At 66.5% G+C, this 55,608-nt stretch carries 58 protein-coding genes and 2 riboswitches (2 of these 60 only partly in view); of the genes, 42 read left to right on the forward strand and 16 right to left on the reverse strand.

All coding sequences use genetic code 11. From position 1 onward, the window contains the following. The 3 genes in view from K7G81_RS00975 to K7G81_RS00985 are tightly spaced (at most 12 nt apart) and all read left to right on the forward strand, a layout consistent with a single transcriptional unit that may run on beyond the window. Positions 1-110, forward strand: partial view of a hypothetical protein gene (locus K7G81_RS00975; RefSeq protein WP_223028874.1) — the final stretch only. The gene continues 436 nt to the left of window position 1, outside the view; only the last 110 of its 546 coding nucleotides appear in the window; its start codon lies off the left edge, out of view; its stop codon occupies positions 108-110. Positions 111-122: 12 nt separating this feature from the next. Next, entirely contained in the window at positions 123-401 is a 279-nt protein-coding gene (locus K7G81_RS00980; protein WP_223028875.1) for a type II toxin-antitoxin system RelE/ParE family toxin, read from the forward strand. Continuing rightward, positions 373-693: a HigA family addiction module antitoxin gene (locus K7G81_RS00985; RefSeq protein ID WP_223028876.1), complete on the forward strand. Its 321-nt coding sequence runs from the start codon at positions 373-375 to the stop codon at positions 691-693. Before K7G81_RS00980 ends, K7G81_RS00985 begins: the two co-directional genes overlap by 29 nt. 7 nt (positions 694-700) lie before the next feature. Here K7G81_RS00985 and K7G81_RS00990 read toward each other — a convergent pair whose 3' ends face one another. Continuing rightward, positions 701-1,075, reverse strand: a complete 375-nt coding sequence (locus K7G81_RS00990) for a PRC-barrel domain-containing protein (RefSeq protein WP_223028877.1) — start codon at positions 1,073-1,075, stop codon at positions 701-703. Between the two features lie 102 nt (positions 1,076-1,177). On the opposite strand from K7G81_RS00990, the gene K7G81_RS00995 reads away from it, so the two are divergent. The 4 genes from K7G81_RS00995 to K7G81_RS01010 all read left to right on the forward strand — a co-directional run bounded on the left by K7G81_RS00995 (position 1,178) and on the right by K7G81_RS01010 (position 2,836). After that, positions 1,178-1,711, forward strand: a complete 534-nt coding sequence (locus K7G81_RS00995; protein ID WP_223028878.1) for a hypothetical protein — start codon at positions 1,178-1,180, stop codon at positions 1,709-1,711. Continuing rightward, positions 1,708-2,265 (forward strand): hypothetical protein, encoded by a 558-nt coding sequence (locus K7G81_RS01000; protein ID WP_223028879.1) that lies wholly within the window; start codon positions 1,708-1,710, stop codon positions 2,263-2,265. Before K7G81_RS00995 ends, K7G81_RS01000 begins: the two co-directional genes overlap by 4 nt. A gap of 42 nt (positions 2,266-2,307) precedes the next feature. Then, positions 2,308-2,454 carry a hypothetical protein gene (locus tag K7G81_RS01005; RefSeq protein ID WP_223028880.1) on the forward strand — a complete coding sequence of 49 codons (147 nt, stop codon included), beginning with the start codon at positions 2,308-2,310 and terminating at the stop codon, positions 2,452-2,454. A gap of 109 nt (positions 2,455-2,563) precedes the next feature. Continuing rightward, positions 2,564-2,836 (forward strand): DUF3175 domain-containing protein, encoded by a 273-nt coding sequence (locus K7G81_RS01010; protein ID WP_223028881.1) that lies wholly within the window; start codon positions 2,564-2,566, stop codon positions 2,834-2,836. A gap of 144 nt (positions 2,837-2,980) precedes the next feature. On the opposite strand, the gene K7G81_RS01015 is transcribed toward K7G81_RS01010, so the two are convergent. Further along, a complete protein-coding gene (locus tag K7G81_RS01015) occupies positions 2,981-5,197 on the reverse strand; it encodes a ribonuclease R family protein (RefSeq protein WP_223029460.1) in 2,217 nt (738 codons plus the stop codon). Positions 5,198-5,642: 445 nt separating this feature from the next. On the opposite strand from K7G81_RS01015, the gene glpD reads away from it, so the two are divergent. Next, positions 5,643-7,091 (forward strand): glycerol-3-phosphate dehydrogenase, encoded by a 1,449-nt coding sequence (gene glpD, locus K7G81_RS01020; protein WP_223028882.1) that lies wholly within the window; start codon positions 5,643-5,645, stop codon positions 7,089-7,091. Positions 7,092-7,094: 3 nt separating this feature from the next. Here the strand turns inward: glpD and K7G81_RS01025 are convergent, their stop codons facing one another. Further along, positions 7,095-7,826, reverse strand: a complete 732-nt coding sequence (locus K7G81_RS01025) for a hemerythrin domain-containing protein (RefSeq protein ID WP_223028883.1) — start codon at positions 7,824-7,826, stop codon at positions 7,095-7,097. An 87-nt stretch (positions 7,827-7,913) separates the two neighbouring features. Here K7G81_RS01025 and K7G81_RS01030 point away from each other — a divergent pair, with 87 nt between their 5' ends. Next, complete coding sequence (locus K7G81_RS01030; RefSeq protein ID WP_223028884.1) at positions 7,914-8,312, forward strand: hypothetical protein; 399 nt, start codon at positions 7,914-7,916, stop codon at positions 8,310-8,312. A 7-nt stretch (positions 8,313-8,319) separates the two neighbouring features. On the opposite strand, the gene proS is transcribed toward K7G81_RS01030, so the two are convergent. Continuing rightward, positions 8,320-9,855 carry a proline--tRNA ligase gene (gene proS, locus K7G81_RS01035; RefSeq protein WP_223028885.1) on the reverse strand — a complete coding sequence of 512 codons (1,536 nt, stop codon included), beginning with the start codon at positions 9,853-9,855 and terminating at the stop codon, positions 8,320-8,322. Between the two features lie 54 nt (positions 9,856-9,909). Here proS and K7G81_RS01040 point away from each other — a divergent pair, with 54 nt between their 5' ends. From K7G81_RS01040 to K7G81_RS01050, 3 genes are all read left to right on the forward strand, one after another. Further along, a complete protein-coding gene (locus tag K7G81_RS01040) occupies positions 9,910-10,824 on the forward strand; it encodes a DMT family transporter (protein ID WP_223028886.1) in 915 nt (304 codons plus the stop codon). 79 nt (positions 10,825-10,903) lie between these two features. Further along, complete coding sequence (locus K7G81_RS01045) at positions 10,904-11,248, forward strand: ArsR/SmtB family transcription factor (RefSeq protein WP_255586464.1); 345 nt, start codon at positions 10,904-10,906, stop codon at positions 11,246-11,248. After that, on the forward strand, positions 11,232-11,735 hold the full coding sequence (locus K7G81_RS01050; protein ID WP_223028888.1) for an SRPBCC family protein: 504 nt from the start codon (positions 11,232-11,234) through the stop codon (positions 11,733-11,735). Before K7G81_RS01045 ends, K7G81_RS01050 begins: the two co-directional genes overlap by 17 nt. 77 nt (positions 11,736-11,812) lie before the next feature. Here the strand turns inward: K7G81_RS01050 and K7G81_RS01055 are convergent, their stop codons facing one another. The 6 genes from K7G81_RS01055 to K7G81_RS01080 form a co-directional block, all read right to left on the reverse strand. Beyond that, positions 11,813-12,328: a CcdC protein domain-containing protein gene (locus tag K7G81_RS01055; protein WP_223028889.1), complete on the reverse strand. Its 516-nt coding sequence runs from the start codon at positions 12,326-12,328 to the stop codon at positions 11,813-11,815. A gap of 65 nt (positions 12,329-12,393) precedes the next feature. Beyond that, positions 12,394-13,962, reverse strand: coding sequence for an aminomethyl-transferring glycine dehydrogenase subunit GcvPB (gene gcvPB / locus K7G81_RS01060; protein WP_223028890.1), 1,569 nt, complete (start codon positions 13,960-13,962; stop codon positions 12,394-12,396). Then, positions 13,959-15,317 (reverse strand): aminomethyl-transferring glycine dehydrogenase subunit GcvPA, encoded by a 1,359-nt coding sequence (gcvPA, locus tag K7G81_RS01065; RefSeq protein ID WP_223028891.1) that lies wholly within the window; start codon positions 15,315-15,317, stop codon positions 13,959-13,961. The genes gcvPB and gcvPA overlap by 4 nt, the downstream gene beginning before the upstream one ends. Positions 15,318-15,364: 47 nt before the next feature. Next, complete coding sequence (gcvH, locus tag K7G81_RS01070) at positions 15,365-15,736, reverse strand: glycine cleavage system protein GcvH (protein WP_223028892.1); 372 nt, start codon at positions 15,734-15,736, stop codon at positions 15,365-15,367. Positions 15,737-15,748: 12 nt separating this feature from the next. Continuing rightward, positions 15,749-16,876: a glycine cleavage system aminomethyltransferase GcvT gene (gcvT, locus tag K7G81_RS01075; RefSeq protein WP_223028893.1), complete on the reverse strand. Its 1,128-nt coding sequence runs from the start codon at positions 16,874-16,876 to the stop codon at positions 15,749-15,751. Positions 16,877-16,929: 53 nt separating this feature from the next. After that, positions 16,930-17,033: riboswitch (glycine riboswitch) on the reverse strand. A 1-nt stretch (position 17,034) separates the two neighbouring features. Further along, positions 17,035-17,127: riboswitch (glycine riboswitch) on the reverse strand. A 75-nt stretch (positions 17,128-17,202) separates the two neighbouring features. Then, entirely contained in the window at positions 17,203-17,838 is a 636-nt protein-coding gene (locus K7G81_RS01080; RefSeq protein WP_223029461.1) for a hypothetical protein, read from the reverse strand. A 119-nt stretch (positions 17,839-17,957) separates the two neighbouring features. On the opposite strand from K7G81_RS01080, the gene ispH reads away from it, so the two are divergent. The 3 genes from ispH to rnhA are packed head-to-tail and all read left to right on the forward strand — an operon-like array spanning position 17,958 to position 20,314. After that, positions 17,958-18,911: a 4-hydroxy-3-methylbut-2-enyl diphosphate reductase gene (gene ispH / locus K7G81_RS01085; RefSeq protein ID WP_223028894.1), complete on the forward strand. Its 954-nt coding sequence runs from the start codon at positions 17,958-17,960 to the stop codon at positions 18,909-18,911. Then, the gene (gene thrB / locus K7G81_RS01090; RefSeq protein ID WP_223028895.1) at positions 18,912-19,865 is read left to right on the forward strand and encodes a homoserine kinase; all 954 of its coding nucleotides are present in this window, start codon (positions 18,912-18,914) and stop codon (positions 19,863-19,865) included. It begins immediately after the preceding gene. Then, the gene (gene rnhA, locus K7G81_RS01095; protein ID WP_223028896.1) at positions 19,862-20,314 is read left to right on the forward strand and encodes a ribonuclease HI; all 453 of its coding nucleotides are present in this window, start codon (positions 19,862-19,864) and stop codon (positions 20,312-20,314) included. Before thrB ends, rnhA begins: the two co-directional genes overlap by 4 nt. Before the next feature lie 104 nt (positions 20,315-20,418). Here the strand turns inward: rnhA and K7G81_RS01100 are convergent, their stop codons facing one another. Genes K7G81_RS01100 through mutY form a run of 4 tightly spaced genes read right to left on the reverse strand, consistent with a single transcriptional unit; the run spans position 20,419 to position 23,882 of the window. After that, entirely contained in the window at positions 20,419-20,595 is a 177-nt protein-coding gene (locus tag K7G81_RS01100) for a YegP family protein (RefSeq protein WP_223028897.1), read from the reverse strand. Positions 20,596-20,647: 52 nt separating this feature from the next. Further along, positions 20,648-21,517 (reverse strand): NAD(+) diphosphatase, encoded by an 870-nt coding sequence (gene nudC / locus K7G81_RS01105; RefSeq protein ID WP_223028898.1) that lies wholly within the window; start codon positions 21,515-21,517, stop codon positions 20,648-20,650. Continuing rightward, positions 21,514-22,857: a serine hydrolase domain-containing protein gene (locus tag K7G81_RS01110; RefSeq protein WP_223028899.1), complete on the reverse strand. Its 1,344-nt coding sequence runs from the start codon at positions 22,855-22,857 to the stop codon at positions 21,514-21,516. The genes nudC and K7G81_RS01110 overlap by 4 nt, the downstream gene beginning before the upstream one ends. Then, on the reverse strand, positions 22,854-23,882 hold the full coding sequence (gene mutY, locus K7G81_RS01115; RefSeq protein WP_223028900.1) for an A/G-specific adenine glycosylase: 1,029 nt from the start codon (positions 23,880-23,882) through the stop codon (positions 22,854-22,856). Before mutY ends, K7G81_RS01110 begins: the two co-directional genes overlap by 4 nt. Before the next feature lie 47 nt (positions 23,883-23,929). On the opposite strand from mutY, the gene K7G81_RS01120 reads away from it, so the two are divergent. From K7G81_RS01120 to K7G81_RS01220, 21 genes are all read left to right on the forward strand, one after another. After that, positions 23,930-24,451 carry a DUF721 domain-containing protein gene (locus tag K7G81_RS01120; protein WP_255586465.1) on the forward strand — a complete coding sequence of 174 codons (522 nt, stop codon included), beginning with the start codon at positions 23,930-23,932 and terminating at the stop codon, positions 24,449-24,451. Next, on the forward strand, positions 24,451-25,137 hold the full coding sequence (locus K7G81_RS01125; RefSeq protein ID WP_223028901.1) for a thioredoxin domain-containing protein: 687 nt from the start codon (positions 24,451-24,453) through the stop codon (positions 25,135-25,137). Before K7G81_RS01120 ends, K7G81_RS01125 begins: the two co-directional genes overlap by 1 nt. A 17-nt stretch (positions 25,138-25,154) precedes the next feature. Beyond that, positions 25,155-25,907: a thioredoxin domain-containing protein gene (locus K7G81_RS01130; RefSeq protein ID WP_223028902.1), complete on the forward strand. Its 753-nt coding sequence runs from the start codon at positions 25,155-25,157 to the stop codon at positions 25,905-25,907. Positions 25,908-25,935: 28 nt separating this feature from the next. Continuing rightward, positions 25,936-26,685, forward strand: coding sequence for a thioredoxin domain-containing protein (locus K7G81_RS01135; RefSeq protein WP_223028903.1), 750 nt, complete (start codon positions 25,936-25,938; stop codon positions 26,683-26,685). A gap of 34 nt (positions 26,686-26,719) precedes the next feature. Beyond that, entirely contained in the window at positions 26,720-30,127 is a 3,408-nt protein-coding gene (locus K7G81_RS01140) for a chromosome segregation SMC family protein (protein WP_223028904.1), read from the forward strand. A 106-nt stretch (positions 30,128-30,233) separates the two neighbouring features. Further along, complete coding sequence (gene creD / locus K7G81_RS01145; RefSeq protein ID WP_223028905.1) at positions 30,234-31,562, forward strand: cell envelope integrity protein CreD; 1,329 nt, start codon at positions 30,234-30,236, stop codon at positions 31,560-31,562. Positions 31,563-31,645: 83 nt separating this feature from the next. Then, positions 31,646-32,431 (forward strand): succinate dehydrogenase iron-sulfur subunit, encoded by a 786-nt coding sequence (locus K7G81_RS01150; RefSeq protein ID WP_223028906.1) that lies wholly within the window; start codon positions 31,646-31,648, stop codon positions 32,429-32,431. A gap of 68 nt (positions 32,432-32,499) precedes the next feature. Beyond that, positions 32,500-32,898, forward strand: a complete 399-nt coding sequence (locus K7G81_RS01155; RefSeq protein WP_223029463.1) for a PaaI family thioesterase — start codon at positions 32,500-32,502, stop codon at positions 32,896-32,898. Next, a complete protein-coding gene (zapE, locus tag K7G81_RS01160; protein WP_223028907.1) occupies positions 32,895-34,004 on the forward strand; it encodes a cell division protein ZapE in 1,110 nt (369 codons plus the stop codon). Before K7G81_RS01155 ends, zapE begins: the two co-directional genes overlap by 4 nt. 60 nt (positions 34,005-34,064) lie before the next feature. Next, complete coding sequence (locus tag K7G81_RS01165) at positions 34,065-35,966, forward strand: glycoside hydrolase family 2 protein (protein WP_255586466.1); 1,902 nt, start codon at positions 34,065-34,067, stop codon at positions 35,964-35,966. Between the two features lie 234 nt (positions 35,967-36,200). Beyond that, the gene (gene mdh, locus K7G81_RS01170; RefSeq protein WP_223028908.1) at positions 36,201-37,163 is read left to right on the forward strand and encodes a malate dehydrogenase; all 963 of its coding nucleotides are present in this window, start codon (positions 36,201-36,203) and stop codon (positions 37,161-37,163) included. A 188-nt stretch (positions 37,164-37,351) separates the two neighbouring features. Then, complete coding sequence (gene sucD, locus K7G81_RS01175; protein WP_223028909.1) at positions 37,352-38,236, forward strand: succinate--CoA ligase subunit alpha; 885 nt, start codon at positions 37,352-37,354, stop codon at positions 38,234-38,236. Positions 38,237-38,279: 43 nt separating this feature from the next. Next, the gene (locus tag K7G81_RS01180) at positions 38,280-41,210 is read left to right on the forward strand and encodes a 2-oxoglutarate dehydrogenase E1 component (RefSeq protein WP_223028910.1); all 2,931 of its coding nucleotides are present in this window, start codon (positions 38,280-38,282) and stop codon (positions 41,208-41,210) included. A gap of 133 nt (positions 41,211-41,343) precedes the next feature. Next, complete coding sequence (gene odhB / locus K7G81_RS01185) at positions 41,344-42,594, forward strand: 2-oxoglutarate dehydrogenase complex dihydrolipoyllysine-residue succinyltransferase (protein WP_223028911.1); 1,251 nt, start codon at positions 41,344-41,346, stop codon at positions 42,592-42,594. Between the two features lie 30 nt (positions 42,595-42,624). Then, positions 42,625-44,025 (forward strand): dihydrolipoyl dehydrogenase, encoded by a 1,401-nt coding sequence (gene lpdA / locus K7G81_RS01190; RefSeq protein ID WP_223028912.1) that lies wholly within the window; start codon positions 42,625-42,627, stop codon positions 44,023-44,025. Positions 44,026-44,067: 42 nt separating this feature from the next. Then, positions 44,068-45,021, forward strand: a complete 954-nt coding sequence (gene dapF, locus K7G81_RS01195; protein WP_223028913.1) for a diaminopimelate epimerase — start codon at positions 44,068-44,070, stop codon at positions 45,019-45,021. Between the two features lie 71 nt (positions 45,022-45,092). Continuing rightward, the gene (locus tag K7G81_RS01200; protein ID WP_223028914.1) at positions 45,093-45,350 is read left to right on the forward strand and encodes a GlsB/YeaQ/YmgE family stress response membrane protein; all 258 of its coding nucleotides are present in this window, start codon (positions 45,093-45,095) and stop codon (positions 45,348-45,350) included. A 409-nt stretch (positions 45,351-45,759) separates the two neighbouring features. Further along, on the forward strand, positions 45,760-46,278 hold the full coding sequence (locus tag K7G81_RS01205; RefSeq protein ID WP_223028915.1) for a hypothetical protein: 519 nt from the start codon (positions 45,760-45,762) through the stop codon (positions 46,276-46,278). Continuing rightward, positions 46,275-47,588 carry a DNA-packaging protein gene (locus K7G81_RS01210; RefSeq protein ID WP_223028916.1) on the forward strand — a complete coding sequence of 438 codons (1,314 nt, stop codon included), beginning with the start codon at positions 46,275-46,277 and terminating at the stop codon, positions 47,586-47,588. The genes K7G81_RS01205 and K7G81_RS01210 overlap by 4 nt, the downstream gene beginning before the upstream one ends. Positions 47,589-47,736: 148 nt before the next feature. Further along, complete coding sequence (locus K7G81_RS01215) at positions 47,737-48,471, forward strand: NRDE family protein (protein ID WP_223028917.1); 735 nt, start codon at positions 47,737-47,739, stop codon at positions 48,469-48,471. Positions 48,472-48,661: 190 nt separating this feature from the next. Continuing rightward, positions 48,662-49,774: a phage portal protein gene (locus tag K7G81_RS01220; RefSeq protein WP_223028918.1), complete on the forward strand. Its 1,113-nt coding sequence runs from the start codon at positions 48,662-48,664 to the stop codon at positions 49,772-49,774. On the opposite strand, the gene K7G81_RS01225 is transcribed toward K7G81_RS01220, so the two are convergent. Next, entirely contained in the window at positions 49,728-49,970 is a 243-nt protein-coding gene (locus K7G81_RS01225; RefSeq protein ID WP_223028919.1) for a hypothetical protein, read from the reverse strand. The two genes, K7G81_RS01220 and K7G81_RS01225, sit on opposite strands and share 47 nt — an antisense overlap. Between K7G81_RS01225 and K7G81_RS01230 the strand changes: the two genes are divergently transcribed. From K7G81_RS01230 to K7G81_RS01255, 6 genes are all read left to right on the forward strand, one after another. Beyond that, positions 49,969-50,274, forward strand: coding sequence for a DUF6127 family protein (locus K7G81_RS01230; RefSeq protein ID WP_223028920.1), 306 nt, complete (start codon positions 49,969-49,971; stop codon positions 50,272-50,274). The two genes, K7G81_RS01225 and K7G81_RS01230, sit on opposite strands and share 2 nt — an antisense overlap. Then, complete coding sequence (locus K7G81_RS01235) at positions 50,271-50,645, forward strand: HK97 family phage prohead protease (RefSeq protein ID WP_223028921.1); 375 nt, start codon at positions 50,271-50,273, stop codon at positions 50,643-50,645. The genes K7G81_RS01230 and K7G81_RS01235 overlap by 4 nt, the downstream gene beginning before the upstream one ends. 98 nt (positions 50,646-50,743) lie before the next feature. Next, a complete protein-coding gene (locus K7G81_RS01240) occupies positions 50,744-52,144 on the forward strand; it encodes a phage major capsid protein (protein ID WP_223028922.1) in 1,401 nt (466 codons plus the stop codon). 123 nt (positions 52,145-52,267) lie between these two features. Continuing rightward, positions 52,268-53,392: an OmpA family protein gene (locus K7G81_RS01245; RefSeq protein WP_223028923.1), complete on the forward strand. Its 1,125-nt coding sequence runs from the start codon at positions 52,268-52,270 to the stop codon at positions 53,390-53,392. A 251-nt stretch (positions 53,393-53,643) separates the two neighbouring features. Continuing rightward, on the forward strand, positions 53,644-54,945 hold the full coding sequence (locus K7G81_RS01250) for a UDP-glucose dehydrogenase family protein (RefSeq protein WP_223028924.1): 1,302 nt from the start codon (positions 53,644-53,646) through the stop codon (positions 54,943-54,945). A 4-nt stretch (positions 54,946-54,949) separates the two neighbouring features. Further along, a complete protein-coding gene (locus K7G81_RS01255) occupies positions 54,950-55,372 on the forward strand; it encodes a VOC family protein (protein ID WP_223028925.1) in 423 nt (140 codons plus the stop codon). On the opposite strand, the gene ygfZ is transcribed toward K7G81_RS01255, so the two are convergent. Continuing rightward, a protein-coding gene (ygfZ, locus tag K7G81_RS01260) for a CAF17-like 4Fe-4S cluster assembly/insertion protein YgfZ (RefSeq protein WP_223028926.1) crosses the window boundary here: on the reverse strand, positions 55,366-55,608 show its 3' end. 486 nt of this gene lie beyond the right edge of the window; the window shows 243 of its 729 coding nt (coding positions 487-729); its start codon lies beyond the right edge, outside the window — the gene reads right to left on this strand; its stop codon occupies positions 55,366-55,368. The two genes, K7G81_RS01255 and ygfZ, sit on opposite strands and share 7 nt — an antisense overlap.

Genomic DNA, 55,608 nt, shown 5'->3' on the forward strand with positions numbered 1-55,608 from the left:
TTAGAGCCGATGTAATTGTCCATATTGGAAATCTTCCTCATGATTTAACCGAGATCGAAGCCCGACGGATAGCGAACGTGATCCTTGCATACGCTATCCCGTCAGACTGACGAGATTGGATAATGATCCGCAGCTTCGCCGACAAGGAAACCGAGCGCGTCTGGAACCGCGCTCGCGCTCGGCATCTCCCGCCTGACATCCAGCAGCGGGCGATGCGGAAGCTGACCTTGCTCGACGCCGCACAGAGCCTCGACCTCGCCAACTTGCCCGGCAACCGGCTGCATGCGCTCAAGGACGACCGCGCGGGGCAGCATTCCATTTCAATTAACATGCAATGGCGTATATGCTTCGTCTGGAAGGACGGAGACGCATATGACGTCGAAATCACCGACTATCACTAACCCGGACTGGCTCGACAACGAGCATGCGGGGCAGTTGCTGGTCAGCGAATTCCTCGAACCCGCCGAGCTCGATATCGAGCAGCTGGCGGATGAGATCGGGGTTGCGCCGGAGCGGATCGCTACGGTGATCGATGGTGCGCGCCCGATCGACGCTGAGCTCGACTTGCGGCTGGCGCGCTATTTCGGCATGTCGGAGGGGTTCTTCCTGCGGTTGCAGGACCGCTATGAGATCGTCGAGGCGAAGCGGGCACTCAACGGTGAGCTCGATCGGATCGTGCCGCGCGCCGCCTGATCCGCGGTCACCCCAAACTCAAATCCTCGCGTTCGACGCCGTAATAGCTCGCCACGCGATCGGCATAGGCCTGGTCGAACACCGGCGCGTTGTTGGCCCAGCTCGGCCCGCCCTCCAGCAGGCGGCGGTCGATCGTCACGCGATAATCGTCGGCGACCGGATCGTAATCGAGCAGCTTGAAGGGCAGGGGATAAAAGGCCTTGCCCATGCCGAGAAAGCCGCCGATCGACAGGATCGCATAAGCCGTGCGGCCGCTTCTCTTGTGCAGCATGTACGAATGGACGTGGCCGATGCGATCGCCGTCGCGGCTCAGCACGCGCATCTGCTCCGCCTTGTTCGATTGGATCAGCATCTGGGTAGGGGCGTCGGTCTTGTCTGCCATGAAGGGTCCTTTTTCGTATCGCTGACGAAACGGCTTGCTGCCGCCCCGGTTCCTCGCGCGAAACGGTTGAGCGATGCGATAGCTTCGCCCATAGACCGGGCAATGCGCAAGATTCTCCTTTCGCCGCTGGCTGCTCTGGCCCTGATCGGATGCGTACCGCGCGTGGCGCCGCCGCCCGCGCCGGCCCCCGCACCCGCTCCTGCGCCCGCGCCGGCTCCGGCGCCTGCCCCGGCCCCCGCGCCGACCGGTGACTGGCGCGATTGGCCGCTGACGCCGGGCGACTGGCACTATCGCCGCACGGTAACCGGCGGCGTTTCGACCTTCGGCGTCGCCGGCACCACCCCCAGCGTGACGCTGACCTGCGATCAGGCATCGCACCGGCTTCGCCTCGTTCGCGCCGGGGTGGCGCCGGGCGCCGGCTCGATGCGGATCGTCACCACCAGCATGACGCGCAGCGTGCCCAGCAGCCCCAACGGCAGCGGCGGCATGGCGGCGACGATCGCCGCGACCGATTCGCTGCTCGACGCAATCGGCTACAGCCGCGGGCGGTTCGTCATCGAACAGGCGGGGCTGCCGACGCTGGTCGTGCCCGCCTGGCCCGAGATCGAGCGGGTGACGGAGGATTGCCGCCAGTGAGGCGGGCGCTGATGTTCGTCGCGCTCGCCGCGCTCGCGGGATGCCATCGCGCGACGCCCGCCGGCAATGAAGCGCAGCCGGCCGCCAATCTGGCCGACACGCGGCGCATTCCCGCGCCGGACACCGGCGTCGGCTCGGCGGCGCTGCCCGCGCCCGAGCTTGAAGGCGTCGCTACCGCAAGCGGGCGTTGGCGCTTCCAGGTTTCCGCGGACGGCGATCAGGCGATCTTCGGAACGCCCGGGCAAGCGGCCGATTTCTCCCTGCGCTGCGATGCCGGCAAGCGGCAGATGATCTTCTCGCGCGCGGCGGCGGGGCAGACGGGCAAGACGCTGCAGATCATCGCTGCCGACGGCGCCGCGACCTTTCCGGCGAAGGCCGATGGCCACGGCCGCATCGTCGCGAGCGATTTCGTCGTCGATACCTTCCTGACGCAGGTGCTCGCCGAGGCCGAGGGGCGGATCGGCGTTCGGATCGGCACCGGCCCGACGCTTGCCATGCCGAGCGACCCGGTAATCGGCCAGACGATCAAGCGCTGCGCCGCGCCGCGCGGATAATCCCGTCGCCTCGTGCGTTGGTGCGGACGAGGAGAGGAGCCGATGATCCGCAAGCTCAAGGCCGGCTGGCGCATCTATTCGCGCAAGAAGGATCCCAAGACCGGCAAGCGCCGCAACCTCGGCACCTTCGATACGAAGGAAGCCGCCCGGAAGCACGAGCGCGAAATCCAGTATTTCAAGCGGCATTGATGTCGAAGAACCGCACCAGCCCGCTCCCCCATCCGGCCACCCAGTAGGATAATCGCATTGCGTGGTCGGGTAGGGGGAGCGGGCTGGCACCGCAACCATCGGAGGAACGATGATGGCAGAGAAATGGTCGCAGGACGTGACCGAACATTCGGATGCGCTCGATCTCGACGATGGCGTGTTCACCTGGAAAGACCCGAAGCGGATCGCGCAGTCGCTCAAGGCCTCGGCGGAGCAGAGCGAGCGGCGCAAGGGATCGCCGCTGCAATCGGCGATGTCGATGCTGACCTTCTACATCAACCGCGCCGGCAAGGATCTCGACGCCGATCAGCGCAAGGTGCTCGAGGATGCCAAGGACGAACTCCGCGCCGCCTTCGGCCGCTAGGGCAGGGGAATCGAGATTCGCCGCATAAGATCGCCGCTAGCGTGACGGAGATAACTATGGAGCGAGCTTCATATTCGCGGGACCATAGTACCGCGTCCGCTTGATTGAGCGCGTTTGCCCCGCGCCGCTGCCGGGGGCCAATTGTCAGCGCTTGCGCGATTGGTGGCGGATGTTCTGCGGCCGGCCGCGCCGCTTGATCGGGCGGCCGGGCTTGCGGGGCCGCGGCGCGTCGTCGCGATCCTCGGGCAACAGCTCGAAACGTAACGCGCCCGATACCGGGTTGGCCTCGGCGAGGCGCAACCGCAGGCGCTGCCCGGACGCGTAAGTCGTGCCGCTCTCCTCGCCGATCAGCTGCTGCGCGGTCTCGTCATAGCGGAAATATTCGCGCCCCAGGTCGCGCGCCGGCATCAGCCCGTCGCCGCCGATCCCTTCGACGGTGGCGAAGAAGCCGAAATTGAGCACGCCGGTAATCCGCGCCTCGACCACCTCGCCGACGCGCTCCGACAGGTAAGCAGCGACATAGCGGTCGACGGTATCGCGCTCGGCCTCCATCGCGCGACGTTCGAGCATCGAGATCTGCTCGCCCAGCCGCTCCATCTCGGCCGCCTCGTCGTCGGTAAGGCCGCCGGGGCCGAGCCCGTAGGCGCTGACCAGCGAGCGATGCACCAGCAGATCGGCATAGCGCCGGATCGGCGAGGTGAAATGCGCGTAGCTGCCGAGCGACAGGCCGAAATGGCCATGATTGGCCGGCGCGTAATAGGCCTGGGTCTGCGTGCGCAGCACCTGCTCCATTACCTGCGGCTTGAAATCCGCCTCGCCGACGCGCGCGAGAACGCGGTTGAAGGTCGCCGGCTTGATGACCTGGCCGAGCGCGAACTCGAGGTCGAAGGTCTTGAGATACTCCTTGAGCGCGACCAGCTTCTCGCGGCTCGGCGGCTCGTGGACACGGTACATCACCGGCGCCTTCTTCGCCTCCAGCGCCTTGGCCGCCGCGACGTTGGCGGCGATCATGTAATCCTCGATCAGCTTGTGCGCGTCGAGCCGTTCGCGCGGGGCGACCGACATGATCCGCCCGGTCTCGTCGAGCACGATGCGCCGCTCGGGCAGGTCGAGGTCGAGCGGCTCGCGCTTCTCCCGCGCCGCATAGAGCGCGCGCCAGCAATCCCACAGGGGCTCCAGTGCGTCGAACCAGTCGCCCTTGCCCGCGTCGATCGTCGCCTGCGCGTCCTCATACGCGATGTTCGCCGCGATCCGCACCGTCGCACGCGTGAACCGCCAGCTCTTGAGCGCGCCCCTGTCGCTGACCTGCAGATGACACACCAGCGCCGCGCGATCGGCGCCTTCCTTCAGCGAACACATGTCCGCTGACAGGCTCTCGGGCAGCATCGGCACGACGCGGTCGGGGAAATAGACGCTGTTGCCGCGCCGCCGCGCTTCGGCATCGAGCGCCGAGCCGGGGCGAACGTAGAAACTGACATCGGCGATCGCGACGATCGCTTTCCAGCCGCCGGCATTCTTGGGATCGTCGTCGGGCGCGGCCCATACCGCGTCGTCATGGTCGCGCGCGTCGGCGGGATCGATCGCGACGATCGGCAGATGGGTGAGGTCTTCGCGCGGCGCGTCGGACAATTTGGTCTTGGTAACCCGTTCCGCCTCCTCCAGCACGCGGTCGGAGAAGGTGTCGGGAATACCCAGCTTTTCGATCGCGATCAGCGAGAAGCTCCGCGGCGCGAACGGATCGCCCAGCACCTCGACCACCTTGGCCGAAACCCGCGGGCCGCGCCCCGTTTTCTCGGCGCGGACCAGATCGCCGGGCTGCGCGTCGCCGGCGTCGGACACCGCGAAATCCCGCCGCTCCTTTTTCTCGACGCCTTGCAGCCACAGCCCCCCGCCTTCCTCGCGCAGCACGCCGAGCATCATTTCCTCGCCGCGCGCGAGCCGCTTCATCGGATGCGCGATCCAGCCCTTGCCGACCTCCTCGGTCCGCCCGAGGAAGCGGTCGCCGACGCCGAGCGCGCCCTTTTTCGATCGTTCGCGCACGCGCACCTTGGGCGGCGGCGTGTCGGCGTGCCAGTTTTCGGGCACCGCCCACAAATTGCCGCCTTCATCGGCATCAACGACGCGCAGCACCGTCACCTTGGGCAGCCCGCCCATCTTGTGAAAAGCGCGGCCGGGGGCCGAATCGATCAGCCCCTCGTCGGCCATGTCTTTTAGCAGCGCCTTCAATGCGATCTTCTCCTGCCCGTGCAGCCCGAAGGCGCGCGCGATCTCGCGCTTGCCGGCGGGGGTGTCGGACGAGGTGATGAAATCGAGGATCTGCTTCTTGGAAGGCAGGCCGGGCTTGGGTTTGGCGCGAGGCATCGCCGCAAGATAGGCGCTTCGCACCGAACCGTCACCCCGCGGGACAGCGCTCTTGCGCAAGCGCCATCGCTGGCGTTGCCGCTCTCTTCCAAAATTGGATTTCGTGTGATTTACCCTGTTCGATGGAACGCGAAAATCCTTGCGATAACCGGCTGAAGAAACCGTCGCCCGGTCGGCGCGCGACTGGCGCGACCGTGGCGCAAAGGAGGGGCGCGGGCGTCGCCAAGCGTTCCGCCGCGGTCGCGTCGGTGGCGCGTAAGCGTCGCGCTCATGGTGCGCCACTGTCGCTTCGCCGTCACTTGGCGTTGCCACAGCGGGGCCTCGCGGGCGCATTCTCCTTGTTTGGTGCGCCAGGGTGTGAACTTTCTCCACTTCGGCCCCGCTCGTTTTCGGCTTCGGGGCGCACGCGGACCGAATCGCCGCGCAGTCGGACATAAGAAGACGCATGGACCATGATCTCCTCATCATCGGCGGCGGCATCAACGGCTGCGCGATCGCGCGCGAGGCGTCATTGCTGGGCCTGCGCGTCATGCTGGTCGACAAGGGCGATCTCGCCGGCGAGACGTCGTCGAAATCGACCAAGCTGATCCACGGCGGCCTGCGCTATCTCGAATATTACGATTTCCGGCTGGTCGCCGAGGCGCTGCACGAACGCGAACGGCTGCTGAAAGCCGCGCCGCACCTGATCCACGGCCTCGAATTCGTCCTGCCGCACGAACATGCGGTGCGGCCATGGTGGATGGTCCGCGCCGGCCTCTATCTCTACGATCTGCTCGGTGGCAAATCGTCCTTGCCGCGCTCGCGCGGCCTGCGTGCGCGCGACACCGCCTTCACCGCTCCGCTCAAGGGCGGCGACAGGGGCTTCGTCTATTGGGATGCCTTCGTCGATGATGCGCGCCTTACGCTCGCCAACGCGCTCGACGCTGCCGCCAATGGTGCTGCGATCGACACCTATTACGCGCTCGACCATGCCGAGCGGATCGACGGCGGCTGGCGCGCTACGCTCGCCGACGGCCGCATCGTCACCGCCCGCGCGCTGGTCAATGCCGCCGGGCCATGGGTGCATCAGATGCTCGGCCGCCTCGGCGTCACCACCAAGAGCAACGTTCGGCTGGTCAAGGGCAGCCATATCGTCGTGCCGCGCCTCTATGACGGTGACCACGCCTATATCCTGCAGCAGCCCGACCGCCGCATTGTCTTCGCGATCCCCTATCAGCACGGCTTCACCGAGATCGGCACCACCGACATTCCCGTCGATCAGCCCGAGGATGCGGTGATCGCCGACGACGAGATCGCCTATCTGTGCGAGGCGGTGAACCGTCACTTCGTCCGCCAGATCGCGCCCGCCGACGTGACCTCGAGCTGGTCCGGCGTCCGCCCGCTCTACGATGACGGCGCCGCCAATGCCGCTTCGGTGACGCGCGACTACGTCCTCGAGCTCGATGCCGATGGCGCGCCGCTGCTGTCGATCTTCGGCGGCAAGATCACCACCGCGCGCCATCTCGCGGAAGATGCGATGGAAAAGCTCTGCCCGGCGATCGGCGTGGCGCCGCACCCGGTCACGCCGGCGCGCGTATTCCCCGGCGGGGCGATCGCCGATTTCGACCAATTCGTCGCCAGCGTCCGCGCGACCTGGCCGTTCCTCGGCGATGCCCGCGCGGCGCGCATGGCGCACGCTTATGGCACCGAACTCGCGGAGATGCTCGATGGCATTGCCGACGAAGCGGCGATGGGGCGCGATTTCGGCGCCGGGCTGAGCGAGATCGAGCTGCGCTGGATGCGCGACCGCGAATGGGCGACCTGCGCCGCCGACGCGCTCGATCGCCGCAGCAAGCTCGGCCTGCGCCTGACCGATGACCAGCGCGCCGCGGTCGAGCGCTGGTTCGCGCGCTGAGGTTCAGCCGCGGGCGAGCGGCGGCGCGGTGAAAATCGCCAGATCGCCGAGGCCAAGCGCCTGTTCGACGCCGGCAACCTTGTCGACCGCCATGTCGAACCCGTCACCGCCGAATTGCTGGCGCTCGATCTCTTCGAATTTCTCGCCGAGCTCGTCATAATGTTGCTGGCCCATCGCCGCCTTGAAAGCGGGAAAGACGATCGTATCCTCACGCGCCGCATGTGCTTCGTACATGCGCGTGAAGCCGAGCATCGCCCTGGCCACTGCCTCGGCCTGGCCGGTGGCGATACGGCCGGCCCTGGTCTGATCGAGGATGAAGTCGGTGATCTCGCGGCCGCGCTTGTGTTGCGCCTTCAGGGTATCGACCAGGTTCGCCGCCGCGCCGCCGGCCTTGGCGACGGCGGGAAAGATGTGCTGCTCCTCCAGCTTTTCCTCGTGATATTGCTCCCCGAAGGTGCGGAACAGATTGGCCGCGGTCGCCAGCGCCGCCGCATCGACCTGCGCGGGATTGGCGGCGATCTTCGGCGCCGCTTCGCGATAGACGATCAGGATGCGGCGCAGCACGCCGTGCTCGCGCATCAGATCCTCGTTCGCGGTGACCGGCTGCTCGTCCCCACCGGCTTGCGCATTCTCGTGCTCGCGCGCATCGCTCGACGCCTTGCACGCGCCGATCAGCAGCGCCGGCAGCAATGCGCCGCCCAGCGCCAGGCTCGTCCTGCGATCGATCTCCGCCATCATCTCTCTCCTTTGCGCTCGGGAAAACGCGTGAGCGCGGCAAATGGACGCGCTGGCGATGCGCGGGTGCTTGCGATAGCGTGACGCATGGCCGCTGACCGCCACCATCCGCGTTTCCAGCCACTGGTCGATTATCTCGTCCGGCTGCCCGCGATCGAAACCGACGCGACGCCGCTCAAGGGGATCGCCTCGGGCACCGACGACGATCTGTGGTGGGTCAAGTTCGGTGTGCTGATCGATCACCCGCTGGCGTGGAGCGTGATCCAGGAACTGGGCCACGTGCTCAATTATCTGTCGCCGAACGAGCGCTTGCCGACCGCGTTCAAGCCGGTCTCGCCGCCGCCCTATCTCAACGGCGGGCCGCGCGCCTATCTCTCCTGGGTGATCGAATGCCCGATCGCCGACATGGACCCCACCACCGTCGCCGAGTGGCTGGACAGCCGATTGCCGCCGGCCGATGATCCGGAAAGCTGGGCAGTCGACTGAGCGGTCCTCAATATGCCCGGCCGATCAGCACGCGCTCCACGGCGCGCTGGCCGGTGAACAGGCAGGGGCCGTCGGCCGGCGCGGCGTCGGTCGGCGCGTTGCGGATGGTGAGCTTCAGCGCCTTGAGCTTCTCGACCACGCCGTCCAGTTCGGCACCCGTCGGGCGCGACCATTGCACTTCCACCCAGCCGGGATATTTGCCGCCCTTGGCGAAGAACGCCTCCAGCCCGGCATAATCGGTCACGTCGCGCGCAATATTGGCGTCGAGCCGCGCCTTGGCCTCGCCATGCAGCGCGCCCTGAATCTCCTCGAGCATCGCCGTCGCGCCATCGATGAACGCGTCCCGGCTGGTCGCCTGGCTGTCGAGCTTGCCGTCCTCGCGATACAGCCGGTCGCGGCGGATCACCGAGACGTTGCCGCCGGCCATGTCGCGGCCGCCGACCTCGATCACGATCGGCGCGCCTTTCTTCACCCAGCCCCAGCGCTTCACCGCGGCCTTGGCGGGCTTGAGGTCGAGCAGCACGCGCACCGGCTCGCCGAGCGCCGTTTGCCGGGCCAGCGCGGCCTGCAATTCATGGCAATAAGCGGTGATCGCCTCATCCTCCGGTGCATCGCGCAGCATTGGCACGATCACGATCTGCCACGGCGCGATCGCCGGTGGAACGCGCAGGCCATCGTCGTCGCCATGAGTCATGATGACCGCGCCGATCAGCCGGGTCGAGACGCCCCAGCTCGTCGTGTTGGCCAGCTCGAACTGGCCTTCCTTGTTCTGGAAACGGATGTTCTGCGCGTGTGCGAAATTGGTGCCCAGGAAGTGCGAGGTGCCGGCCTGCAGCGCCTTGCCATCCTGCATCATCGCCTCGATCGAATAGGTCGCCACCGCGCCGGGGAAGCGCTCGTTCTCGGGCTTCTCGCCAGCAACCACGGGCACCGCGAGGCAATCCTCGGCGAAGCTGCGATAGAGCTCGAGGATCTTCAGCGTCTCGCGCTCCGCCTCATCCGGGGTGGCGTGCGCGGTATGCCCTTCCTGCCACAGGAACTCCGAGGTGCGCAGGAACATCCGCGTGCGCATTTCCCAGCGCACCACATTGGCCCATTGGTTGATCAGCACCGGCAGGTCGCGCCACGACTGGATCCAGCGCGCGAAGGCGGAGCCGATCACCATCTCGCTGGTCGGGCGCACGATCAGCGGCTCTTCCAGCCTGGCTTCGGGATCGGGCATCAGGCCGCCCTTGCCGTCGGGGATCAGGCGGTGATGGGTGACGACCGCCATTTCCTTGGCGAAGCCCTCGACGTGCTCGGCCTCCTTCTCGAAATAGGAAAGCGGGATGAACAGCGGGAAATAGCAATTGTCGTGGCCGGTCGCCTTGATGCGATCGTCGAGCAGGCGCTGGATGCGCTCCCAGATGCCATAGCCCCAGGGCCGGATCACCATGCAGCCGCGCACGCCCGATTCCTCGGCCATGTCTCCCTCGGTAATCACCGATTGATACCATTGCGCGAAATCGTCCTGACGAGTGACGGAGAGGGCGTGCTTGACCATGAAAGTTTCCGTTTGGGGTGAAACGCCCGCTTAGCGTGTTAGGAAGGCGGGTCAATGCCAGCGCACACCCCTTCCGGCGACCGCATCCTGATGGCCGTTACCTTGCGGCTGCTGTCGGCTGCCTGCATGGCGACGATGAACGCGTTCATCAAGCTCGCCGAAGCGGGCGGGGCGCACCTCTCCGAAATCCTGTTCGTCCGCCAGGCGATCGGGATTCCGCTGGTCGGCGCGGTGATCGCGTTCGGGCCCGGCCTTGGCACCATCCGCACCCGGCGGTTCGGTGCCCATGTCGTTCGCGCGATCGTCGGGATGACGAGCATGACCTGCCTGTTCACCGGGGTAATGCTTCTGCCGCTTGCCGAATCGACCACGCTGGCCTTCGCGGTGCCGATCTTCGCGACCATTCTCGGTGCCTTGTTCCTCAAGGAGCCGACCGGCTGGCATCGCTGGGGCGCGGTGATCGCCGGGTTCATCGGCGTGCTGATCGTCGCGCAGCCGGGCAGCGGGCATTTCCCCTTATGGGGTGCCGCCGCCGGGATCGCCGCTGCCTTTCTCACCGCGGTGGTGATGATCCTGCTGCGCCGCATCGGCCGGACCGAGCATCAGTTCACCACGGTGTTCTGGTTCGCCACCCTGTCCACCGTGCCGCTGTCGATCGCGGTGGCGTTCGACCACGGCCATGTCATCGGCTGGACCTGGGCCTGGCTGCTCGGCGTCGGCATCTGCGGCAATTGCGGGCAATTGGCGTTGACCGGATCGTTGCGCCACGGCCCCGTCTCGGTGGTGGTGCCGATCGATTATTCCAGCCTGTTGTGGGCGACGCTCTACGGCTGGCTACTGTTCGCGGTGTTGCCCACGCCCGCCACCTGGATCGGCGCCCCGATCATCATCGCCAGTGGCCTCTATATCATCTGGCGCGAACACCTCCGCCGCCAACGCGAAACTGAGCGCGCGATTACGCGCTTCTAGGCCTGACCCTAGGCGGGGGACAGGAATGCTTGCCCCGCCGGTGAAAGCAGGCTAAACACTGAACCATATGGTTCAGTGTTTGGATCCTCCTCTCGATCTTGCATTCGCGGCGCTGGCTGATGCGACTCGCCGTGGGATCATCGACCGGCTTGGGCGGGGGCATGCCTCGATCACCAGCCTTGCCGACACGTTCCAGATGACGCTCACCGGGATGAAGAAACACATCCAGGTGCTCGAGCGGGCGGGGCTTGTCGTCACGCAGAAGGTCGGCCGGGTGAGAACGTGCGGGCTCGGGAAGCGCGGCCTCGAGGCGGAGGCTGAGTGGATCGAGACGCATCGCAAACTCTTCGAGGCTCGCTTCGAAGCACTGGACGACATCATTAGCGAAATCGAGCAGGAGAGAAGCAATGACTCAGCAAGTTGACAGCGCGGATGGCGCGCGAAACCGCACGTCGGTCGAGCGCAAGGGGGATCGCGAACTCGTCGTCACGCGAACATTCGATGCGCCACCGAGCACGGTGTATAAGGCGTGGAGCCAGCCCGAGTTGTTCAGGCGCTGGTGGATGCCGAAATCGGTTGCCGGCGTCTCGCTGGTGGCTTGCGACATGGATGTGCGGACCGGCGGCAAATACCGGCTGGAATTCAGCGCCGGCGGTTCGGACACCATGGCCTTCTATGGCAAGTATCTCGAAGTGGTGCCCAACGAGCGCATCGTGTGGACCAACGACGAGGGCGAAGAAGGCGCGGTCACGACCGTAACCTTCGAAGAGCGGGGCGGAAGGACATTGCTGACTTTCCACGAAGCCTATCCGTCCAGGGAGGCACTCGAGGAAGCATTGCAAGGCTCGGCGGCCGGCTTGCCCGAGCAACTGGACCAACTCGACGAATTGCTTTCCGGCATGGACGACTAGCGCGCAGGCATCCTCAGGGGGCGGAAGCGGTCGCCGGATGTGCATGGTCCGGCCATTGTCTCCCACCCATGCCTGGGTCAGGCGCTGCCCGCCCGTGCCTCGGCGAGCATGCGCTTGGCGCGCAGGTACATTTCCAGGCGCTGCACGCTGAACATGCCGAGCGCCAGCGCGGCGAGGGTGTCGACGATCATGCCGACGTTCATATGCATCGAGCCGCTAGCGGTCTCCGCGACGAAGCGGCCGAAGACGAGGACGACCAGGAACGCCATGCCGGCGATCGACGCCTGCTGGTTGAGCGCATGGGTTTCGGGATCGACATGGATGCGCATCAGCTTGCCGCGCTGCCAGCCGAGCACGCCGCCGGCGACGAGCGCGATCGCCGCGCTTGCCCAGCCTTGCACGCTCGGCGGGTGCTGGACGAACAGCATCGTCACCACCGCCAGATAAAGCGCCGGCACGATCCACAATTGCTCGATCCTGAGCGGCCGCATCCGGCTCATCCGGCGAATGCGCAGGATCATCACCACCGCGATGATGGCGAACGGAATGGCGTAGCTCAGCCAGCTGTTCGGCGGCCCGTGATGAACCTGCATGCGCGTGCGATCCCCCGTCTGACGTGGATCGACGGTTTATCAGATCGATACGGGGCCGGACAGCCTCATTCAGCCGCTTCGGCCAGCGCCGGCTCCTTCCACACCAGCACCGGCTTCCTCGCCGCCAGCGTCTCGTCGAGGCGGCGGCGCGGGGCGAAATGCGGGGCGGACTTGAGCGCCTGATCGCCGGTCTTGGCGCGCTCGGCGACCGAACGCAGCGCCATCACGAACTGGTCGAGCGCTGCCTTCGATTCGGTCTCGGTCGGCTCGATCAGCATCGCGCCGTGGACGACCAGCGGGAAATACATCGTCATCGGATGATAACCCTCGTCGATCAGCGCCTTGGCGATGTCCAGCGTGGTGAACCCCTCGGCCAGCCCGGCGTCGGAGAACAGCGCCTCGTGCATGCACGGGCCGCTGGGGCCGAACGGGGCGTCGAGCACGTCGTCGAGGCTGCGCAACACGTAATTGGCGTTGAGCACCGCGTCCTCGGCCACCTGCCGAAGCCCGTCGGCGCCGTGGCTGAGGATGTACGACAAGGCTCGCGTAAACATGCCCATCTGGCCGTGGAAGGCGACCATGCGGCCGAACGACTGGCCGTGATGCTCCTCGGCGGTCTCTTCCTCAACCAGCCGGAACGATCCGTCCGCCGCCTTCTCAACGAAGGGCAGGGGAGCGAACGGGGTCAGCGCTTGCGAGAACACCACCGGCCCTGAACCCGGCCCGCCGCCGCCGTGCGGGGTGGAGAAGGTCTTGTGCAGGTTGATGTGCATGGCATCGACGCCGAGGTCGCCGGGGCGCACCCGGCCGACGATCGCGTTGAAGTTGGCGCCGTCGCAATAGACGAACGCGCCCGCGGCGTGGACCGCGTCGGAGATCGCCTTCATGTCGCGTTCGAACAGGCCGCAGGTGTTGGGGTTGGTGATCATCACCGCGGCGACATCGGGGCCGAGACGGGCCTTGAGCGCGGCGAGATCGACGCGGCCGTCCTGGTTCGCCGGGATGTTATCGACCGCATAGCCGGCAAATGCGGCGGTCGCCGGGTTGGTGCCGTGGGCGCTTTCGGGAACGAGGACGACCTTGCGCGTGTCGCCGCGCGCTTCCAGCGCCGCGCGGATCGCCAGGATGCCGCACAGCTCGCCATGCGCGCCGGCCTTGGGGCTCATCGCCACCGAATGCATGCCGGTCAGCGTCACCAGCCAGTGGGCGAGCTGATCGATCAGCTCGAGCGCGCCCTGCACACACTGGATCGGCGCAAGCGGGTGGATGTCGGCGAACCCAGGCAGCCGCGCGACTTTCTCGTTGAGCCGCGGATTGTGCTTCATCGTGCAGCTGCCGAGCGGGAACAGCCCGAGATCGATCGCGTAATTCTGGCGCGACAGGCGGGTGTAATGGCGCACCGTTTCGGGCTCGGAAAGGCCGGGCAGGCCGATCTCCGCCTTGCGCTCCAGCCCGCCGAGCTTGCTCGCGCTCGCCGCCGCGTCGGCAATGTCGACGCCGGTCGTGTGCGTATCGCCGATCTCGAAGATCAGCGCCTCTTCAAGCATCAGCGCCTTGTTGCCGGTGGCGGTAACGGTCGTATCGCGGCGCTCTTCGGCCATTTCGGGGCGCCAGCCGCTCTGGTTGATGCTCATGCCAGCACCTCCTCAAGCGCGGAGGCAAGCGCCTCGACGTCCTCCGCGGTGGTGGTTTCGGTGACGGCGACGATCAGGCCATTGGCCAGCGCGTCCTCACCCGGATAGAGCCGGCCCATCGACACGCCGGCGAGGATGTCGCGCTCGGCGAGCTGCCAGACAACCGGACGGGCTTCCTTCGAGAGTTTCAGCGTGAACTCGTTGAAGAAGCTCCGGTTGACTACCTCGACGCCCGGCACCCGCGCCAGGCGCTCGGCCGCGGCAACGGCCTGCGTGTGGTTGACCATCGCCAGCTTGCGCAAGCCCGCCTCGCCCAGCAGCGTCATGTGGATCGAAAAGGCCAGCGCGCACAGCCCCGAATTGGTGCAGATGTTGCTCGTCGCCTTCTCACGGCGGATATGCTGCTCGCGGGTCGACAGCGTCAGGACGAAGCCGCGCTTGCCCTCGGCATCCACCGTCTCGCCGCAGAAGCGGCCGGGCATCTGGCGAATGTACTTTTCCTTGCAGCCCATCAGGCCGACATACGGCCCGCCGAACTGCAACCCGACACCGAGCGACTGGCCCTCGCCGACGACGATGTCGGCATCCATCTCGCCGGGCGACTTGAGCGCCCCGAGCGCGACCGGCTCGGTCACTACCGCGATCAGCAGCGCCTTGTTCGCGTGGCACGCGGCGGCGAGCTCGGAAAGGTCACCGATGCGCCCGAGGATGTCCGGATACTGGACGACGACGCACGAGGTATCACCGTCGATCTTGTCGATCAGGCTGGCGGTGTCGGGCTCGGCCGTCAGCGTCGGCGCGGCCGTCTCCAGCACGTCGCCGGTGAACTTGGCCATCGTGTTGGCGACCGAGACGTAATGCGGGTGCAGTCCCGACGACAGGATCGCCTTGCCGCGCTTGGTGATGCGCCGCGCCATCGTGATCGCTTCCCAGCAGGCGGTCGAGCCATCGTACATGCTGGCGTTGGCGACGTCGGTGCCGAGCAGGCGGGCAACCTGCGTCTGGAACTCGAACAGCATCTGCAGCGTGCCCTGCGCGATCTCGGGCTGGTAGGGCGTATAGGCGGTCAGGAACTCGCCGCGCTGGATCAGGTGATCGACCGAGGCCGGCACGTGATGGCGATACGCACCGGCGCCGAGGAAGAACGGCACGTCGTCCGCCACCGTGTTCTTGCGCGCGAGTGCCGACAAATGCCGTTCGACGGCGAGTTCGCTGGCATGGTTCGGCAGGCCGTGGATCGGACCATCGAGGCGCGCGGCCTCGGGCACGTCAACGAACAGGTCGTCGATAGACGCGGCGCCGATGCGGGCCAGCATCGCGGTGCGGTCATCGGCAGTCAGGGGCAGGTAACGCATTCAATTTCCTCGCGCGCCATCCCGGCAAAGCGGGCATGACGTGATGTTTAGAGCTTCGCGACGAACGCCTCATAGGCGCTCTCGTCCATCAGGCCGTCGAGCTCACTGGTGTCGCTCAGGGTCAGCTTGAAGAACCAGCCGTCGCCCTCGGCATCGTCGTTGACCAGGTTGGGCGTGTCGCCGAGGTCGCCATTGGCCTCGATCACCGTCCCCGATACCGGCGAATAGACGTCCGACGCCGCCTTGACCGATTCGACCACCGCCGCATCGTCGCCCTTGGTCAGCTCCTTGCCCTCTTCGGGCAGGTCGACGAACACGATGTCGCCCAATTGGCCCTGCGCATAATCGGAAATGCCGACGGTGCCGGTGTCGCCATCGACATCGACCCATTCGTGATCTTCGGTGAAGTAACGGGGCATCTTATTTACTCCTCAACGGGCGTAGCGGTGGGGGACGAAAGGCATCGGCGCGACGGTCGCTTCATGGATCTTGCCGCGCTGGGTGAGCTGGATGCGGGTGCCGGGCTCGGCCATCGCGACAGGCACATAGGCCATCGCGATCGGCTGCCCGAGCGTCGGCGCGAAGCCGCCCGACGTGACCTTGCCGACCTCGGAACCATCGGCATCGAGCACTGCTGCGCCCTCGCGGACCGGTTGGCGACCCTCGACCAGCAGGCCGACGCGCTTCACGACGGCGCCGTTCTCGCGCTCGTAGAGGATGCGCTCGGCGCCGGGAAAATTGGCTTCCTCGCGGCGGCGCTTGCTGGCGACCGCGAAATTGAGCGCGGCCATGATCGGCGTCGTCTCGGGATCGAGATCGTGGCCGTAGAGCGGCAGGTCCGCCTCGAGCCTGAGTGAATCGCGCGCGCCGAGGCCGATCGGCCTGACTTCGGGCTGGGCGGTGAGCGCGTCGGCGAGCGTCTCGGCATGATCGGCGGGCACCGAAATCTCGAACCCGTCCTCGCCGGTATAGCCCGACCGGCTGATCCACAGCGACACGCCGTTCCAGTCGAACCGGCTGCCCTTCATGAAGGTCAGCTCGGCAACGCCCGGCACCAGCCGCGCCAACGCATCGACCGCCCTGGGGCCCTGCAATGCAAGCAGCGCCTGCTCGTCCATGTGATTGAGCGTGATCTCGTCGGGCAGATGGTCGCGCAGATGGGCGATGTCGTCGTACTTCACCGCGCCGTTGACGACCATGTAGATGCTGCCGTCGTCCCAGCGCGTCAGCATCAGATCGTCGAGGATACCGCCATTTTCGGCGAGCAGCAGCGAATATTTCTGGGCGTTGGGCTTCACACCCTTCAAGTCGGCCGGGATCAGCGCCTCCAGCGCGTCGTCCAGGCCGTCGCCGGCTAGATGGAGCTGCCCCATGTGGCTGACGTCGAACAGGCCGGCCGACTCGCGCACCCACAGATGCTCGGCCATGATCCCTTCATACTGGACGGGCATCCAGTAGCCGGCGAATTCGACCATCCGGCCGCCATGCGCGCGGTGCCAAGCGTCGAGGGGCAGCACGGCCGTTTCGATATCGTCGATCGTGTCGTGGTCATCGCTCATCTCAGGGCTTCCCATCACCAAAGGAAACGACGCTTCGGCCGGTTGCCGTTCGCGCCGCCCCCTCTGTCACGGAACCTGAGAGCTTTCCCCCGCTATGCGGGGTTACCCCTTCGGTGGGGCGCGCCATTTACGGCCCGCCCGCTTTCCAGAGTGCCGATCAGCCCCGCGCGGTCTGGGGTGCCTGAGAGATTCCGGGGCGGTTGCTCCTTCGGCGGACCCGGTTGCCCGGATCGCTCTCCCGCGCGAAGCCCATGACGGTTACCCGTCATCGACATTTCCGCCCTTACCGACGCGGCGGAGCGAGTCAATCGTGCCCGCGGGTGAAATCAGCGAGTCACGTTATATTTGAGCTGATCGTCGGTAAGCTGGAAGCCGACCGCCGCCTGGAAGGTGGCGCGCTGCACGGCTTGCTTGATGCTCGGCTTCGACAGCGGATCGACCGCGGCATCTTCCTGGCCGGCCTTGCGCGGCTTGGTCAGCTCGCGGCGAACCTCGTCGGGCAGCGTCGCGGCCGACCGCAACACGTTGGCACTGGCATGGCCGCTGGTCGAGGCGCGCGCCTGGCCTGCGTCGAAATGTACCGATACCTGTCCGGTCCGCTTGGCGACGACCACGCTGCCGCCCTGCACCACCGCGATATAATAAGGCAGCGTCAGGTCGCGCGCGCCATCAGTGCGGGTCCGTGCCGCGTTGACCTGGAACGTGACATTGGTGACGACCTGTTCGCCGCTTGCGTCGCAGGTCGATCGCACATCGGTCATCGTCGCCGAAACGTCGATCGTATTGGCGTCGCGACTCGTTGCGGGGTCGAACAATGTGATGTCGCCGGTGCCGGCTGGAACGATTACCTCCGGGCAGGGCGTGCGGACGGCGGTGATGCCCCCCGCCGTGATATCACCGGCGTGCGCGCAGCCGCCGGCGAGGAGAACGAGGGCGAGGGGAACGAATTTCCGGGCTGTCACAGGCACGCAAACCTTTTCAACATGCAAAGGGCCAGCGCGGCCAATGCGCCGGCCCCAATCGGCGCGCACCATAGGAAGCGGCTTTCGTCGAGGCAAGCAATCGCGTAGAGCGCGCGATCATGTCCATTGCCGAAAAGCCTGCGCTCAGCCTGCTGATCGCCGCGCCGCGCGGATTCTGCGCCGGGGTCGATCGCGCGATCCGCATTGTCGAGCTGGCGCTCGAGAAACATGGCGCGCCGGTCTATGTCCGCCACGAGATCGTGCATAACCGGTATGTCGTTGCCGAACTGCGCGAGAAGGGGGCGATCTTCGTCGAAGATCTGGCGGAAGTCCCCGCTGGCGCGCCCGTGGTGTTTTCGGCGCATGGCGTGCCGAAATCGGTCCCGGCGGACGCCGAGAGCCGCGGACTCGCTTATCTGGATGCGACCTGCCCGCTGGTTTCGAAGGTGCATCGGCAGGCGGAGCGGCTGGTGGAGGCGGGGCGGCACATCGTCTTCATTGGCCATTGCGGCCATCCCGAGGTAATCGGCACGTTCGGCCAGGTGCCGCAGGGGGCGATGACACTGGTCGAGACCGCCGCCGATGTCGCGAAGCTGGCGCCCGCCGATCCCGACAACCTTGCGTTTCTCACTCAGACGACCTTGTCGGTGGATGATACCGCGGAGATCGTCGCAGCGCTCAAGGCGCGGTTTCCTTCGATTCAGGGGCCGCGTGGAGAGGATATCTGTTACGCGACGTCGAATCGCCAGGCTGCGGTCAAGGCGATCGCGGCCGAATGCGATGCGATGCTGGTGATCGGCGCGCCCAATTCGTCCAATTCGCAGCGCCTGGTCGAGGTCGCGCAGCGTCGGGGCGTGCGAGCGAAGCTGATCCAGCGTGCGGCTGAACTCGAACGCGGGTGGCTCGATGGCGTGAGGACGCTCGGCATCACGGCGGGCGCGTCGGCGCCGGAGAAGCTCGTGCGCGAACTGATCGACCGACTGGCCGAGCATTTCTCGATCACCGAAAAAGAAGTGGAAACCGCGCGCGAGGATATCGCCTTCAAGCTGCCGCGCAGCCTCGAAGTCGCGTAAATGGCTGTCTATACGCATGTTTCCGCCGAAGACCTGGCGGCGTTCCTGGCGCGCTACGACGTTGGGGAGCTGGTGTCGGCAAAGGGCATTGCCGAAGGAGTCGAGAACAGTAATTACCTGATCGACACGACCGGCGGCCGCTTCATCCTGACGCTCTACGAAAAGCGCGTTTCCGCCGAGGATCTGCCCTTCTTCATGGCGTTGCTCGATCATCTCGCCGCGCGGGGGCTGCCGGTACCGCCGGCGATCAAGGATCGCCAGGGTGTCGCGATCCAGTCGCTGGCCGGGCGCCCCGCTTGCCTGATCGCGTTCCTGCCCGGCGTGTCCTTGTCGCACCCCACGCCCGCGCAGGCGCTGGCGACCGGGCGCGCGATGGGCGAGATGCACCGGGCGCTGGCCGATTTTTCCGAGCAACGGCCCAATGCGCTCGGCCCCGAGGTATGGGCGCCGTTGCTCGATCGCTGCGGCGCCGATCTCGACGAGATCGAACCGGGATTGCGCGCGCATTTGTCGCAGGCGCTGGGCGATGTACTGGCGAAATGGCCAGCGGCGCTCGACCGCTCGGCGATCCATGCCGACCTGTTCCCCGATAACGTGCTGATGCAGGGTGATCGGGTGACCGGGCTGATCGATTTCTATTTCGCCTGCACCGACATACGCGCCTACGATCTGGCTGTGATGCACTCGGCCTGGGCGTTCGAAGCGGACGGCACGCCGGCCGATCCCGCTGTGGGGGGCGCGCTGATCGCGGGATACGAATCGATCTTGCCGTTGACCGGCGCCGAGCGCGCGGCACTGCCGGTGCTGGCGCAGGGATCCTGTCTGCGGTTCGCGCTGACGCGCGCGTGGGACTGGCTCAACACCCCGGCCGATGCGCTGGTCACGCGCAAGGATCCGATCGCTTACGTCCGCCGGCTCGACTGGTATCGCGAGAATGCGGACGCGCTGGCGTGAGCGAGTTGACCAAGGTCGAGATCGCGACGGATGGCGCGTGCAAAGGCAATCCCGGTCCCGGCGGGTGGGGCGCGGTGATTCGCGCCGGCGGGCATGAGAAGGAACTTTCGGGCGGTGACCCGATGACGACTAACAATCGCATGGAGCTGACCGCGGTGATCGAGGCGCTCAACGCCTTGAAACGCCCGTGCGCGGTGATGCTGTCGACCGACAGCCGCTACGTGATGGACGGACTGACCAAATGGATTCACGGCTGGCGCAGGAACGGTTGGAAAACCGCGGCGAAGAAGCCGGTCAAGAACGCCGACCTATGGCAGGCGCTGGTCGAGGCGACCGCGCGGCACCGGATTACCTGGGAATGGGTGAAGGGCCATGCCGGACATCCCGACAATGAACGCGCCGACCGCTTGGCGAGCGATGCGGCGATCGCGGCGGGAAAGCGGGCGTAACCGTAAAAATCGGCGTCGGTTTGGAAGCGGCACCGCCCGCCACTCGTCCACGAAGCGATCGTGGGCAGGCGAGGGCGGGCCGCGGTGGCTATGGCACTAAAATCTCAGCTATTGTCTTCGATCGGGGCGCCCGGGCCGTTCTTCTTGATCGATTCGATCGCGTTTTCGGCAGAACCTTTGCTGGCATAGCCTTCGGTCGAGAACATCACTTCGCTGTTGTACTTGAAGCGAACGCGAAATTCGCCGGCCTTGTCTTTGTAGATTTCGAACTTGTGCGCCATCGAGGCCTCCTCCGTTGGATTAACTCAGGTTAGCCTGTCCGCGTATGAGTCGCTACGCCTCGTTTGTCCAGGCGGTGAGCAATGTGTGGGCGATCGCATAGGGCGGCGGCGGCAGGAAGGGCGCGTCGGGGGCGCCGGCCAGCGCCGCGGCGATGGCGGCACGCGGCGCCCACATCGCGTCCTCCAGTTCGTTGGCGTCGATGGTAATCGCGTCGTCGGTCGCCTCGGCGACGCAGGCGATCATCAGTTGCGAGGGGAATGGCCAAGGCTGGCTGGCGATATAGCGGACGCGACCGATCGGCACGCCCGATTCCTCGGCAATCTCGCGCGCGACCGCCTCCTCAATCGATTCGCCGGGCTCGAGGAAGCCGGCGAGCGCAGAATAGCGTCGCGCGGGCCAGGCTGCCTGGCGACCGACCAGGGCGCGGCCGTCATGCTCGGCGATCATGATGACGACGGGATCGACGCGCGGGAAATGCTCGGCGCCGCAATTGGGGCATGCGCGAGCCCAGCCGGCCCGGAAGATTGTCGTCGGACTGCCGCAATTGGCGCAGAAGCCGTGGCGGGCATGCCAATCGAGCAGGCTGCGCGCCGCCGCATAGGTCGCGGCTTCGCCGGCCTGCAATTGGTCGAGCGCGGCGAATAGCGCGGGCGAGCGCACCGGCGGCATCCGCTCGCCGGGGCGGTGAGCGACGAAGTGCGGCCGGCCGCCGTCGAGGCCGAGCAGCAACAGCTCAGCATCATCCGGCGTGTCGGCGAGGCTCGCCCAGCCGAGGCGGCCGTCCTCGGTGACCTCGGGCGTATCCCCGGCCAGCTTGAGCAGGCGCGCGCGCCAATCGGCCTTGGCCGCCGCAAAGGCATCGACGTCATGACGTAGACGGTCGGCGCGATCGAGCGTGCCGCCGGTGAAGCCGGGCATCATTGTCGTTCCTGTTTCCAGAAGGCGTAATCGGTAAGCAGCGCTCTGATCGTCTCGTCGCGGACCGGCCATTTATCGGCAGGCATGTAATTGACCATTACGGTACCGCGGGCGTGACGTTCGCGATCGACCCAGAAGATCGTTCCGGCCGCTCCGCCCCAGGCATAGGTACCCTTGCCGGCGCCGCTGGGATCGTCGCTGAGCGTCACCGACCCGCCGGCACCGAATCCCATCGGATGCGTAGCCTGCGTGCCGCCGGTGGTGCCGCCGATGCCGCTATATGTGACGCCGACTGGCAGCAGGTTCGAGGTGGCGAGTGCGATCGTTTCCGGCTTCATCACCTGCACGCCGTTCAGCGTTCCGTTGTCCTGGATCATGTGCGCGAAACGATCATAATCGCGCGCGGACATGACGAGGCCGGCGCCGCCGTAAGGGAAACTCGGCGCTTCGAGAAATACCGACGAGGCGGCGGGATCGAGCGGGGTGCGCTTGTCGCCGACGAAGACATAATTGGTCGCGAGCCGGCCGTCTTCGCTCGTCGGCACCTGCCAATAGGTCGACTCCATCCCGAGCGGATCGAGCAGCCGCGTCTGGACGAACCGATCGAACGGCATGCCCGACGCCGCTTCCACGACGCGCGCCAGCACGTCGAGGCCGATCGAGTAGCTCCATTTGGTGCCGGGGTCAGCGATCAGCGGCAACGTGGCGACCTTGTCGGCGAAGGCGGCGAGCGTCTTGGGGCGCACGGTGCGCATGGTCTGTTCGACTTGCGCATTGGCGGCGAAGGGAACGATGCCGGCTTGTTCATACGCCTTTTGCAGCGGGCCGGTGGTGATGATCGTGTAGCCGAGCCCGGCGGTATGAGTGAGGAGGTTGCGGACGGTGATCTCGCGGCGTGCCGGGCGGGCTGCGAGGCTATGCTCGGGATCGGTTAGAACGGTCATATGCTTGAAAGCGGGAATGAAATCGCTGATCGGCTCGTCCAGTTTCAGCTTGCCGTCCTGGATCAGCAGCATCGCCGCCATCGCGGTGACCGGCTTGGTCATCGAATAGACGCGCCAGAGCGTATCGGGTCCGGCTGCCGGCGCGCCGGGATCGTCGGAAATGTGGCCGGCGGAGACGAACACCGGCGGCAGATCGCCGACACCGAACGCGCCGACGATGCCGGGCATCTTGTCGTTATCGACATAGGAATCGAACAATGCCTCGACGTGCGGCAGCGGATCGGCGAGGGTCGGCGCCGGGATGGCCGCCGACGATGTCGGCATCGCCGCCTGTCCGCCGAGCGCGGCCGTGGAGACAAGCGCCGCTGCGCCCAAAAATGTGCCGATCCAGCCCTTCATCGCGTTCTCCCGATCGCTCGTGCCGCCTTGGCGAACACGGTGGGAAGCCCCGCCGACTCGATCTCGGCAATTGGCCACCATGCGCCATCCGCGGGCGGTTCATGCGCGTCCGCGTGGGCGACGGCAAGCGCAAGATCGAGCCGGAAGTGGGTGAAAACATGGGTCACCGTTCCATCGAGCACGCGCCAGTTCGCGCGCGCCGGCGGATCGGCGAAGGCTGGCGGCGAATCACTCCACGGCCCGGTCGGCAATGCGCGCATGCCGCCGAGCAGTCCCCTCGGCGGGCGGCGGACGAGGAGGACCTGGCCGTCTCGTTCGAGCCAGAAGATCGTGCCGTAACGCTGTGGCTTGGCGATCTTGCGCGGTTTGACCGGGAAAGCGTCGGGTGTGCCGAGGGCATGAGCGCGACACGCGGTACGCAGCGGACACAGCAGGCATTTGGGGTTTCGCGGCGTGCAGATCGCGGTGCCGAGATCCATCATCGCCTGAGCGAAATCGCCGGCGCGTGTCGCTGGTGTAATCGTCTCGGCGGCGGCACGTATCAACGGCTTGGCGGCCGGAAGCGGCGTATCGATCGCGAACAATCGGGACACCACGCGTTCGACATTGCCGTCGACCACGACCGCGCGGCGGCCAAATGCGATCGCGGCGATCGCGGCAGCAGTGTAGCTGCCGATGCCGGGGAGCGCGCGCAGCCCGTCCTCGGTGTCCGGAAAGCGGCCGGCATGATCGGTGACGACTGTGCAGGCACAGGCGATCAGGTTGCGGGCGCGCGAATAATAGCCGAGCCCGGCCCAGGCAGCCATCACTTCGACCTCGTCGGCAGCGGCGAGCGCGGCGACGGTCGGCCAGCGGGTTACGAAGGTTTCGAATCGCGGGCGCACCGTCGCGACCGTGGTCTGCTGGAGCATGATCTCGGAAAGCCACACGCGGTAGGGATCGGGCGGCGGCGTGCCGGGCGGCGCGCGCCAGGGCAGCAAGCGGGCGTTGGCATCGTACCAGGCCAGCAGATCGTGCGGAATCATGGATGAACTGTTGGCGGGCACGCCCCGGCTATGGCATGGGATGGCGAATGAGCAAACCGCGTCAGCCCGGGCAGGAGCCGCAACGCGCCAATCGCGCGCGGGCGGTGTCCGAACTGTTGCCCGATGTCGGGCGTGCGGCGTTTCGCCGGTTCGGCTTCGTGCAAAGCTCGATCGTCAGTCGTTGGGCGGAGATCGTCGGGCCGCGCTATGCCGAGGTATCGGCCCCCGAATCGTTGCGCTTTCCGCATGGCGAGCGCGCCAATGGCAACCTCACGCTGGTCGTGCGCGGGGCGCATGCGGCAATGATGCAGCACATTACCCCGGAAATCGTCGAGCGGGTCAATCGCTTCTTCGGCTATGGCGCCGTCGCGCGCGTGACGATCCGGCAAGGCGAGGTGACCAAGCGTGCGCCGCGCCAGGCGCCGCCATCGCTCAAGCCGGCACCGGTCGAACTCGGCACCAGCTTGCGCGCGATCGGCGATCCCGAATTGAAGGCGGTGCTCGAGGCACTCGCCGCCGGCGTCGCTGCGACGAGCGGCACTCCGGTAATCGAATCCAAGGAGCATTGATGCGGTTTCTGTTCGGGTTGCTGGCGCTGATCGGCGCGGCGTTCGCTTTTTCCCTTTCCGCCACCGCTGCCGCTCCCGATTGGCAGGCGCATGTCACCAAGACGGCGGATGGCGGCTTCCTTGTCGGCAATCCCAACGCCAAGGTGAAGCTGGTCGAATATATGAGCTACACTTGCCCGCATTGCGCCGCTTTCTCGCGGGAATCAGCCAGTGTGCTGCGTGGGCAGATGATCAAATCGGGCAGCGTCAGCCTGGAAGAGCGCAACATGGTGCGTGACCAGCTCGATCTCGCCGCCGCGCTGCTGGCGCGTTGTGCCGGCCCGGCCGGATTCGACAAGCTGTCGACCACTTTCTTCGCGCAGCAGGATACCTGGCTGAACAACGGCATCCAGTGGGAGCAGAATAATAGCCAGCGCATGGCGATGTATCCCAAGGACGCGCGCCTCAAGGCCGCGGCGGAAGGCGCCGGGATCTCGGCGATCGCCCGGGCTAACGGCATGAGCCAGGCGCAGATCGACGCCTGCCTCGCCGACCCGGCCGGGCTCGCGCAGATCACCACCCTGTTGCAGCACGTGCCGCAGGGAATCACCGGAACGCCCGGCTTCCTGATCGACGGCAAATTGCAGCGGAATGTCTATAATTGGGCGACGCTCGAGCCCGCGCTGCGCGCGGCTGGCGCGCGCTGAAGACGGTGGAAATGGCCATGCCCCGCCGCTTGCTGCTCGCCGCCCTGCCGCTGGCGGCGTTGGCCGGATGTCACCAGGCGGCGGCACCATCGAACCAGGGCGCCACAGCGCCACCGGCGAATGTCGCGGCGACCGCGCCGGAGGGCCGCGACTGGTCGACGGTCGTCACCCGGACGGTCGACAGCGGCTATCGCATGGGTAATCCCGCAGCCCCGGTCCAGCTTGTCGAGTTCGGCTCGCGAACGTGCCCGCACTGCGCCGCTTTCGCGGCCAGCGGGATGAAGCCGCTGGTCGAGAATTACGTCCGAACCGGCAAGGTTTCCTACGAGTTTCGCGATTGGCTGCGCGACGGCGGTGATGTGTCGGCGGCGCTGATCGGACGATGCAAGGGAGCAGAAGGCTTCTTCCCGCTGCTCGCCGCCGAATTCGCTTATCAGCCGAAGATATTCGCCAAGGAAGCGAGCCAGACCAAGGCGATGGCCGAGGCTGTTGCCAAGGCGCCGGAAAATCAGCAGGCCTATATTCTGGCCGGCCAGATCGGCTATCTCGATTTCGCCAAGGCGCAGGGTATCCCTGATGACCAGGCGCGCAAGTGCCTCGCCGACATGCCGACCGCAGAGGAAATCGGCAAGATGAACGCGCGCGCCGATGCCGAATACAAGCTCGACGGCACGCCGACTTTCCTGATCGACGGCAAGGTCGTCGATGCGGTCGGCTGGCCCGAACTCGAAGCCGATCTCAAGGCTGCCTTGGCCAAGACCGGTGCATGACCGAATTTTCCTGCCTGAAGGACGAAAGATGACGATGCGATTTGCTTTCCTCGCCGTGCCGCTCCTGCTGCTTGCCGCGTGTGGCGGCTCGGGCGGCGACGCCAATTCGAGCGCGCCCGCTGCGAAGGTCGCCGCAGTGGCACCGCCGGCCGGCAAGCAATGGACCGACGTGGTAGAGAAGACACCCGAGGGCGGCTATCGCATGGGTAATCCCGATGCGCCGATAAAGCTGGTCGAATATGGCTCGCGCCTGTGCCCGACCTGCGGCAATTTCGGTCGTACCGGCCAGGAGCCGCTGACCAACAATTATGTGAAGACGGGCAAGGTCTCCTACGAATTCCGCGAGTTCCTGGTTCATGGCGCCCCGGATATTCCCGGTGCGCTGCTTGGCCGCTGCGCCGGTCCGGGGCCGTTCTTCCCGCTGCTCGAGGCGATGTTCCAGGCGCAGGACCAGATGGAGCCGAAACTCGCCGATCAGCAGGCGACCCGGGCGCTGCAACAGTCGCTCGTCGGCGCGCCGCCAACCAAGGTCGCGACGGCCTGGGCCGAATATCTCGGCTATATCGATTTCGTGAAGCAGCGCGGTATTCCGGAAACACAGGCGCGCGCCTGCCTCAATGATTCCAAGGATCTCGACGAGATCACCAAGGGCATGCAGGATGCGTCGCAGAACAAGGGCGTCAACGGCACGCCGACGTTCTTCCTCAATGGCCAGAAGCTCGATGATGTGGCAACCTGGCCGCAGCTCGAACCGCACCTGAAGGCGGCGGGGGCCTGATCGATCGGTTCGAGCGCGTTCAGGGGGTACGCGCGTGAGGATCAAGCGGCTCAGGCTTTCGGGGTTCAAGAGCTTCGTCGACCCGGTCGACCTGCGCGTCGAGCCGGGCCTGACGGGGGTCGTCGGCCCCAACGGCTGCGGCAAGTCCAACCTGCTTGAGGCGCTGCGCTGGGCTATGGGTGAAACCTCGGCGCGGTCGCTACGCGGCGCCGGGATGGAGGACGTGATCTTCGCCGGCACGTCAACGCGGCCGGCGCGCGCCTTTGCCGAAGTCGCGATCCTTGCCGAGGGCGTCGGCGAGGATGAGGAGACCGAGATCGTCCGCCGCATCGAACGCGGCGCGGGATCGGCCTATCGCATCAACGGGCGCGACGTGCGCGCCAAGGATGTGGCGCTGCTGTTCGCCGACGCGGCAACCGGCGCGGGTTCCTCGGCAATGGTCAGCCAGGGCAAGATCGGCGCGGTAATCGCCGCCAAGCCGGCCGACCGGCGTGCCCTGCTGGAGGAAGCGGCGGGGATTGCCGGGCTCCATGTCCGGCGCAAGGATGCCGAGCAAAAGCTGCGCGCGACCGAAGCGAACCTCGCGCGGCTCGACGAAGTGATCGCCGATCAGGACAATCGTGCAGGGGCGCTGCGGCGACAGGCGCGGCAGGCTGAGCGCTATCGCGCGCTGTCGGACCAGATCCGCGTCGCCGAAGCGCGGATGATCTTCGCCCGGTGGCGCGACGCCGCGGCGGCAGCCGATGCCGCGAAGAAGGAAGCCGAGGCGGCCGAGGCGAAAGTGCGTGCCGCGACCGAAGCGCAACAGGCGGCGGCCGCCCATCAACGCGCGGCAAGCGAGAAACTGGCGACAGCGCGTAACGCGGCGCTCGCGGCGCGCGATCGGGCGAGCGATCTCGGGCATCGCCTGGAAACCTTGCGGACCGAGCGCGGCTCGCTCGAGCGTCGTCTCGCCGATCTCTCGGATGCGGCGACGCGCATTGCGACGGACCGCGAGCGGGAAGGCGCGCTGGCGCACGACGCCGCCGAGGCACTGGCTCGGCTCGCTGACGAAATGAAGGCGCTCGATGGCGACATCGCGCGCGCAACCGAACGGCTGCCGCAACTCGATATGGCGTTGGCCGAGGCCGAACGCCAGGCCCGCGATGCCGAGGTCGCGCTCGCACAGGCCATGGGGCAGCAGGCGAGCGAGGCGGCGGATGCGCGGGTTGCGCGCGCGGCGCTCGATACCGCGCGGGGGCGTCTGGATCGCGTGAAACGCGATCGTCGCCAGCTCGACGAGGAACGCGCGGCGCTCGGCGATGCCGCGCCGCTCGAAGCCGCCAGAGCGGCGGCTGCCGATGCGCGCGCAAAGGCCGCAGAGAACATCGAGATGGCGCGAACCGCGCAAGCCAAGGCCGATCGCGACGAGCGCGACCAGATCGAGGCGCGCGATGTCGCCGAGGCCGACCGGGCGACGGCGCGTGCGGAGCTCGCCGCGATCGACAGCGAGGTGAAGGCGCTGGAAAAGGCGGTTCAGCCTGCCGATCGCGACCGTGTGCTCGACCGGCTGACGGCGGAGGCCGGGTACGAACATGCCCTGGCCGCCGCGCTCGGCGACGATCTGGAAGTCGGCCTTGATGCGGAGGCGGAGCGCTTCTGGCGAGGCGCGGCGCCGCAGCCCGGCGACCCGGCAGGGCCGACCGGTGGCGCCTCGCTCGCCGATCACGTTGCCGCGCCGCCCGCACTGGCGCGGCGGCTGGCGCAGGTGTTCGTCGTCGACGCGGACGAAGGCCAGCCACTTGCGACTGGGCAACGGCTGGTGACGCGCGACGGCGTGCTGCGGCGATGGGACGGCTATGTCGCGCGGTCAAGCGGGGCGGCAGCGGCCGAGCGGTTGGTGCGGGTCAATCGCCTCACCGAATTGGAAAAGGCGCGTCCGGCAGCAATCGGGCGCGTCGAGAAAGCTGAGGCCGCGCTTGCCCGCACCGAGCAGGCGATTGCCGACGCCCGACAGCAGGCACAGGCAGCGCGGGCCGCGCTCGCGGCTGCCGAGACGACGCAGCGTGATGCGACGCGGGACGAGGACCGCGCGGCGGCGGCGATCGAGCGCCTGGCGGCACGAACAGCAGATCTCGACCAGCGGGTCGCGCGCATTGTCGCCGAGCAGGAGGAGGCCGAGAGCGAGCATGCGCGCGCCGCGGCGGCGATCGCTGCGCTTCCCGATGGCAGCACTACGGCCGAACGCGTTCGCTTGCTGCAGAACGAGACCGAGGGACGCCGCGCCACGGTGGCCCAGGCGCGTAGCGAGCGCGCAGCGTTCGATCGCGAGATCGCCACGCGCCGGGAGCGGCGAGCAGCCGCCGAAGCCGAGACGCGCAACTGGAAATCGCGCGCTGGCGAGGCTGCCCGGCGCATCACTGACATGGACAAGCGCGAAACCGCGCTCGCCGCCGAACGCGCGTCGCTCGCCGAGCGTCCCGCCGCGCTCGATGCCGAGATCGCGACGTTGACCGAGGAGCACCGTGTCGCCCGTGTCAGCGCAGAAGCGGCTCTTGCTGAGGAGAATGCGGCCGGCGCCGCGCTGCGCGGGACAGATGATGCGGTGCGTGTAGCTGGCGAAGCGCTGGCCGAGGCGCGCGAAGGACGCGCCGGTGCTGTGGCGCGCGCCGAAAACCAGGAGCAGCGCCGCATCGAGATGGGGCGCCTTTCCGGCGAGCGGTTTGAATGTCCGCCGCCAGTGCTGCCCGAACGGATCGGTTTCGCCAGCGCGGAGGTCGGCCCGCCGCTCGATGAATCGGCGCGGCACGAAAAGCTGTTGTTCGATCGCGAGCGGATCGGTCCGGTCAACCTCGTCGCCGAGGCTGAGCTTGCCGAACTCGACGAAAGCCGCACGACCAATGCCGCAGAGCGCGAGGAATTGGGGATCGCGGTCAATCGCCTGCGCGGATCGATCGGCAATCTCAACCGCGAGGGCAGGCAGCGGCTGCTTGCGGCTTTCGAGGCGGTCAACGGCCATTTCGAACGCCTGTTCGGTACCTTGTTCAGTGGCGGCCAGGCGCATCTGAAGCTGGTCGATTCGGACGATCCGCTCGAAGCCGGGCTCGAGATCATGGCGCAACCGCCGGGCAAGCGGCTGCAATCGCTGACGCTGCTGTCGGGCGGCGAACAGGCGCTCACCGCGATCGCGCTCATCTTCGCGCTGTTCCTGACCAATCCGGCGCCGATCTGCGTGCTCGACGAGGTCGATGCGCCGCTGGACGACGCCAATATCGATCGCTTCTGCGATCTGCTCGGCCGGATGACCCAGGAAACCGACACGCGTTTCCTGATCGTTACTCACAATGCGGTGACGATGAGCCGGATGCACCGGCTGTTCGGCGTGACGATGATCGAAAAGGGCGTGAGCCGGCTCGTCTCGGTCGATCTCGGCGGCGCGGAATCGTTGCTGGCGGCGGAATAGCTGCACCGAATCTGCGTACCCCGCGCGTGAAACCTTCACCGCGCCTCGATCAAGGCGACATCGCGACCGCATAGGTGGGAGCGGCCATTGTCCGAGGATGTTGTCGATGACCCTTCTTGCTGCCGAAAACCGCACGCCGGGCGCCAAGCTGATGCTTGCCATGCTGGTTGCCGGGTTGCTCGCGATTCCGCTGTTCGCGACCTACCTGTTGATCTTCGACCGCGAAAATCAGTCGCGGACCGCCGAACAGTCGATCGTGGCGGGGTGGGGCGGGCCGCAGCATGTCGCCGCGCCGCTGCTGGTGATCCCCTATCGCAGCGTCGTGACGATCAGCTCGACCGAAAACGGACAGGCCGTCACCCGCACCAACAATGTATGGCGGGAACTGACGATCGCGCCCGACCGTGCCGATCTTGCCACGACGCTGGCGCCGCAACAGCGCAAGCGATCGATCTACGATGCGGTGGTCTATCAGGCGGTACTGAGCGGCGCCGCGCGCTATTCGCTGCCCGACGATCTCGCGCGATTGGGGATTGCGCAGGACGCGCTGGCGCTCGATCGCGCGGAATTGCGCTTCGATATCGGTGATGCGCGCGGCCTGGTTGGGGCACCGCCGACGATACGCGCGAATGGCATGCGGCTCGCGCTGCAACCCGGCTTCGGCGGGGAGGGCGACAAGCCCGGCTTCCACGCCTGGATCGATGCGTCCTCAATCGCCGCCGCGCCGGTCAACGTCGATTTCGCCTATCGGCTGCGCGGCTCGCAGTCGCTGTCCTTGGTGCCGCACGGCGGGGATACGCGCTGGCGGTTGACCTCGTCGTGGCCCAGCCCGGGCTTCGCCGGCGCTTTTCTGCCGATCGACCATCATAGCGCCGGCAACGGCTTCGCGGCGACCTGGCGGGTCGGCAATCTCGCGCTGGGCAGTCCGCTCGCCTCGACGGCACCGCCGGCCGCCGATTCCGCGCAAGTCGCCGAAGTCGACCTGGTGACGCCGGTCGATCTCTACAGCGAGATCAATCGATCGGTAAAATACGGCTTCCTGTTCGTCGGCTTCACCTTCCTGATGTTCTGGCTATTCGACGTGGTCGGCGGGGTCGCGGTGGCGACGGTGGAATATCTGCTCGCCGGCGCCGGGCTGGTGCTGTTCTTCGTGATGTTGCTCGCCTTTGCCGAAGTGATCGGCTTCGCGCTTGCCTATGTAGCGGCTGCAGGCGCGATCGTTGCGCTGCTGACGGCTTATTCGGCAGCCGTATTGGGAAGCCGCAGGCGCGCCGGTGTGGTCGGCGGCCTGCTCGGGGCGCTCTACGGCGTTCTCTATGTGCTGCTGGGGCTGGAGGCCTATTCGCTGCTGATCGGATCGGTGCTGCTGTTCGGCGGGCTGGCCGCGACGATGTGGCTGACGCGGCGGATCGATTGGCAACAGAGCGCGGCGTGACCCATATCGGGGTTGCGCTGCGCGCGCGAAAGGCATAGCCGCTTGCCGAAGCGCCGTTTCGTGCGACCAGACTTGAGGACCCCATGGCCGAGTTCACCCTCCCGAAGAATTCGAAAATCTCCAGCAAGGGCAAGGTTCACAAGGCCGAGGGCGACAGGAAGCGGATCAAGACCTTCAAAATCTATCGCTACGATCCCGATAGCGGGGAGAATCCGCGCTATGACACGTTCGAGATCAATCTCGACGAGTGCGGCCCGATGGTGCTCGACGCGCTGATCAAGATGAAGTCCGAGCAGGATTCGTCGCTCACTTTCCGTCGCTCGTGCCGCGAGGGCATTTGCGGGTCTTGCGCGATGAATCTCGACGGCAAGAATGGGCTGGCCTGCACCACCGCGATCGAGGACATCAAGGGCGATATCCGCATCACGCCACTGCCGCACATGGACGTGATCAAGGATCTGGTGCCCGATTTCACGCATTTCTACGCGCAATATGCCTCGATCCAGCCCTGGCTGAAGACGGTGACGCCGCCGCCCTCGGGCAAGGAGCGGCTGCAGTCGCCCGAGGAGCGCGAGAAGCTCGACGGCCTGTACGAGTGCATCCTGTGCGCCTGCTGCTCGACCTCGTGCCCGAGCTATTGGTGGAACAGCGACAAGTTCCTGGGCCCGGCGATCCTGTTGCAAGCCTATCGCTGGCTCGCCGACAGCCGCGACGAGATGACGGGCGAGCGTCTGGACCAGCTCGAGGACCCGTTCCGCCTGTATCGCTGCCACACGATCATGAACTGCGCGAACGTCTGCCCCAAGGGCCTCAATCCGGCCAAGGCGATCGCCGAGGTCAAGAAGATGGAAGCCGAGCGGGTTCTGTAACCTGCCGACCGCCAGTGGCCGACGCACCCGCCTTTATCGACCGGGAATCGCCCGATCATCCCGGCTGGATGACCTGGGAACTGAACGACCCGACGCGGTTCAACAGCTTCCTTGGCCCATTTCTGCTCCGCGTCGAGAACGGCATCGCGCGCGTGCGGATGACGCCTCGCCATGAACATTCGAACTTGCAGGAAAACCTCCACGGCGGCGCGCTGCTCGGATTTGTCGATATCGCCTTGTTTGCGGCCTCACGCGGGTTCGAGGTCATCACCGCCGGCACCGCGGTGACTCTCGACCTGTCGGTCCAGTTCATCGGCGCGGGCAAGGTGGGCGAGGTGATCGAAGCGCAGGTCGAGCTGCTGCGCGAGACGGGGCGCCTCCTGTTCCTGCGCGGGCTGGTCGTTCAGGGCGAGGGAACGATCGCCAGCTTTTCCGGAACGATCCGCAAGCCGACGAAGCGGACTTGAATAGCGTCCTTGCCCGCTATCAGGCGCTGGTCGCCAATGACGAACTGCGGCCCGATGCCGAGCAGGAAGCAGCGGCGCGGCGCCTTGACGTGCTGCAGCAGGAACTTGAAGCAACGCCGAGCCGGGGCAGTGTGCTGTGGCGCGCGCTCGGCCGCCAGCCCGATCCCCCGCGCGGCGTCTACCTCTGGGGTGACGTCGGCCGCGGCAAGTCGATGCTGATGGATCTGTTCTACGACGCCGTCGACGTGCGCCGGAAGCGCCGCGTCCATTTCGCCGAATTCATGCTCGACGTGCATGCCCGCATCGCCGTCGAGCGCCGCAAGGAAGCGGGTGACCCGATTCCGCCGGTCGCCGAGGCGCTCGCCGAGGAAGCGCGGCTGCTCGCCTTTGACGAGATGATGGTGACCAACAGCCCCGATGCGATGATCCTGTCGCGGCTGTTCACCGAATTGCTCGCCAAGCGGGTGACGGTGGTGACCACCTCCAACCGGCCGCCGCGCGACCTTTATCTCAACGGCCTCAATCGCGAGCATTTCCTGCCCTTCATCGGCCTGATCGAGCAGCGGCTCGACGTGTTGCCGCTCAACGGGCCGGTCGATTACCGGCTCGATCGGCTGGGCCGGATGGATACCTGGCTGGTGCCCAACGGCGCGGCGGCGACCGAGAAATTGTCGGCGGCGTTCTTCCGGCTCACCGATTATCCGGTGGAAGATCGCGCGCATGTCCCCACCGCCGATCTCGATCTCGGCGGCGGGCGGACGCTCCATGTGCCCAAGGCGCTGAAGGGCGTCGCGGTGTTCAGCTTCAAGCGGCTGTGCGGCGAGGCGCGGGGGGCGGCCGATTATCTGGCGGTCGCGCGGCGTTTCCACACGGTCATCCTGGTCGGCATCCCGAAGATGGGGCCGGAAAACCGCAACGAAGCCGCGCGCTTCGTGTCACTGATCGACGCGCTCTACGAATATAAGGTGAAGCTGCTCGCCGCCGCCGATGCCGAGCCCGCCGACCTTTACCCACGTGGCGACGGCAGCTTCGAGTTCGCTCGCACCGTGAGCCGGATCGAGGAAATGCGCTCCGAGGCGTATCTCGCCGAAGGGCACGGAGGCTGAGATACTGGACCGTCGACCGGATTCCGCCTAGCAAGTCAGGCAAATAGGACGGAGGATCGCATGTTGGGACGGGGATGGCGACGGCTGACGATCGCGATGGTGGCGCTGGCCTGGCCCGCCTGCGCGGCGACGCCATCACCCGATGCAACCCCCGCGCTCACCATGCCGCATCCCGTCCTCGCCGCCGGCGATATGCGCCAGCATCTCGATCTGTCGGGTGTCTGGCATTATTCGATCGATCCCTATCGCACCGGCGATGCCGGCTTTCACGGCGGCGATCCGGGCGCGAGCCAGCGCCGCTATGCCGATATCGACGTGGCGCAACAGATGCGCGACCATCCCTCCGCGCTCTATGAGTTCGACATGGCGCGCGCGCCGACCGCGACCTTGCCCTCGTCCTGGCTGACCCACAGCCCCGATATGCGGCATTATCAGGGGCTGGTCTGGTATCAGCGCCATTTCACCGTCGACCCGAAGCCCGGCGAGCGCGAATTCCTGCGTTTCGGCGCGGCGAATTACCGGGCACAGATCTATCTCAACGGCAAGCGTGTCGGCGAGCATGAGGGGGGCTTCACCACCTTCGCGTTCGAGGTGACGGGGCTGCTGCGCAAGGGCGATAACCAGATCACCGTCGGCGTCGATTCGGCGCGCGCGCCCGAGGATTTGCCGCCGCCGGTGACCGACTGGGAAACCTATGGCGGGCTGACGCGCGCGGTAACGCTGGTGACCACGCCGGCCACCTATGTCGACAATGCCTGGGTGAGGCTGAGCCGCGACGGCCGCATCGCGGTGAGCGCGCATCTCGACGGCAAGGCGGCAGGCGACCTGCCGGTGACGTTCCGCATTCCCGCGCTCGGCCTCGCACTGCCCGGCAAGACCGATGGCAATGGCGACTGGTCGACGACGGTGGCGGCGCCGGCCGCGCTCAAACGCTGGTCGCCGGATTCGCCGACGCTCTACGACGTCCAGATCGCCGCCGGCGACGATGTCTGGAAGGATCGCGTCGGTTTCCGCACCATCGCGGTGCGCGGGCATGACATCCTCCTCAACGGCAAGCCCATCTTCCTGCGCGGCATCGCGCTGCATGAGGAGGAGTTTGGCGGCAATCCGACGCGCGCGATCACGCCGGAGGCGGCGCGCGCGCTGCTGAGCGAGGTCAAGGACGGGCTGCACGGCAATTATGTGCGCCTCGCGCATTATCCGCATTCGGAGGTAATGACGCGCATGGCCGACAAGCTCGGCCTGATCGTGTGGAGCGAGATTCCGATCTACTGGATGGTCGATTTCAAAAATCCTGAGGTGCTCGCCAAGGCGCAGCACATGCTCGCCGAGGAGATCGAGCGCGATCGTGACCGCGCCTCGATCATCATCTGGAGCGTCGGCAACGAAACCCCGATAACGCCCGCGCGCAACCACTTCCTGTCGACGCTGGCGGCCGAGGCGCACAGCCTCGACGACAGTCGCCTGGTTTCCGCCGCACTGCTGGTCGATCGAGGCAGCGAGAACGGCAAGACGGTGTTCAACATCAACGACCCGCTGATCCCGTCGCTCGATGTGATGGCGGTGAACACCTACAATGGCTGGTATAGCGAGGATCCGCTGCCCAGCCTGGCGGACTTCGTCTGGCGCTCGCCTTACGACAAGCCGCTGATCTTCTCCGAACTCGGCGCGGCGGCGAAGGCGGGTTTCCACGACCCGACCCGCAGCCACAAATTCTCCGAGGAGTTCCAGGCCGACTATTACAAATACACGCTGGCGATGGCGTCGAGGATTCCGTTCCTGCGGGGCATGTCGCCGTGGGTGCTGAAGGACTTCCGGTCGCCGCGGCGTCAGCATCCGGTCTATCAGCAGGGCTGGAACCGCAAGGGGCTCGTGTCGCCGACCGGCGTGCGCAAGGAGGCGTTCGGCGTGCTCGCCGGCTATTATGCGAAAATCGCGGCGGAGGGAGGCGCTGCGCATTGACCGCGCCGGCTCATGGTCCTGCGGTTCCGCGGGCGAGGGGTGGGCGACGTCGCACAGACAATCAGAGCCGCTATTAACGATATTGCGAACTAATTGCAATAATAATCTGTAGGCTTTGCCGATTAGAGGTTGCTCCGGCGGATCAAAGGGCCTAAGTCGCGCTCGATTTCGCGGGTTGGCGCGTTCGATCGCCCGCGCGCGAGCATCATTGGTTGCTACGCGAAGGAGGTTCAATTGGCCCGCAAGAAGATCGCGCTGATCGGCGCTGGGATGATCGGCGGCACGCTCGCCCATCTCGCCGCGATGAAGGAACTCGGCGACATCATCCTGTTCGACATTGCCGAGGGCATTCCGCAGGGCAAGGCCCTCGATCTCGCGCAGGCGGGCCCGCCCGAAGGCTTCGATGCGGGCCTCAAGGGCACCAACGACTATGCCGACATTGCCGGTGCCGACGTGTGCATCGTCACCGCCGGCGTGCCGCGCAAGCCGGGCATGAGCCGCGATGACCTGCTCGGCATCAACCTCAAGGTGATGAAGTCGGTCGGCGAGGGTATCAAGGCGCATGCGCCGAACGCCTTTGTGATCTGCATCACCAACCCGCTCGACGCGATGGTGTGGGCGCTCCGCGAATTTTCCGGCCTGCCGCACAATATGGTGGTCGGCATGGCGGGCGTGCTCGACAGCTCGCGCTTCCGCCACTTCCTCGCCGAGGAATTCAACGTATCGGTCGAGGATGTCACCGCGTTCGTGCTTGGCGGTCACGGTGACACGATGGTGCCGGTGGTCGAATATTCGACCGTCGCCGGCATTCCGATCCCCGATCTGATCAAGATGGGCTGGTCGACGCAGGACAAGATCGACGCGATCGTCCAGCGCACCCGCTCGGGTGGCGGCGAGATCGTCGGTCTGCTCAAGACCGGCTCGGCCTTCTATGCGCCCGCCACGTCGGCGATCGTGATGGCCGAGAGCTACCTCAAGGATAAGAAGCGTTTGCTGCCCTGCGCGGCACACCTCACCGGCCAATATGGTGTCGACAATCTCTACGTCGGCGTCCCGGTGGTGCTGGGCGCGGGCGGCGTCGAGCGCGTCGTCGAGATCGAGCTGAACGACACGGCCAAGGCCAATTTCGACAAGTCGGTCGACGCGGTGAAGGAACTGCTGGTGGCGTGCAAGGGCATCGACGAGACGCTGAAGTAAGGCTGTTTGAAGTCGAGTGAGCAAGGCAGCGTGAGCTGCGGATGAAGGAGTGGAAGCGGGACTGGAAAGTGCGGGAGATCGAAGCGCTCAATCCTGAACGGGATGGCCTGTACGATCGTATCGCGCTCCCATGACCGCCTTCCCAACTGAACCCCGGCCTTCGCCGGGGCGGTAGAACTGGAGACACGATGAGCATCCTCGTCGACAAGAACACCAAGGTCATCACCCAGGGCATGACGGGCGAAACCGGGAGCTTCCACACTCAGGCGGCGCTCGATTATGGCACGCAGATGGTCGGCGGCGTGACGCCGGGCAAGGGCGGCATCGAGCACCTCGGCCTGCCGGTGTTCGACACCGTCGCCGAGGCGAAGTCGAAGACCGGCGCCGATGCCAGCGTGATCTACGTGCCGCCGCCGTTTGCCGCGGACTCGATCCTCGAGGCGATCGACGCCGAAATCCCGCTGATCGTGTGCATCACCGAGGGCATTCCGGTGCTCGACATGGTCAAGGTGAAGCGCGCGCTCTCCGGCTCCAAGTCGCGGCTGATCGGCCCGAATTGCCCGGGCGTGCTGACGCCGGGCGAGTGCAAGATCGGCATCATGCCGGGCAATATCTTCAAGAAGGGCTCGGTCGGCGTCGTGTCACGCTCGGGCACGCTGACCTATGAGGCGGTGTTCCAGACCACGAACGCCGGCCTGGGCCAGACCACCGCGGTCGGCATCGGCGGCGATCCGGTCAATGGCACCAACTTCATCGACGTGCTCGAGCTGTTCCTCGCCGACGACGCGACCCAGTCGATCATCATGATCGGCGAGATCGGCGGTTCGGCCGAGGAAGAGGCGGCGCAGTTCCTCAAGGACGAGGCCAAGCGCGGGCGCAAGAAGCCGATGGCGGGCTTCATCGCCGGCCGCACGGCGCCTCCGGGCCGCCGCATGGGCCATGCCGGCGCGATCGTTTCGGGCGGCCAGGGTGGTGCCGAGGATAAGATCGCGGCGATGGAAAGCGCCGGCATCAAGGTCGCCGACAGCCCCAGCGAGCTGGGTTCGACGCTGTTCTCGGTGCTGAACGGCTGATTGTAAGGAGCCCGGCCTCGGCGTCGGGCGTTGGAGACAGGCCATGGGTTACGAAGGCCAGGATTTCAGCGAGATTGCGGGTGGCGTGAGCCCGGCATTCGTCGAGACGCTCTACAAACGCTTCAAGAGCGACCCCGGCAGCGTCGAGCCGGGCTGGCGTGCCTGGTTCGAGGGGCTGGAATCGACCGTCTCCGGCCCGAGTTGGCAGCAGTCGAGCTGGCCGCTGACCACCACCGATGATCTGACCGCGGCGCTCGATCCGACGCAGATGGAGCCCGCGCCCAAGCCGGCCAAGGGCGGCAAGCCTGCGGCGGCGGCAGCACCGATATCCGAAGACGCGATCCGCGACGCGTGCGACGCTTCGATCCGGGCGATGATGCTGATCCGCACCTATCGCGTGCGCGGGCATCTGGCGGCCAATCTCGATCCGCTCGGCCTTTCCAACAATCGCGAGATGCCGGAGGATCTGCGCACGCAGTATCACGGCTTCTCGGACGCCGAGCTTGACCGGAAAATCTATCTCGGTGGCGTGCTGGGCGTCCAATATGCCACGCTGCGCGACATCGTCGATACGCTACGCCGCAATTATTGCGGCAACGTCGGCCTGGAATATATGCACATCGCCGATGTCGAGGAACGCCGGTTCCTCCAGGAGCGTATGGAGGGCAAGGACAAGGCGATCGAATTCACCAAGGATGGCAAGGAAGCAATCCTCAACAAGGTGATCGAGGCCGAGCAGTACGAGAAGTTCCTCGGCAAGAAATATGTCGGCACCAAGCGGTTCGGGCTCGACGGCGGCGAGAGCATGATCCCGGCGCTGGAAAGCGTGATCAAATATGGCGGCCAGATGGGCGTCAACGAGATCGTGTTCGGCATGGCGCATCGCGGGCGTTTGAACGTGCTAGCCAATGTGATGGGCAAGCCGTTTCGCGCAATCTTCCACGAATTTTCGGGCGGCTCGTCCAATCCCGAGGACGTCGGCGGTTCCGGTGACGTCAAATATCACCTCGGCACCTCGACCGATCGCGAGTTCGACGGGATCAGCGTGCATATGTCGCTGGTCGCCAATCCGTCGCACCTCGAGGCGGAAGATCCCGTGGTTCTCGGCAAGGTCCGCGCGATCCAGACGATCGCCGGCGATCTGGCCGAGCACAAGCATTCGCTCCCGGTGCTGATCCACGGCGATGCGGCGTTCGCGGGCCAGGGCATCGTGTGGGAATGTTTCGGCTTCTCCGGCCTGCCCGGCTACAATACCGGCGGCTGCATCCATTTCGTCATCAATAACCAGATCGGCTTCACCACCAGCCCGAAGTTCGCGCGGTCGTCGCCCTATCCGTCGGACGTTGCCAAAGGCGTGCAGGCGCCGATCTTCCACGTCAACGGCGACGATCCCGAGGCCGTAACCTTTGCCTGCAAGATGGCGATCGAGTTTCGCCAGAAGTTCCACCGCGACATCGTTATCGACATGTGGTGCTATCGCCGGTTCGGCCATAACGAGGGCGACGAGCCGAGCTTCACCCAGCCGCTGATGTACAAGGCGATCAAGAAGCACCCCGGCGTTGCCGAGGTCTATAGCCAGCGGCTGATGCGGGAGGGCGTGGTCGACCAGGCGTGGATCGACGAGCGGATCAAGCAGTTCACCGAATTGCTCGACGACGAGTTCGAGGCGGGGCAGAGCTATCTGCCCAACAAGGCGGACTGGTTCGCCGGCCGCTGGTCGGGCCTCCATGCCCCGGCCGACGCCGAAACCGCGCGCCGCAACGTCGAAACCAGCATCGACAAGAAGCTGTTCGACGCGCTCGGCCGCACGCTGACCACGGTTCCCGACAGTGTCCAGATCCACAAGACGCTCGGCCGCGTGATCGATGCCAAACGCGAGATGTTCTCTTCCGGCGAGGGCTTCGACTGGGCGACCGGCGAGGCGCTGGCGTTCGGCTCGTTGCTTTCGGAAGGCTATGGCGTTCGCTTGTCGGGCCAGGATTCGGGCCGCGGTACTTTCTCGCAACGCCACGCGGTGTGGGTCGATCAGACCGACGAACACAAATATGTGCCGCTCGATCATGTCGAGCATGGCCGGTTCGAGGTGCTTGACAGCCCGCTTTCCGAATATGGGGTGCTCGGATTCGAATATGGCTATGCGTTGGCCGACCCCAAGACGCTGGTGATGTGGGAAGCGCAGTTCGGCGATTTCGCCAATGGCGCGCAGATCATGATCGACCAATTCATCGCGAGCGGAGAGGCCAAGTGGCTGCGCGCCAACGGCCTCGTGATGCTGCTGCCGCATGGCTATGAAGGGCAGGGGCCGGAGCATAGCTCGGCGCGGCCGGAGCGTTATCTGCAGCTTTGCGCGCAGGACAATATGCAGGTTGCGAACTGCACCACGCCGGCCAATTACTTCCACTTGCTGCGCCGGCAGATGCACCGGAGCTTCCGCAAGCCGTTGGTGATCATGACGCCGAAGTCGTTGCTGCGGCACAAAATGGCGGTATCGAAGGCGAGCGATTTCCTCGGCGACAGCCATTTCCGCCGCTTGCTCTCCGACCCCGCGGCGCCGGCCGACAAGGACACCAAGCGGCTGGTGCTGTGCACCGGCAAGGTTGCCTACGACCTCATCGAAGCACGCGATGCCGCCGGCGACACCGAGACGCAGATCGTCCGCGTCGAGCAGCTCTATCCCTTCCCGGGCGAACCCCTGGCGGCGCGACTGAAGAAGCTGCCCAATCTCGAGGATGTGGTCTGGGCGCAGGAAGAGCCGAAGAACAACGGCGCCTGGTTCTTCGTCGAGCCGTTTATCGAGGCAAGCCTGGCCGAGGCGAAATCGCCCGTGTCGCGCGCGCGCTACGCCGGCCGCGCGGCGGCTGCGTCGCCGGCGACGGGGTTGATGAAGCGGCATCAGATGGAGCAGGGCGCGCTCGTTGCCGAGGCGCTGGGCCACAACGTCCGCGAGGAGATACGGCGGACGCGGAAGGGATGACGACCACATCTTCCCGACCTCCCCGGCGAAGGCCGGGGGCCAGTTGGGAAGGCCGAACTAACGAAGCGAAGCGCTCGTCAATGATCGTCTCGCAATTGGACCCCGGCCCGCGCCGGGGAGGGAAGAAAAAGAGATGACCGAAGTCAAAGTCCCCACGCTGGGCGAATCGATCACCGAAGCGACGCTCGGCGAGTGGCTCAAGCAGCCGGGCGATACGGTGCAGGCCGACGAGCCGATCGCCAGCCTGGAAACCGACAAGGTATCGGTCGAGGTGCCCTCGCCAGTTGCCGGCGTGATGGGCGAGCAGAAGGTCGCGGTCGGCGACACGGTCGAGGTCGGCGCGCTGATCGCGACGGTCGAGGAAGGGGGCGCCGCAGCAGCCAAGCCCGCGCCCGCGCCGAGCCCGTCGCCGGCGCCTGCCGCCGCGCCGGAGCCCAAGCCGACGACCGAGGACAAGGCGCCGCCCGCCGCCGGTCAGCAGGCGCCGGCCGGCAATGTCGAGGCTGCCGCGCTGTCGCCGTCGGTGCGCCGGGCGGTGCTCGAATATGGTGTCGATCCGGCGACCATCACCGGCACCGGCAAGGACGGACGCATTACCAAGGACGATGTGATCGCCGCCGCGCAAAAAGGTGGCGCTTCCGCCCAGGCCGCAGCGCCTGCAGCCGCACCGAGTGCTGCGCCCGCCCGCAAGGAAGAGCGCGTCCGCATGACGCGTCTCCGCCAGACGATCGCCAAGCGCCTCAAGGAAGCGCAGAACACCGCGGCGATGCTCACCACGTTCAACGACGTGGACATGACGGCGGTGATCGAGGCACGCGCGAAGTACAAGGATCTGTTCGAGAAGAAGCACGGCGTGCGGCTGGGCTTCATGGGTTTCTTCGCCAAGGCGGCCTGCCTCGCCTTGAAGGACGTACCAAGCGTCAACGGCTCGATCGAGGGCGACGAGATCGTCTATCACGACTACGCCGACATCTCTGTCGCGGTGTCGGCGCCGCAGGGCCTCGTCGTGCCGGTGGTGCGCGATGCCGACCAGCTCTCGATCGCCGATATCGAGAAGACGATCGGCGATTTCGGCCGACGCGCCAAATCGGGCGAGCTCAAGATGGAGGAGATGAAGGGCGGCACCTTCACCATCTCCAACGGCGGCGTGTTCGGCTCACTGCTCTCGACGCCGATCATCAACCCGCCGCAATCGGCGGTGCTTGGCCTGCATCGCATCGAGGACCGCCCGGTGGTCCGCGACGGCCAGGTGGTGGTGCGCCCGATGATGTATCTCGCATTGAGCTACGATCACCGCTTGATCGACGGCCGCGAGGCGGTGACCTTCCTCGTCGCGCTCAAGAATGCGATCGAGGACCCGACGCGGATTTTGATCGACCTTTGATATTCATCCCTGAGGGGAAGCGAGCGGATTATGGCAGACCAATACGATTATGACGTCCTCGTGATCGGTGCCGGGCCGGGCGGTTACGTCGCCGCGATCCGGGCGGCGCAGCTGGGCCTCAAGACGGCGTGCGCGGAGAGCCGCGAGACGCTGGGCGGGACTTGCCTCAACGTCGGCTGCATCCCGTCCAAGGCTATGCTCCATGCGTCGGAATATTACGAGCAGGCGGCGAACGGGGCGATGGCGAAGCTGGGCGTCAAGGTGACCCCCGAGCTCGATCTCGATACGATGCACGGCCAGCGGCTCGATGCGGTCAAGCAGCTCACCGGCGGGATCGCGTTCCTGTTCAAGAAGAACAAGGTCGACTGGCTGAAGGGCAAGGCGAGCTTCGACGACGCGCATACCGTTACCGTCGCGGGCAACAAGGTGACGGCGAAGAACATCGTCATCGCCACCGGTTCGTCCGTCACGCCGCTGCCGGGTGTCGAGGTTGATAACGACAAGCAGGTGGTGGTCGATTCGACCGGCGCGCTGGAGCTGGCCAAGGTGCCCGAGCACATGGTGGTGATCGGCGGCGGCGTGATCGGGCTCGAGCTCGGCAGCGTCTGGCGGCGGCTCGGCGCCAAAGTAACGTGCGTCGAGTTCCTCGACCAGATCCTGCCCGGCTTCGACGGCGAGGTCCGCAAGGAAGCGCAGAAGATCTTCAAGAAGCAGGGGATCGAGTTCAAGCTCGGCACCAAGGTCACCAAGGTCGACGTGAAGGGCAAGAAGGCGACGATCACTGTCGAGCCGGCGCAGGGCGGTGACAGCGAGACGATCGAGGCGGATTGCGTGCTGGTGTCGATCGGCCGGAAGCCCAATACCGATGGCCTCGGGCTGGACAAGATCGGGCTGGACACCAACCAGCGCGGGCAGATCGAGACCGATCACGACTTTTCGACCAAGGTCGACGGCGTGTGGGCGATCGGCGACGTTATTCCGGGCCCGATGCTCGCGCACAAGGCCGAGGACGAGGGCATCGCGGTGGCCGAGAACATCGCCGGGATGACTGGCATCGTGAACCACGACGTCATCCCGAGCGTCGTCTACACCTGGCCCGAGATCGCCGGCGTCGGCCTCACCGAAGAGGCGGCGAAGGAACGCGGCGAGGTGAAGGTCGGCAAATTCCCGATGCTCGCCAATTCGCGCGCCAAGACCAATCATGAGCCCGACGGCTTCGTGAAGGTGATCGCCGACGCCAAGAGCGACCGCGTGCTCGGCGTGTGGATCATCGCCTCGGTCGCCGGCACGATGATCGCGCAGGCTGCGCAGGCAATGGAATTCGGTGCGACCAGCGAGGACATCGCCTATACCTGCCACGCCCACCCGACGCATTCCGAGGCGATCAAGGAAGCGGCGATGGCGGTGACCGGCAAGCCGATCCACATCTGAGCCGGCTGGCAGGACGCGCGCGGCCGCACTACATCGTTCACCATGCGGTTCGACTTCATCAAGTGTCACGGATCGGGGAACGATTTTCCCCTGATCGACGCCCGCGCCATCGATCTGGATGACGCGACCTGGGGCGGCGTGGCGCGCGCGCTGGCCGATCGCGCGGGGCCGGTCGGCGGCGACGGGTTGCTGCTGCTGACTCGCGGCGATGACCGCCACGCATTCGGCATGCGGATGTTCAACGCCGACGGCAGCGAAGCGGAGACGTGCCTCAACGGGCTGCGCTGCGTGGCGCGGGCCGGGTTCGAGGCGCTGGGCATCGAGGCGGCGTCGGTCAAGCTGATGCGGTCTTCGGCCGAAGTCGCGCGGGACGCGGCACTGGCATCGGGCGTCTATACGGTGCGCGAGACAGTGGGGCCGGCGGAGATCGATACGGCGGGCTGGCCGCTGCGGATCGACCGCGCGACGACGATCGAGCAGGTGGTGGCGCCGCTATCGAGCGAGATGGCGTTCACGGCGGTGGCGATGCCCAATCCGCATTTCGTGGCATTCGTCGATACGATCGATGAAGCGACACTGGTCGCGCTCGGCGAAAAATGCGAGGCGGCGCCGGATTGGCTGCCGCATCGGGCGAACGTCAGTTTCGCGCAAGTGATTGACAGCGCGACGTTGTTCGTGCGGACGTTCGAGCGGGGCGTGGGGCTGACCGACAGCTGCGGCAGCGCGATGGCGGCATCGGTGGTCGCCGCGGGACTGACCGGACGGATCGCCTTCGGCACCGAGATCGCCGTGCTCAACGCCGGCGGGCTGGTCCGCGGCCGCGCCGGCGACGACCTGATCGTGCGCCTTTCGGGCAATACGACGTTCGAATGGCGCGGCTCGGCCGAAGTCGATGCCGGACGGTCGCGCGCCGGCGGCCTGACCATCGCGGGGCATTGCGATGACGAGATCGCCGCCTGGGCGGCGCTTGCCGACTCGATTTTACAACGGCGCTGATTGCCCCCCATTCTGAACTAACCTAGGTTAGCTCAGGGGCGGCGACGGGCCGCCATCAGGGGAGAGGTTTCATGGGTCACATCATTCGGCTGGTCGTGGTCGGCCTGATCGTCGGTATCCTGGCGCGGTTCTTCTATCCGGGTGCGGTGCATCTCGGCTGGATCGGCAGCATCGTGCTGGGCATCGCGGGATCGTTCGTCGCCGGATTCGTGGCCAAGGCGATCCACCCCAATGCCGGCGAACCGATGCATCCCGCCGGCTTCATCGCCTCGATCATCGGCGCGATGGTGCTGATCTTCCTGGCTCGACTGCTCGGGCTGAGCTTCTGAAAATAACCAAATAGGAAAAAATGGCTTGACATCGTCACGCTGTTTCGGTACACATCAGGAACGCTGAGGAATTGCGAGTCGGCGGCGGCGCGACGAGGCACCGCCGCCCGGTGACGTGAGCTTCTGTCGGCGGGACGAATTGGTTGGACGGATCGCCGGCTTCGTGACCGCCAGGTTTGGCTGATACGCATCGGCATGCTGAACTTGGTTCAGCATCCATGGTGCAACAATTGCCGGCTCGCGCGGCGGCGGCGTTGGTCCATGGACCCTGAAACAAGTTCAGGGTGACGGTTCTTATCGGGGCCTTTGGTTCCGTCGGACCGGGCCGTGGTTTTTGTTGAAATCGGGAATGATGTCCGGGCCGGGGCGATCGTGGATCGTTGCCGGCCCGATGTGTTTGGGGGTGGGTATGAGCGTTCTGGCAGGGAGCAACGGGCGCCGGGTGCAGAAGCGCGACGCCCGTGTCGACGGATGGACGAAGGCGAAGCGGGCGTTGTTTCTCGATGCCTTCGCGGCGACGTGCAACGCAGCCTATGCGGCGCGGCGGTGCGGGATGAACGAGCGCAGCGTGCGGGCGCTGAAGGCGCGCGATCCGGCGTTCGCCAAGCTTTACGAAGAAGCGCTGCAGGAGGGATATGACCGGCTGGAGGCCGAGCTGCTGGCGCGGACGCTGGGGGCGGAAGTCGCGAACGGCGAGGACGAGAATCCGACCGAGGCGGAGCGGGAGCGGATCGAGACGGCCGAGTTTGATCCGGCGATGGCGATCAAGGTGCTGCAGATGCGCAAGAGCGAGAAGGCGCATGGTAATGACCGGCGCGGGCGCATCTTCGTGACGGTGACCCAGGAAGAAACGGACGCAGCGCTCGAAAAGAAGCTGGCAGCGGTCGAGCGGCGGTTGGCCAAACAGAAGCAAGCCGGTGCCGAATGAGCGGCGACTGGGGCCGCGCGCTGTTCGCGCGGATGATGGCACTCGATCCCGAGAGCCGGGGCGAGGTGCTCTACTCGCTGAGCGTCGATCAGCGGCGCGAATTCAATCATCGCTGGCCGTTATGGGCGCATGACGGACAGATCGAGCCGCCGGGCGACTGGCGGATATGGCTGATCCGGGCCGGGCGCGGGTTCGGCAAGACGCGCGCCGGCGCCGAATGGGTGAGCGCGATGGCGCGGGGGATGCCCGAGGGGCGGATCGCGCTGGTCGGCGCGACGATCGAGGACGTGCACCGGGTGATGATCGAGGGCGAGAGCGGCATTTTGCGCGTGGCGCATCATGGCGAATGGTTCGACTGGCGGCGCGACGCGGGGGAGTTGCGGTTCGCATCGGGCGCGACCGCCTATGTCTATTCGGCCGAGGCGCCGGAGAAACTGCGCGGGCCGGAACATGCGGTGGCGTGGTGCGACGAGCTTGCCAAATGGCGCAACGGCACCGTTACCTGGGACAATCTGATGATGACGATGCGGATCGGCGAACGGCCGCGCGTGCTGGTGACGACGACGCCGCGGCCGACCGCGCTGATGCGGCGGGTGACGAAACTGGACGGCGTGGTCGAAACGCTGGGGCGGACGGCGGACAACGAGCATCTGCCGGCGAGCTTCGTCGCGGCGATGCAGGGGATGTATGGCGCGAGCGTGCTGGGGCGGCAGGAACTCGACGGCGAACTGATCGAGGATTTGACCGGCGCGCTGTGGTCGCGGGCCGGGCTCGACGATTGCCGGGTGGTGGCAGCGGCCGAGCTGGTGCGGGTGGTGATCGGCGTCGATCCGCCGGCGGGGACCGGGGGCGATGCGTGCGGGATCGTCGCCGCCGGGCTGGGGCGCGACGGGCGCGGCTATGTGCTCGACGATGCGAGCGTTTCGGGCGCGAGCCCCGAGGGCTGGGCGCAGGCGGTGGCGCGGGCGGCGGCGCGGTGGCATGCCGACCGCGTGGTCGTCGAGGCCAACCAGGGCGGGGCGATGGTGAGGAGCGTGCTGCTGGCGGCCGATTGCGGGCTGCCGGTGGCGCTGGTTCACGCGACGCGGGGCAAGAGCGCGCGGGCCGAGCCAGTCGCGACGCTGTATGAGGCGGGGCGGGTGAGCCATGTCGGGGCGTTCGCGCAGCTGGAGGACGAGATGTGCGGCATGATCGCCGGCGGCGGCTATGAAGGGCCGGGCCGATCACCCGATCGCGCCGATGCGCTGGTGTGGGCGCTGGCGGAATTGATGCTGGGGCGAAGGGGCGAGGCGAGCGTCAGGTGGTTGTGAGGGCTGAGGTTGGCGCAATCGCCATGCCGGGATTTTCGATGAGCTCGGGCGAGCCTTGTTCCGGCCTCCATTGGGCCGCAAGATCGAAGGGTCGGGGGTATGTGGCTGGTTGGACCCCGGAACAGGTCCGGGGTGACGGGGGGTGTTTATGTGCGTTCTGGCTTTGGCATGGCGGACGGCTCCCAAATGGCAGCTGGTGGCGGCGGGCAATCGCGATGAAATGCACGATCGGCCGAGCTTGCCGCTGGCGCGATGGGATGACGGGAGCGGGACGATCGCCGGGCGTGATGTCGTGGGCGGCGGGACGTGGCTCGGGGTCAACGAAGCCGGGCGGTTCGCGGTGGTGACCAATGTGCGCGCGGGCGGGGCCGATCCGGCCAGGGCGTCGCGCGGCGGATTGGTGAGCGATGTGCTGGCGCGCGGGGTGGCGGCGGTTTCCGCCGATGATCTGGACGGGTTCAATCCGTTCAACATGCTGGCGGTCGATAGCGGCGGCGCGACCTTGTTGAGCAACCGGCCGGTGCCGATGGTGAAAGCGTTTCGCCCGGGCGCCTATGGCCTGTCCAACGGGCTGCACGATGCGGCCTGGCCCAAGACGCTGGTGGTGCAAGGCGCGGTCGAGCGCTGGATCGCCGAGGATACCGGCGAGATCGAGGACCTGTTCGTGGCGCTCAGCGACGAACGGCGGTTCGACGACACGGATGGCGATGAGCGCGAGCCGGTCGGATCGCCGGTGTTCATCCGGCACCCGGTTTATGGCACGCGGTGCAGCACGGTGGTGACGGTCACCCGCGAGGGGCGCGGGATGATCGCCGAGCGGCGGTTCGGGGCCGATGGCGCGGTGACGGGTGAGACGCGTATCGCGTTCGGCTGGGCAGTTTAGGACGATCTGAAGTTCGCGGTAAAAAGCGCCGTCATGCTGAACTTGGTTCAGCATCCATGGTGCAACAATTGCCGGCCCGCGCGGCGGCGGTGTTGGTCCATGGACCCTGAAACGAGTTCAGGGTGACGGAAAGGGATGGGGATCGGGGGCGACGCGTGGGCCGCGGCCCGGCGGATATTCGGAGAAGCAGATGAAATGGTTCGGCTGGAAGGCGGCCGGGCGCGTCGAGGCGCGTCCGGCGTTGGCGCGTGGGCAATCCTATCCGGTGGTGATCGGGGAGTGGCCGCGCTCTTACGAGGCGCAGGTGCGCGAGGCGTATCTGGGCAATGCGATCGCGCAGCGAGCGGTGAAGCTGGTCGCCGAAGGGGTCGGCGGGTCGCCGGTGAGCGCGTCGGACGAGCGGGTGGCGGGGCTGGTCGCTGCGCGATCGGGCGGACAGCCGCTCATCGAGACGCTGGCGGCGTATCTGCTGCTCCACGGCAATGCCTATGTGCAGGTGTTGGCGACGCCCGAGGGGGAAGTTGCCGAGCTGTTCGCCTTGCGGCCCGAGCGGGTGACGGTGGAGCCCGACGCGAGCGGGTGGCCGGCGGCGTATCGCTACCGCGTCGGGGATCGGGTGGCGCAGCTTTCGGCGGATGGTCCGAGGGCCGAGATCATCCATCTGAAGGCGTTCAATCCGCTCGACGATCATTACGGGCTGGGGTGCCTGGGCGCGGCGGCCGGCGCGGTGGCGATCCACAATGCGGCGACGCGATGGTCCAAGGCCTTGCTCGACAATGCGGCGCGGCCGTCGGGCGCGCTGGTCTATGCGCCGGGTGACGGGGCGACGCTGTCGCCGGAGCAGTTCGAGCGGTTGAAGAGCGAGATGGAAGCGGGGTTCGCCGGCGCGGGCAACGCCGGTCGGCCGATGCTGCTCGACGGCGGGCTGAAGTGGCAGGCCTTGTCGATGAGCCCGGCGGACATGGATTTCGCCGGCACCAAGGCGGCGGCGGCGCGCGAGATCGCGCTCGCCTTCGGGGTGCCGCCGATGCTGCTCGGGCTGCCGGGCGACAATACCTACGCCAATTACCAGGAAGCCAACAAGGCGTTGTGGCGGCTGGCGATTCTGCCGCTGGCGGGGGCGATTTTGACTGGGCTGGCGCAAGGGCTGGCGGGCTGGGTGCCCGGCGCGGCGCTGGCGGTCGATCTCGATGCCGTGACGGCGCTTTCCGGGGATCGCGAGCGGCTGTGGGCGCAGGTGAGCGCGGCGGAATTCCTCAGCGATGCGGAGAAGCGGGCGATGCTGGGTATCGAGCCGCATTGATGGCGCAGATACGGGCGCCGGCCTGCCAGGTGCCGCCGGCGTGACGACACTTGGCCTTAAGCACGGCATCGGTGTCCCACAGCACGAACACGACGAACGCCAGCGTGGCGAGGAGGCCGAGCAGCAGGGCGGCGGTGCGGTCACGCATGGCAGTGGCGTAAGCGGCGCGCGGGCGCCGGGCAAGGGTGAGATCCATGGAAACGAGCGTATTGGCGCAGCTTCTGGCGCAAGCCGAGGATGCGCGAGGCGACCTGACGACGCTGCGCGCGATCGTCGAGGAAGCGGGCGAGCTGGGGGCGACGCGGGCGCTGACGCGGCTGGGGCTGGCGGATGACGGGGCGGAGCGGGACGTAGCCGAGCTGCGCGAGCTGCTGCGGGCGTGGCGCGATGCGAAACGGTCGGCATGGAAAGCGGCGGTCGGCTGGGTGGTGCGGCTGATGAGCGTGCTGCTGCTCGCCGGGCTGGCGGTGAAGCTGGGGTTCGGGGACTGGGTGAAGTGAGCGTCCGCTTTGCCGGATACGCCGCGGTGTTCGACCGGGTCGATCGCGGCGGCGACGTGGTGCGCGTGGGCGCGTTCGGGGCGCCGGGGGCGGTGCCGTTGCTGTGGCAGCATGGCGGCGCGCCGGTCGGCGTGATCGAGAGCCTGGCCGAGGATGCGCGCGGGTTGCGCGTGATCGGGCGGGTGGATGACGCGCGGCTGGCCGGGCTGGTCAGTGCCGGCGCGGTCGATGGACTGTCGTTCGGCTATCGGGTGCGGGGCGCGAGGGCCGGGCGGGTGCGCGAGTTGACCGCGCTCGAGCTGGTCGAGGTGAGCCTGGTCGCGCAGCCGATGCAGCCGCTGGCGCGGGTGCATGCGGTGGATGGGAAATAACGAAATCGGGCGTCCGTGGCGGGCGCCCCTCCACCATTCGCTGCGCGAATGGTCCCCCTCCCCGTGCCGGGGAGGATCTTTTCTGGTGGGAGAAAGTGATGACGGAGACGGTGGATACGCTCGAGGCGAGTTTCGAGCAGGTGGAGATGGCGGCGCCCGTCGCGCGGCCGGTGCTGGCGGGCGCGCGCGAGCCGCGGGCGGCGGCGTTCGAGGGGTTTCTTCGGAGCGGCGCGAGCGTGGAGATGAAGGCGTTTACCGGGGTAAGCGGCGATAGTGGCGGCTATGCGGTGCCGCAGGAAATCGACGCGGTGATCGACGCGACGTTAAAGAGCATCTCGCCCATTCGCAGCATCGCCAATGTCGTGAAGGTGGGCTCGGCGGGGTATCGCAAGCTGGTGACGACGGGGGGCACGCCGTCGGGCTGGGCGGGCGAGGCCGACGCGCGCGACACGACCGATACGCCGGTATTCAGTGAGATCGCGCCGCCGATGGGCGAGCTTTACGCCAATCCGAGCGCGAGCCAGGCGATGCTCGATGACGCGCTGTTCGATGTCGAGCAATGGCTGGCGGGCGAGATCGCGCGGGAATTCGCCGCCGCGGAAGGATCGGCGTTCGTCGCGGGCAGCGGCACGAACCAGCCCAAGGGCTTCCTGTCGGCGCCGACCGGCACGGCGAGCGACGCAACGCGCAGTTTCGGGACCTTGCAGTATCTCGCGTCGGGCGCGTCGGGCGATTTCGGGAGCAACCCCGACGAGCGGCTGATCGACCTGGTGCAGACGCTGCGCGCGCCCTATCGGCAGGGCGCGGTGTTCGTGATGAATTCGGCAACGCTGGCGCGGATTCGCAAACTCAAGACGACCGACGGCGCGTTCCTGTGGCAGCCAAGCCTGGCGGCGGGGCAGCCGGCGACGCTGCTCGGCTATCCAGTGATCGAGGCCGAGGACATGCCCGACATCGCCGCCAATTCGCTGTCGATCGCGTTCGGTAATTTCAAGGCGGGCTATTTGATCGCCGAGCGCAGCGAGACGGCGATCCTGCGCGATCCGTACAGCAACAAGCCGTTCGTCAATTTCTACGCGACGGCGCGGCTCGATATCGTGGTTCAGGCGTCAGTGGTCGCGGGCGGGGTGGATACGCCGCCGGCGGCGCCCGCCGTCGGCCAAAGCTGGATTGTGGGAGAGGCGCCGGAGGGCGACTGGAGTGGCCATGGCGGCGCTATCGCCGGCTGGACACCGGGCGGGTGGCGCTTCCTCGACCCTATCGACGGGATGGCGGCCTGGGCGCAGGATGCGGGCATCGTCTGGCGGCGCGTCGCGGGCGCATGGCTGGCGGGCGAATTGACCGGGCAACGCGTCTCGATCGGCGGCGTGCAGGTGGTCGGCGCGCAGCAGGCGGCGATCGACGCGCCGGCTGGGGGCGACACGATCGACGCGGAGGCGCGCGCGGCGATCGCGTCGATCCTCGGCGCGCTGCGCTCGCACGGGCTGATCGCGGCGTGATCCAAGCTGCTAGGATTGTTGCGTTTAGGCAACAGGCGCCGATTTTGTTTCGCTTGCGCGGAAACCTTCCTTTCGATAGGGAGTTTGGGCTGTCCGTAGTGACAACTCAGAAAGGGGATTACGATGCGGAAGCTTGCCGTCGCACTGGCACTTTCCACTACCGCTCTCGCTTCTCCCGCCCTCGCCCGCGATCATTCGTGGTACGTGGGTGTGGAAGGCGGTCCGAATATCGTCGAAGATATCCAATATGATATCGGCTCGGCCGACAAGGCCGGCGTCGTCAACAGCAAGTACGGCTACTCGGTCGATGGCAATGTTGGCTACGATTTCGGCGCGTTCCGGCTGGAAGCGGAAGTTGGCTATCAGCATGCCAACCTCGATTCTTATTATTCGTCGCTTGGTACGCCGTATTACACCACCGGTGGCGCTCTCGCCTCGGCTCCGGCGAGCACGTTTGACCACGCTTCGGGCTCCACTTCGGCGCTCAGCTTCATGGTCAACGGCCTGCTCGATTTCGGTGACGATGACGGCGTCCAGGGCTTCGTCGGCGGTGGTGCCGGTGTCGCTCGCGTCAAGGCAGCGAATTACGCGCTGACCAGCGGCGGGCCGTTCCTCGACGATTCGGATACCGTGTTCGCCTGGCAGGCGATCGCCGGCGTCCGTGCGCCGATCAGCGACCATGTCGACGTTTCGTTGAAGTACAAGTTCTTCAACGCCGACAAGGTCAAGATGTACGACGTGACCAACCGCGAGTTCGAGGGCCGTTTCCGGTCGCACTCGATCATGGGTGGGCTGACGTACAACTTCGGCGCCCCGCCGCCGCCGCCTCCGCCGCCGCCTCCCCCGCCGCCTCCGCCACCTCCTCCGCCGCCGCCTCCGCCGCCGCCGGAAGTGACGTGCTCGCCGGGTCCGTTCATCGTGTTCTTCGAATGGGACAAGTCGAACATCACGCCGGAAGCGGCGTCGATCCTCGACAATGCGATCACGGCCTATCAGAGCTGCGGCAATGCGCAGGTCATGCTGGCTGGCTACGCGGACCGTTCGGGTCCGGCCAGCTACAACGTCGGGCTGTCGCAGCGCCGCGCGGACTCGGTGAAGGCCTATATGGTCGATCACTCGATCCCCGAGGGCGTGATCACGACCCAGGCGTTCGGCGAAACCAACCCGCGCGTGCAGACCGCCGATGGCGTTCGCGAGGTGCAGAACCGCCGCGTGGAGATCACCTACGGGCCGGGTTCGGGGATGTAATTCCCAAACCCGATCTGTTGATCGGATTGAGGGAGGTCGGTTCGCCGGCCTCCCTTTTTCTTTGAGGTTTGATAATCGTTTAAAGCGGTTGCGCGCCTTCCGGTGATGAGGTGGTTCGTCTCGCTGCCGGCATGTTCGGCCGCGCAAGACGCGTTAATCCGAATGCGCGGTCTGGCATTCGATGGCGGGGCTGGTAGAGGCAGGTCTCGTCCGCGGCACGGCGCCGCTTCCGCAGGAGGGAAAGCGAGACAATGCGTATCACAATGATCGGCTCGGGATATGTCGGGCTGGTATCGGGGGCCTGTTTTTCCGATTTCGGTCATGACGTGGTGTGCGTCGACAAGGACGAGGGCAAGATCGCGGCGCTGAAAGCCGGCCGCATGCCGATCTACGAACCCGGCCTCGATCAATTGGTGGCGACCAATGTCGAGGCGGGACGATTGTCCTTCACCACCGACCTCAAGGCCGGGGTTGCCGGCGCCGATGCGATCTTCATCGCGGTGGGCACGCCATCGCGGCGCGGCGACGGCCATGCCGATCTCAGCTATGTGTTCGCCGCCGCCAAGGAGATCGCGGAATCGATCACCGGCCCGGTGGTGGTGGTCGACAAGTCGACCGTGCCGGTCGGCACTGGCGACAAGGTCGAGGCGATCCTGAAGGAAACGCGGCCGGAGATCGAAACCGCGGTGGTGTCCAACCCGGAATTCCTGCGCGAAGGGGCGGCGATCGGCGATTTCAAGCGGCCCGACCGGATCGTGATCGGCGCCGAGGACGAATGGGCGCGCGAGGTGATGCGCGACGTTTATCGGCCGCTTTATCTCAACGAGAGCCCGCTGCTGTTCACCGGACGACGGACAGCGGAATTGACCAAATATGCCGCCAATGCGTTCCTTGCGACCAAGATCACTTTCATCAACGAGATTGCCGACCTGTGCGAGATGGTGGGGGCGAACGTGCAGGACGTGGCGCGCGGGATCGGGCTCGACAATCGGATCGGCCCCAAGTTCCTGCACGCCGGACCGGGCTATGGCGGCTCGTGCTTTCCCAAGGACACGCTGGCGCTGCTCAAGACCGCCGAGGATTATGAGAGCCCTGTCCACATCGTCGAGGCGGTGGTCAAGGTGAACGACAGCCGCAAGCGCGCGATGGGGCGCAAGGTGATCAAGGCGCTGGGCGACGATGCCAAGGGCAAGACGGTCGCGCTGCTCGGCCTGACGTTCAAGCCGAATACCGACGACATGCGCGACGCGCCCTCGATCGCGATCGCGCAGACGCTGCTCGATGGCGGGGCGTCGATCCGCGCCTATGATCCCGAGGGCATGGAGATCGCCAAGGGCATCATGCCCGACGTGACCTATTGCAGCGATGCCTATCAGGCCGCGAAGGATGCCGATGCGGTGGTGATCGTGACCGAATGGGATGCGTTCCGCGCGCTGGATCTCAAGCGCTTGCGCCAGGAAATGGCTGGCAATGTTCTGGTCGACCTGCGCAATATCTATTCGCCGGCCGAGATCGCGCGGACCGATTTCCAGTACAGCTCGATCGGACGGTGATGGCGTGAGCACACCGCCGCCGATCGACGGTCTGCTCGAGACCGCGCTTTATGTCGACGACATGGCGCGATCGGTGGTGTTCTTTCGCGACGTGCTGGGGCTGGCGCCGATGATCGAGGGCGAGCGGCTGACCGTGTTCGATGCCGGACGCCAGGGCGTGCTGCTGGTCTTTGCGCGCGGGGAATCGGTGGACGACATGCCGTCCGAGCGCGGCGTGGTGCCCGGCCATGACGGGCGAGGGCCCTTGCACATGGCGTTCGCAATCGCGGCCGACAGCTATGACGCTTGGCGCGCGCATCTCGCCGCGGCGGGCGTGACGATGCGGGGCGAGATGCACTGGCCGCGCGGCGGGCGCAGCCTCTATTTCGAGGATCCGGACGGGCATGTGCTCGAGCTGGCGACGCCGGGATTGTGGCCGACTTATTGAGCCGGCTCGAGCGCAGGGGCCAACCAGGGCGGAATGATCGCGTCGCCGAGCGATTCGACGCGACGCAATTCGACCATCAGGCCGAGATCGGGATAGGTCGCGCGGGTGCGGTCCCCCGGTTCGGATAGCGGCGCGACGACGAGGCGGCGATTGACCTTGGCGCGATAGTGCATGCGCGCGGTGTTTTCCTGGCCGACGTAACAGCCCTTGGTGAAATTGACGCCGTTCAGCTCAGC

It is taken from the genome of Hephaestia mangrovi (genome assembly GCF_019880555.1).
Lineage (GTDB): Bacteria > Pseudomonadota > Alphaproteobacteria > Sphingomonadales > Sphingomonadaceae > Sphingomonas > Sphingomonas mangrovi.

Bases quoted from the DNA above. Each gene is read 5' to 3' on its own strand.
- K7G81_RS00980 (WP_223028875.1), top strand. From the start codon at position 123: ATGATCCGCAGCTTCGCCGACAAGGAAACCGAGCGCGTCTGGAACCGC.
- K7G81_RS00985 (WP_223028876.1), top strand. From the start codon at position 373: ATGACGTCGAAATCACCGACTATCACTAACCCGGACTGGCTCGACAAC.
- K7G81_RS00990 (WP_223028877.1), bottom strand. From the start codon at position 1,075: ATGGCAGACAAGACCGACGCCCCTACCCAGATGCTGATCCAATCGAAC.
- K7G81_RS00995 (WP_223028878.1), top strand. From the start codon at position 1,178: ATGCGCAAGATTCTCCTTTCGCCGCTGGCTGCTCTGGCCCTGATCGGA.
- K7G81_RS01005 (WP_223028880.1), top strand. From the start codon at position 2,308: ATGATCCGCAAGCTCAAGGCCGGCTGGCGCATCTATTCGCGCAAGAAG.
- K7G81_RS01010 (WP_223028881.1), top strand. From the start codon at position 2,564: ATGATGGCAGAGAAATGGTCGCAGGACGTGACCGAACATTCGGATGCG.
- K7G81_RS01015 (WP_223029460.1), bottom strand. From the start codon at position 5,197: ATGCCTCGCGCCAAACCCAAGCCCGGCCTGCCTTCCAAGAAGCAGATC.
- glpD (WP_223028882.1), top strand. From the start codon at position 5,643: ATGGACCATGATCTCCTCATCATCGGCGGCGGCATCAACGGCTGCGCG.
- K7G81_RS01025 (WP_223028883.1), bottom strand. From the start codon at position 7,826: ATGGCGGAGATCGATCGCAGGACGAGCCTGGCGCTGGGCGGCGCATTG.
- K7G81_RS01030 (WP_223028884.1), top strand. From the start codon at position 7,914: ATGGCCGCTGACCGCCACCATCCGCGTTTCCAGCCACTGGTCGATTAT.
- proS (WP_223028885.1), bottom strand. From the start codon at position 9,855: ATGGTCAAGCACGCCCTCTCCGTCACTCGTCAGGACGATTTCGCGCAA.
- K7G81_RS01040 (WP_223028886.1), top strand. From the start codon at position 9,910: ATGCCAGCGCACACCCCTTCCGGCGACCGCATCCTGATGGCCGTTACC.
- K7G81_RS01050 (WP_223028888.1), top strand. From the start codon at position 11,232: ATGACTCAGCAAGTTGACAGCGCGGATGGCGCGCGAAACCGCACGTCG.
- K7G81_RS01055 (WP_223028889.1), bottom strand. From the start codon at position 12,328: ATGCAGGTTCATCACGGGCCGCCGAACAGCTGGCTGAGCTACGCCATT.
- gcvPB (WP_223028890.1), bottom strand. From the start codon at position 13,962: ATGAGCATCAACCAGAGCGGCTGGCGCCCCGAAATGGCCGAAGAGCGC.
- gcvPA (WP_223028891.1), bottom strand. From the start codon at position 15,317: ATGCGTTACCTGCCCCTGACTGCCGATGACCGCACCGCGATGCTGGCC.
- gcvH (WP_223028892.1), bottom strand. From the start codon at position 15,736: ATGCCCCGTTACTTCACCGAAGATCACGAATGGGTCGATGTCGATGGC.
- gcvT (WP_223028893.1), bottom strand. From the start codon at position 16,876: ATGAGCGATGACCACGACACGATCGACGATATCGAAACGGCCGTGCTG.
- ispH (WP_223028894.1), top strand. From the start codon at position 17,958: ATGTCCATTGCCGAAAAGCCTGCGCTCAGCCTGCTGATCGCCGCGCCG.
- thrB (WP_223028895.1), top strand. From the start codon at position 18,912: ATGGCTGTCTATACGCATGTTTCCGCCGAAGACCTGGCGGCGTTCCTG.
- K7G81_RS01100 (WP_223028897.1), bottom strand. From the start codon at position 20,595: ATGGCGCACAAGTTCGAAATCTACAAAGACAAGGCCGGCGAATTTCGC.
- nudC (WP_223028898.1), bottom strand. From the start codon at position 21,517: ATGATGCCCGGCTTCACCGGCGGCACGCTCGATCGCGCCGACCGTCTA.
- K7G81_RS01110 (WP_223028899.1), bottom strand. From the start codon at position 22,857: ATGAAGGGCTGGATCGGCACATTTTTGGGCGCAGCGGCGCTTGTCTCC.
- mutY (WP_223028900.1), bottom strand. From the start codon at position 23,882: ATGATTCCGCACGATCTGCTGGCCTGGTACGATGCCAACGCCCGCTTG.
- K7G81_RS01120 (WP_255586465.1), top strand. From the start codon at position 23,930: ATGAGCAAACCGCGTCAGCCCGGGCAGGAGCCGCAACGCGCCAATCGC.
- K7G81_RS01125 (WP_223028901.1), top strand. From the start codon at position 24,451: ATGCGGTTTCTGTTCGGGTTGCTGGCGCTGATCGGCGCGGCGTTCGCT.
- K7G81_RS01130 (WP_223028902.1), top strand. From the start codon at position 25,155: ATGCCCCGCCGCTTGCTGCTCGCCGCCCTGCCGCTGGCGGCGTTGGCC.
- K7G81_RS01135 (WP_223028903.1), top strand. From the start codon at position 25,936: ATGACGATGCGATTTGCTTTCCTCGCCGTGCCGCTCCTGCTGCTTGCC.
- creD (WP_223028905.1), top strand. From the start codon at position 30,234: ATGACCCTTCTTGCTGCCGAAAACCGCACGCCGGGCGCCAAGCTGATG.
- K7G81_RS01150 (WP_223028906.1), top strand. From the start codon at position 31,646: ATGGCCGAGTTCACCCTCCCGAAGAATTCGAAAATCTCCAGCAAGGGC.
- K7G81_RS01155 (WP_223029463.1), top strand. From the start codon at position 32,500: ATGACCTGGGAACTGAACGACCCGACGCGGTTCAACAGCTTCCTTGGC.
- K7G81_RS01165 (WP_255586466.1), top strand. From the start codon at position 34,065: ATGTTGGGACGGGGATGGCGACGGCTGACGATCGCGATGGTGGCGCTG.
- sucD (WP_223028909.1), top strand. From the start codon at position 37,352: ATGAGCATCCTCGTCGACAAGAACACCAAGGTCATCACCCAGGGCATG.
- K7G81_RS01180 (WP_223028910.1), top strand. From the start codon at position 38,280: ATGGGTTACGAAGGCCAGGATTTCAGCGAGATTGCGGGTGGCGTGAGC.
- odhB (WP_223028911.1), top strand. From the start codon at position 41,344: ATGACCGAAGTCAAAGTCCCCACGCTGGGCGAATCGATCACCGAAGCG.
- lpdA (WP_223028912.1), top strand. From the start codon at position 42,625: ATGGCAGACCAATACGATTATGACGTCCTCGTGATCGGTGCCGGGCCG.
- dapF (WP_223028913.1), top strand. From the start codon at position 44,068: ATGCGGTTCGACTTCATCAAGTGTCACGGATCGGGGAACGATTTTCCC.
- K7G81_RS01200 (WP_223028914.1), top strand. From the start codon at position 45,093: ATGGGTCACATCATTCGGCTGGTCGTGGTCGGCCTGATCGTCGGTATC.
- K7G81_RS01205 (WP_223028915.1), top strand. From the start codon at position 45,760: ATGAGCGTTCTGGCAGGGAGCAACGGGCGCCGGGTGCAGAAGCGCGAC.
- K7G81_RS01210 (WP_223028916.1), top strand. From the start codon at position 46,275: ATGAGCGGCGACTGGGGCCGCGCGCTGTTCGCGCGGATGATGGCACTC.
- K7G81_RS01215 (WP_223028917.1), top strand. From the start codon at position 47,737: ATGTGCGTTCTGGCTTTGGCATGGCGGACGGCTCCCAAATGGCAGCTG.
- K7G81_RS01220 (WP_223028918.1), top strand. From the start codon at position 48,662: ATGAAATGGTTCGGCTGGAAGGCGGCCGGGCGCGTCGAGGCGCGTCCG.
- K7G81_RS01230 (WP_223028920.1), top strand. From the start codon at position 49,969: ATGGAAACGAGCGTATTGGCGCAGCTTCTGGCGCAAGCCGAGGATGCG.
- K7G81_RS01225 (WP_223028919.1), bottom strand. From the start codon at position 49,970: ATGGATCTCACCCTTGCCCGGCGCCCGCGCGCCGCTTACGCCACTGCC.
- K7G81_RS01240 (WP_223028922.1), top strand. From the start codon at position 50,744: ATGACGGAGACGGTGGATACGCTCGAGGCGAGTTTCGAGCAGGTGGAG.
- K7G81_RS01245 (WP_223028923.1), top strand. From the start codon at position 52,268: ATGCGGAAGCTTGCCGTCGCACTGGCACTTTCCACTACCGCTCTCGCT.
- K7G81_RS01250 (WP_223028924.1), top strand. From the start codon at position 53,644: ATGCGTATCACAATGATCGGCTCGGGATATGTCGGGCTGGTATCGGGG.